The following is a 57671-nucleotide window of genomic DNA, read 5'->3' as shown; positions in this document are numbered from 1 at the left end:
TGTGAATAGGCATGGTCCACTTTCTGGTCATATAGTTAATAGTTAAATATAAGGTTTTAAAAACAGCTAAATCGTTAGGAAACACTCTTTTATTTTTAGTAACTCTACGGAATTGACTATTTACAGATTCAACAATATTTGTTGTATAAATAACCCTACGTATTGCATTAGGGTATTGTAAAAATAGCATCAGATTATTCCAATTTGCATACCAAGAGTTGGCTATTTGTGGGTGCTGTTTATCCCATTTGTTGGCAAAAGTTTCTAATGCCATCAGTGCTTCTTCTTCATTTACTGATGTATAAATTGGCTTTAAATCAGCAGATAATGATTTTCTATCTTTATAGGATACATACTTCAAGCTATTCCTAATTTGGTGAACGATACAGAGTTGGTGATCTGTTTTAGGATATACAGCACTGATTGCCTCAGACATACCTGATAAATTATCTGTACAAGCAATCAGCATATCCTGCATACCACGATTTTTGAGCTCTGTCAAATTACCTAACCAAAACTTAGATCCTTCATTTTCACTCATCCATAGTCCTAAAACATCTTTTATCCCTAGTCGATCTATACCTAACGCAACATAGACTGACTTATTGATGATGCGTTTGTCTTGCCTAACCTTAACTACAAAACAATCAAAAAAAACAATTGGATAGACTGTTTCTAATGGACGATTTTGCCATATCTTAACATCTTCAATAACAGAATCTGTGATGTTACTGATCAGGCTTTCACTAACTTCTGCTCCATACAATTCTTGTATTTGAAGCTGAATATCTGATAGACTCATCCCTTTAGCATATAAAGATAAAATCTTATCATCTAAACCAGGGATTCTTGTTTGACGTTTAGGTAATAAAACAGGTTCAAAACTCGATGATCTGTCTCTGGGGACTTCAACCGATATAACACCATTATCAGTTATAATATAGTGGACCGAAAAAATCGGACAGAAAATTAGATACTTTGTTTCGTATTGTACTAGTTTTATTGTTTCACAAACGAGTTTATAAAATGGGAAGAAAAAAGGTTAGAAAGTTTAGTTCAGTAGAGAAGACTAAAATAGTCTTAGATTTATTAAAAGAAGAATTGACGTTAGTAGAGTTATCGTCCAAGTATGGAGTAACTAGCAAAACACTTCAAAATTGGAAACATCAGTTTATGGAGCATGCTTATTTAGCTTTTGATCCATCCAAAGTTGTTAGTGCATACAAAGATGAAATAGCTCATTTAAAGGATGAAAATGATTCCTTAGCCAAGACATTAGGTAAAACTACAGTTGAGCGGGACTGGGCAGTGGGAAAGCTAAAGAGCTTGGACTTATTAAGTAAAAAAGGTCTTGTCGAATCCAAGCTTACTCATTTACNTAAGGCAAGACAATGTAAATTATTATCGATTAATCGTTCTTTTTTATATTATAAATCTAGTATAGAAGATAGTTTTAATAAGGAGCTTATCAATAAAATAGCTGATATTTATATCGATCATCCAGAATACGGATACCGTTATATATATAACCAGTTATTAGAAGATGGTTTGTCTATAGGAAAAAATCGTGTGCTACATTATATGCGTAGAATGGGCTTATGTGCTGTTTATCCGCGTAAAAAAGTTTTTACTTCTTTTAAGTCTTCTAAATATAAAGCACATGGTTATTTACTAGATAAGTATTGGTTTTCCTCTGGTCAGACCAGGCGTCTTTATGTACCTAAATCAAATCAGGTTTGGAGCGGGGATATAACTTATATTAAAACTAATAATGGATTTATCTATTTTGCAGCTATAATAGACTGGCATAGTAAGGCTATATTGAGCTATAAAGTATCTAACAGTATGGATACAACACTTGTAACAGATATTTTAGAAGAAGCTCTTAGCAAATATCCTGCTCCAGAGTACTTTAATAGCGATCATGGAAGTCAATATACCAGTCATGGTCACATACAATTGTTAAAAAAGTATGGTATTAAAATATCAATGAATGGGCAAGGTAGAAGTATTGATAATGTAGTTATAGAGCGTTTTTTTAGAACAATAAAATATAACTGCTTGTTTATAAATGACTTTAAAAATATTAAAGAGATTAAACAGGGCATTAACGATTACATGCATAAATATAATTACAACAGATTTCATTCTAGTATTAAATATCAAAAACCTATGAACGTCTATCTTACACATGTAAAAAATCAATACGCTAAAGCAGAAATAACACGGAAACAAAATTTATAAAACTTTGTCCGATTTTTTCGGTCCACTATATAATAACACTCCATACAAAGTAGTAGTTGACAAAAGCGGTAGTAATAAGGCGGCTCTTGATGCTTTAAATATAGAATTGGATCAAGGTCACAAGATTCAAATATTTCAAAACAAATACTTAAATAATAGAGTCGAACAAGATCATAGATTCATTAAAAAACGGATAAAACCCATGCTAGGGTTTAAGCATTTCCATTCGGCCAACATTACCATTACAGGGATAGAAAATATCAGAATAATTCAAAAAGGACAATTAATCGGATCTAAAAAACAAGCATCTACTTTTGAGAACTTTGCTAAACTTATGGCCGAATAATATTCAAATTTGAAGACAAGGGGGAGAACTATACAAAATCAAATACAGATGCGACAGAACCAAACATTCTGTATATTGTAGGGTATAAAGAGCTTATATAGCTCTGATTGCGGACAAATAGATAAAATATTTTATGGACAAAATTACACCAAAAGTAGATTTAGCCTTTAAAAAAATATTTGGGGTAGAAGAAAATAAAGATTTGCTTATTGAGTTGATCAATGCTACGGTCTCTCGAGAAGATCAGGTAGTAGATGTTACGTTATTAAATCCTTATAACCCAAAAAATTTTAGAAGCGACAAACTATCTATTTTAGATATTAAAGCGATAAGTGAAACTGGGAAAAGGTTTAATATAGAGATCCAAATCACAGATGAAGCAGATTATGATAAACGCGCTTTATATTATTGGGCTAAGTTATATACAGATCAATTAAAGGTATCTCAAGGTTATTCTAAGTTGAATAAAGCAATAGGAATTCATATCCTTAACTTTATCTCTATAGCAGATAATAAAAAGTATCATAACGTCTTTCGTATTACAGAAAAAGAGAGTGGTATAGCTTATTTTCATGATTTAGAATTGCATACAATAGAGTTGACTAAGTTTAGTAAAGATCCAGATGAGAATCTGACCAGTTTATTGAAAAAAATCAAAACATCATTAGATATCTGGACGGCTTTTCTTACGCGTCATGATTTACTGAATAAGGATAACTTACCTGGTCCCTTAGCAATCCCGAGCCTTAAAAAGGCCTTACATGTTTTAGATACGTTAAACTTCACGGATGAAGAAAGAATGGCTTATGAGGATCACTTGAAATGGTTACTCATAGAAGCCAACACAGTGGAAAAATATAGACAAGAAGGAGAAGAAAAAGGTAGACAAGAGGGCAGAGAAGAAGGTAGACAAGAAGGTAGACAAGAAGGTATCCGAATAGGGGAAGAAAAAGGAGAAAAAGAGAAAGCTCTTTCTATAGCCAAGGCTATGCTTCTCAAGGGTTACTCTATGGAAGAGATTACGATTCTTACCGGACTATCTAAAACTGATATTCAGGATATTATGTAATAATCTATAGATAACTTATACATAATAATTTAGACTCATAACCAATTAAAATTAACTTAAAATTGATCCCTTCCTATGAGTTCTTTGGTGGGTTTTACAATGAGAAGAGGTAGTAAAAGCTTTATCGCATATGTCGCATTTATAAGGCCTCTCTCCCGTGTGGGATCTATGGTGAACCTTAAGTGTATCTAATCTAGAAAACCCTTTCCCACAGGTATCTCATTTATGGGGCTTATTTTTATAGATCATTTCGTGATCTTTAAACGAAAAGTATTATATAACTCTACCACAGCACTTACATGTGAAAAGTTTTTTATCTTCTAGCTGTAATTCAGTTTTATCCATAAAATTTTATAGGTAGAAAAGCGCTTTATGGGGTGACGTCAGGAAACGGAAAATAAAGCACGTTAGCCCTGTTTATTTTCTATATTAAAAATTATATTTGCCTGTAAATAAATTAAAAAAATAATTATAATTATTTTTACTATCTTGTATAAAATCCTGAAAAGTGCTATAGAAATATTTTTGTATATAAGGTAAAATATAGTTTATTTACAGTTAATTCGTTTTAATTAATAAATCTGATTTTCAAACAAATTTTATCAAATCACTCGGCTGTAAGACTCACTAATCGGTTCTGTCGCATCTGTAGTAATTTTGTATAGTTCTCCCCCTTGTCTTCAAATTTGAATATTATTCGGCCATAAATTTAGAAAAGTTCTCAAAAGTAGATACCTGTTTTTTAGATCCGATTAATTGTCCTTTTTGAATGATTCTAATATTTTCTATTCCTGTAATGGTAATGCTAGCCGAATGGAAACTCTTAAATCCTAGCATGGGTTTGATCGGTTTTTTAATAAATAAGCATTTACACAATTTTATTTACAAACTCTTTTTTCAGTCTACTATACTCCTATTAGGTATTACTAGTGTTAATTTTTTTCTTAATACTGCTCCCTTTTTTATCGGTGTTCTAGGTCTTTCTGTTGTTGGTGTTGGTATTCTTGATTCTTTTATCGGTGTTCTAGGTCTTTCTGTTGTTGGTCTTGGTATTCTTGATTCTTTTATCGGTGTTCTAGGTCTTTCTGTTGTTGGTCTTGGTATTCTTGATTCTTTTATCGGTGTTCTAGGTCTTTCTGTTGTTGGTGTTGGTATTCTTGATTCTTTTATCGGTGTTCTAGGTCTTTCTGTTGTTGGTGTTGGTATTCTTGATTCTTTTGTTTCTGGTAATGAGAATTCTTTACCTATAATAGGTTCTTCTTTATTTTTCTTTTCTACTTTATCTATAGATTCTTTAATTGTACTTTTTATATTTTCAAATTTTTCATTAGGTACAAAAGAAGATTTACATTTAACGACTTCTTTTTTTACTTTACTGTCACAGTTGAATGCAAGTGAAACTACTATAAGAGAGTATAAAAAAGTAATTTTTAATAAGTTTTTTATGTTGTTTTCCATATCTTTAATTTATTCTAAATTTACTTATCACTTAAAAGGATAAAGCTATTGCATTAAAACACTAAAAATGTAACTATGCAATATTAAGTATTTTTTATATTATTCAAAAAGGTTCTGTCATGGTTTTATTGATTGGTTGTATGGCCACTAGTAGCACCATGTTTTTTCAATAAGTTAACTACGTCTGTATGACCTTTTTCTAACGCTAAATCAAGAGGTGTATTTAACACATGATTTAGTTCATTGATCTTAGCCCCCTTTTTTATTAAAATTTTTACTATACCTACATTTCCTAATTCCGCTGAATAATGAAGAAAAGTATATTCATATTTATCATTTTCATTAAGATTATCTGTATGTTTTACTAAAGTTTTTACCACTTTTTCATGACCTAATTTTACTGAATAATAAAGAGGAGTATGTTGATTTATATTTTTTTCATTGACATTAGCTCCATGTTTTACCAACTTTTTTACCACTTCTATATTATTGATTTGTGCTGCATAATGAAGGGGAGTACACTCATTCATATCCTTTTGATTCACATTAGCTCCATGTTGTATTAACTCTTTTACCACTTCTAAATGATCGTTTCCCGCTGCATAATGAAGGGGAGTATTATCATAATCATTTTGATTATTTACAGGAATTATTTTGTCGTTTAAATAAAAACGAGCCTCTTCAATATCACCATAGGCTGATGCAGAATGCAGAGGGCTACCAAAATCTTTTTTATTTGTAATAAATTTATACTTAACTTCTATTTTATTTTTCCCTAAATATTTTTCACTACTACTATTCATCCCATATCTATTTGACTGACTACATCCAGTAATAATAAATGAGATACAAACAGCTATTCCTGATATTACAATAGAAGATTGAATATGTGATGTATATTTTTTATTCATAATGATTATATTTTATTGTTCATACTTTACCATTTTAAATTTAATTTATTTAGACCGTTGCTATATATGGTTCTGTCGCATCTGTATTTAATTTTGTATAGTTGTCTCCCTTGTCTTGAAATTTGGATATTATGCGGCCATAAGTTTAGCAAAGTTCTCAAAAGTAGATACCTGTTTTTTAGATCCGATTAGTTGTCCTTTTTGAATAATTCTAATGTTTTCTATTCCTGTAATGGTAATGTTAGCCGAATGGAAATGCTTAAACCCTAGCATAGGTTTTATCCGTTTTTTGATAAACCTGTGATCTTGTTCGACTCTATTATTTAAGTATTTGTTTTGAAATATTTGAATCTTGTGACCTTGATCCAATTCTATATTTAAAGCATCAAGAGCAGCCTTATTACTACCGCTTTTGTCAACTACCACTTTGGATGGAGTGTTATTTTCTCTTATAGCCTTACGAAAAAAAGAAAGAGCTGCAGACTTGTCTCTACGTGCACTTAGAAAAAAATCAACTGTATCTCCATAACGATCTACTGCTCTATATAAATAAATCTATAGTGGACCGAAAAAATCGGACAGAAAATTAGATACTTTGTTTCGTATTGTACTAGTTTTATTGTTTCACAAACGAGTTTATAAAATGGGAAGAAAAAAGGTTAGAAAGTTTAGTTCAGTAGAGAAGACTAAAATAGTCTTAGATTTATTAAAAGAAGAATTGACGTTAGTAGAGTTATCGTCCAAGTATGGAGTAACTAGCAAAACACTTCAAAATTGGAAACATCAGTTTATGGAGCATGCTTATTTAGCTTTTGATCCATCCAAAGTTGTTAGTGCATACAAAGATGAAATAGCTCATTTAAAGGATGAAAATGATTCCTTAGCCAAGACATTAGGTAAAACTACAGTTGAGCGGGACTGGGCAGTGGGAAAGCTAAAGAGCTTGGACTTATTAAGTAAAAAAGGTCTTGTCGAATCCAAGCTTACTCATTTACNTAAGGCAAGACAATGTAAATTATTATCGATTAATCGTTCTTTTTTATATTATAAATCTAGTATAGAAGATAGTTTTAATAAGGAGCTTATCAATAAAATAGCTGATATTTATATCGATCATCCAGAATACGGATACCGTTATATATATAACCAGTTATTAGAAGAATGGTTTGTCTATAGGAAAAAATCGTGTGCTACATTATATGCGTAGAATGGGCTTATGTGCTGTTTATCCGCGTAAAAAAGTTTTTACTTTCTTTTAAGTCTTCTAAATATAAAGCACATGGTTATTTACTAGATAAGTATTGGTTTTCCTCTGGTCAGACCAGGCGTCTTTATGTACCTAAATCAAATCAGGTTTGGAGCGGGGATATAACTTATATTAAAACTAATAATGGATTTATCTATTTTGCAGCTATAATAGACTGGCATAGTAAGGCTATATTGAGCTATAAAGTATCTAACAGTATGGATACAACACTTGTAACAGATATTTTAGAAGAAGCTCTTAGCAAATATCCTGCTCCAGAGTACTTTAATAGCGATCATGGAAGTCAATATACCAGTCATGGTCACATACAATTGTTAAAAAAGTATGGTATTAAAATATCAATGAATGGGCAAGGTAGAAGTATTGATAATGTAGTTATAGAGCGTTTTTTTAGAACAATAAAATATAACTGCTTGTTTATAAATGACTTTAAAAATATTAAAGAGATTAAACAGGGCATTAACGATTACATGCATAAATATAATTACAACAGATTTCATTCTAGTATTAAATATCAAAAACCTATGAACGTCTATCTTACACATGTAAAAAATCAATACGCTAAAGCAGAAATAACACGGAAACAAAATTTATAAAACTTTGTCCGATTTTTTCGGTCCACTATATTATCGAAATCTCAACTTCTGTCTACTTTAGATCGAAATAAATCATTCTTTCAATCTTATCAAAATAGCCCTGATCGTTATATAAAATCGCAAGAAGCTTTTGATAAAGTAGTTACGCATGAAAAAAACAATTATCTGCATTGCAGGGGCATTGATAGGTCTACCTACGAACATTATCCAAGTGTTAAGGTGGGCGACAAAGCAGTATTTGCCTTATACAGGGATTTAGATAAAAATGGTAAGGGTGTTATGTGTAGTACGATCAGTTATCAGTTTGATGCTAAAGGAAGTGTATCAGATGATGGGTTGCATAATACCTCTAAATACTTCCAAAAAGGGCTTCCTAGGGGCTTATCTGTATTAGTTGATCCAAATATATCTGTAAAGGCTATTGTGGTCACAGAAAGCCCTATAGACGCTTTAAGCCATAAACAAATTCATAAGGATGATGGTAGAACGATGTATATCTCTACTTGCGGAAGTTTATCTGAAGGCATCAAAAAGGAGTTAGGGACTGTTTTGGCGCATGCTAAGGAGCGTGGTCGGTCTGTAACGCTGGCTTTTGACAGTGATCTAGCTGGTAGGCAAATTCATAAAACAGTTAGTGAATTATCTCATGTGAATCAGGTGATTTGTAAGGATTCTACTCCTTCTCGTTCTAAAGACTGGAGTCAAGAGTTGTTATCTATACTAGGTAATCAAGAAATGCTTAAAACCCTCCAAAAAGAGTTGGTCAGTAGTGAGCAGGAACATGAGTTGCGTAAGCAGAAAAGCAAGGAACCTACTGTTATGGGGTTGGAGTTGTCTTTGGATCGGTGGGAGGACAGATGATTATTTTCAACCAAAATAGGGGTGAAAATAGTTAAATAATTCATAATCAAGTAAATAAGACTTTTGTATGTGTCTAAGGTCTATTTTTTTCAGGGGACACTTAGTTTAGACACATACAAAAGTCTTAAAGTATTCATAATCAGTTATATATTTTTTTCATGAAGTGTCATTTTGACATTTTTGGTTAAAATCGCTTCTAGACACATATGAAGTTGCTCATAATCAGTCATATAAAGTGATTCTGAAGTGTAATTCTGTCGCATTTGTTGAAAATCGCTTCTAGACACATATGAAATTGTTCATAATCAGTCCTATAGAGTGCTTCTTAAGTGTAATTCTGTCGCATTTGTTGAAAATCACCTCTAGACACATATGAAATTGTTCATAATCAGATAAATAATACTTTTGTATGTGTCTAAAGTAAGTGTCCTTCAAAAAAAAAGTATAAAATGACACTTCATGATATATAAATAATTTATAATCAGTATTTTATATTTTTTTAGGTATTTTTTAGAAAAATGGGTTTTTGAATATTAAATTAAGTATTTAATTGATTATGAATATTATTTATATATATCTAGTATAGTAAGATATAGTAAGATATAGTAAGATATAGTAAGATTTTAGTAACATATAAATAAAATATTATAATCTGTATTTCAGATAATAATAATAATAATAGTAAGATAGTAAGATTATTAGTTATATAATATATAAGAAAACATATGTATATACATGTATATATATATGTATATATAATGAATGAAAGCTAATCCTACTATCTTACTATTTTAATCTATTATTATTATATAAAAATTTGATTATGAGTCTAATAGTTATATAGTAAGATTATATTATTTCTTAATATAATCTTACTATATCTTACTATATCTTACTATAATACAGAGTACTGGTTATAAGTGAAAAATAGTTTTATAAATAAATATGTTCTGTTGGGAATTTGAGTCTTTAATTTATCAATAACTATACATAAACACTTAATAATCATATATATTACAAAATTTTTAATCTAAAAGTTATATTATAATTGTATTATATGTAATTAATTATCGTATCAAAGTTAATATAATATATTTTTTACTTTCAATAAAAGTTTTTATATTTACGTATATATATTATAATTATTATTTAATATTTACATATATAGTTTTTATTCAATTTGAATGTGTAGATATGGTATCTATGTAAAAATTGACTATGGTATCTCAAAATAAGATGATTATGTTCAAGGACAATTAATAATTGTTCTATTGGTACTATATGTTTAAAGTATAGATAGTGTAAATAGTTAAGTTATAGACTATGATTAAAACGGGGTTAAGACATTGTAAAGAGTTTGCTATTGATCCATTTTTAACTGATGAATGTAAAGTAGATATCTCTAATGTGGTTATGAAACTATCAAGACCAGCCTTGGAGTTGATGTATTATATATTGAACAAAAAGATATTTTTGAATGAAAAATTTGTGTTTGATATAGCTGATTTTAAGAATTTTTATAATAAAAAATCAAACACATCAGTTATTCAGAGCCTTGGTGTATTATGTTTTTACAACATTATAGCAAAAACAACACTGTCTGGAGTTTATTGGATTAACAGAAAAGTTTTTTCAGAAAATAAGGAAATGGAATTTTTAGAAAACTTTTTCAGAGTTAAGGGTATGAAAGAAAACTAGCCTCCCAAAGAAAGCTAGTTCTTATTTTATTTTGGTTGGGAACCAGATTAGATGTAAGAATTAGCCTTCCAAGGGATTAAAAATAATCTTATGATCACAAAAGAAAAAATCCTTGAAAAGGCAGGAGGAGAGGCAAACCTCATCCGCCATTTAGTTCCTACATTTAATCCAAATGTAAGGAAAAAAAATTATAAATCTATTTTCTCTGAAAAAGACGATAAGCCGTCAATGAGTATTTTTACTGATAATCAGGGTAAATTTCTATTTAAAAGTTTTAATACTGGTCACCAGGGAGATGCCTTTCAAATGTGGGCGGATTTCTATGGGTTAGATTGTACAACACAATTTAAAGAAGTGTTGGCAGTAATTAACCAAGAAATGTGTTTGGGGTTGGACAGTGACCAAGATATAAAAGTTATTCCAAAACCTGTTCTTCCTAAATTATCTTTAGATAAAAAACCAAAATTCTCTTTACCTTCTCAAACTCTATCTATTGAATATATACCATCCGATTCAGGATCTTTTATATCTAATCTATATCTGAAATATTGGTTACAGTATGGTATTACGCAATCTGTCTTAGATCATTTTGATGTAAGACAAGTAAGTTATTTGTCATATGTAAGTAATTCTGGAAGATCGTTGTGTTTTAAATATGAATCAAGAAATCAGATTGTATCAGCCTATCATATATCTGGAAGGGTAAAAGTATATATTCCAGAGATATCACAATCCTTTTCAGATGATCCAAGTTTTAAAGGACAGAAGAAGTCGTTTTCGTACAAGAACCAAACTAAAGAAGATGTATTTGGTCTATCCCAATTACCGGAAGGGACTTTAGAGTATATATTGTTTTTAGCTCGCTAAAAAGATACAATGTCTGCTTATTCTCAAGGTTTTATCAATGTTATTTCTTTACAGTCGGAAAATCAAATGCCCAGTGATGATTTACTGAAAAGCTTACGTACTAGGACTTCTGTATTGTTAAGCTGTTATGATAATGACCAGGCTGGTAAAAATGCTTCTAAGAAGCTATCTGATTCTTATGGGATTGTGTCTATTTCACTTCCTGAAGAAGTTAAAGATATATCAAATTATTTTCAGAAATATAATTCTGCTAATTTTCAGTTTTTATTAGATGAAGGTATTAGAAAATCGAAATCAATTTCTATAAAACCTGTTACTTCTGCTAAGGTTGAGAAAACAGTTAATACTAAACGGGGTAGGATAGAATCCTATTTGGATAGTAAGTTTAACTTTCGTTTCAATGTATTTACTAAAGATTGTCAGATTAATATTAAGGGTAGTAGTATGTGGGAAAAAGTTAATGTTGATGAACTAAGTAGGAATTTAGATTCGTATGGTATTGATTGCCCTATAGATTTACTTCAGTCTACCTTAAGGTCATTTTTTGTGAGACGCTTTAATCCTATAGAGGAATATTTTTTATCTTTTGAAGGCAAATCGTTTGATAGTAGTAAAGATTATATTCGTGAGTTATCTACTTATGTTCATTTAAAACATCCAACGTCTTCAAATATTAACTACTGGTATACCCATCTTAAGAAATGGATGATTAGAGCGATACGGACTCTTTTTAATCCTGATGGCATAAATAAACATGCGTTAATATTATGCTCCCCTAGAGAAGGTATGGGTAAGAGTTATTTTTGTGAGTTTTTATGTCCTCTTCCTATAATAAAGTATTATACTGCTAGTTCGAATAAATATAATGAGAAAGATTTACAGAAAGCGCTTATAAGGAATTTCATTATTAATCTGGAAGAGTTGCATCAACTTACTGCTAGTCCAGAGTTTATAAAGGGTTGGTTATCTCAGCGATATATAAATGTACGCTTCCAATTTCAAGAGGAGGAGACTGTGGCGTGCCGTATAGCGTCTTTTGTTGGGAGCTCAAATAGTACTTCTTTTTTGCGTCCAGAAATCGGTTATAGTAGATGGATCTGTTTTGAGGTAGGATATATTGATTTTCTAGATGAAGAAGCAAGGAATATTGTAGAAAGATCGTGGGAGCAAGCGTATCATTTGTATAAATTGGATGAAAGAAGTGGAGAACTAAGCACGGATGAAGTTGAAGAGTTAAAAACACGATCCGAAAGTTTTACAACTAAGTCTACAGAGGCTGAATTGATCGTACAGTATCTTTCACCCTCTACTAAGGAAGAAGGTGAATTTATGACAGCTACAGATATCCTGAGATATTTGCAAAACATTGTTGGTACTACTATTAGGTTGAATACGAAGTTAATAGGAAGTGCGCTAAGAGAGACAGGGTTTGATAGGGTTATGTATAGCGATATAACAAGAGGTCCTTTATATGGCTATTTCGTAAAAAGAGTTTGATATTTTATCTTTTTTATCTTAAGGTATTACCCTGATTTTAAATTATGTAAGTTTCATTCTATTGATTGGAATTTACTAGGATACTAGGTTTTGGTATAAATATTTGATAAGATGCATCTGTTATATTAATACATGTTTTGAATAAAACGTGAGTATTTTAGGTAAAGTGAACAAATATGGAAATTATAGCTATTTTGAATCAAAAAGGAGGGTCAGCAAAAACGACCACGTCTGTAAACCTTGGTAGCACATTAGCTGAACAAAATAAAAAAGTTCTTCTTATAGATCTTGATCCTCAGGGTTCTGCTTCAATATGGCTTGGATTTAAAAATACTTCAAAGGGTTTATATACCGTATTTACAGAAAATGTAAGTATATTAGATATTGTAGATAAAACATGCGTTATTGGTTTAGATATTATTGTATCCTCTCCTTGGCTTATCAGTGCTGATAAAGCTTTATCTGGTGAGGTTGGAGCAGAAATGATTTTGAAAAATAATTTACACGTAATAGATAAAGATATATGGGATTATGTATTGATAGACTGCCCTCCTAATCTGGGTATTATGTCTTTGAATGCCTTAACGTCAGCTCATAAAGTTCTTGTTCCTATTGAAACCCATATTATGGCTGTTCAGGGTTTAGCTCAGCTTCTAAACACTATAACAACTGTAAAAAGTAGACTAAATCCTTCTCTTGAAATTGGAGGAATTTTACCTTGTAGGGTTAATATCAGAACTAGGTTATCTAAAGATATACTATCTGACTTAAGGAGTAGATTTGGAGATCAGGTATATGATACCATTATTAGAGAAAGTGTAAAATTAGCTGAAGCTCCATCGTTTGGTAAACCTATAACGATGTATGATGATAAAAGCCCTGGAGCATGTGATTATCGTAGTTTATCCCATGAAATTATTAAACGTAGCAAAGGGAAGTAAATATGGCAAAAAGACAAACAATAGGAGAAAATCCTTTAGATAGTTTAATTCAACCTGTATCAGGTAATGAAAGATCTAAATCAATATCAGATTCTAATGAACGGTTTAAGTATTCTGTTCAAAAACCCCCTAAGTCTTCTAAACAAAGACTTACTGTTCAGATATCTAAAGATGTTATAGAACGGTTAAAAAATGCGGTTTATTGGACCCCAGGTCTTACGTTAGCATCTTTAGCAGAAGAAGCCTTTTCTAAGGCTATTGATAGATTAGAGAGTTCTAGGAAATCATCTTTCCCACGTAGGGATCAGGAACTTAAAACTGGTAGACCCTTACACTAAGGGTGTATGTAGTCGACCTTGAAGTATTAATATGGGTACTTGATTAAATTATTTTTTAATTTTATTTTCAAATTAAAAAAATTAATAGATTTTATCTATAAACAGTTGTATAAACAATTTATATGAATAAATTGTTTTGGTTTTCATGTATTTATGGTAAAAATTACTTGATAAAATCAAATAAAATATATGATTTTTCAGTAAAAATATCAGTAAAATACTGTATTAAAGTAGTTGTAAATAAATATATAACCCACGTTAAAATAACCTGTTTTAGAGGTATTACATATAATGTATGTATTATATATATTACCTGTATTATTTTTTATATATTGTGGCCATTTGACTAAAAGCCCGGTTTGTCTGAATTTGTTTTAAAATCCTTTATTCCCAAGACGATTAGTTTATGATATTTTGTTTTTTTAGATGGGAATATGATATAGTTTATGGAGTATTTTAGGTAGGTGTTTAGGTTGTCTTAAAAAAGGACCGTTTTATGAGACAGATTTATATATAAAAGATCCAAATAAATTGATTTATTTATTACGCGTTTATCTTCATGAGACTTGATAACGAACTATGTTAATAAGCAAATTTTTTGTTAGAAAAATATTTCGTTTTTAAGTTTTATTTTGATTATAATTATAATTTATATTGATAATCAAATAATAGATTTATAATCTGTTGATTTATGGACTATCATATTTTCTTTCTGACCACACTAAGGGTTAGCCTTGAGTTTAGATAGATGTCCATCTACATAAAAAGTATGGTCTCTCATAATAGCAAATACCTGTCTAATAAGTTTATTAGCTACAGCAATAAGAGCCACTTTACCAGGTTTCCCTCTTTCTTTTAACCTTTCATAAAAGTCTTTACAGGACTTATTAAAGCGTATAGCTGACCAAGAAGCTATATAGAGCAAAGAACGCAATTGCGGGTTCCCATGACGATTAATATGACCTTTTTTTCTTACCGATGAGCCTGAATGCTCATAAATAGGTGCCAAACCGACATATTTAGAGAACTGTTTAGCGCTTTCAAAATGATTACCTCCACCAGTGGAAACGATAAGTTCCATAGTGGTTCTATCGCCAATCCCTTTAATAGAGCTAATGCGTTTATAGAGATCCTGATAAGTTTCCTGTGTAATAGAAAGCATTTGTTGCTCTAATATAACTATTTGTTCTTCCAAATAGGATATAGTTTGTTTGACCATAGTCAAAGATACAGTGTCTGGTTTAGGCAACACACTAAAAGACTCTAGCAAGTTATAACACATTGTCAATTGTTTCTTCAACTGAGCAAAAAGTGTTTTTTGTTGCTTTAAGGCTTGTATACTGGCTAAAGGCATTTTGTAGGGTTTAGGCTCCATCTTTGATCCATACAGAGAAATAAGTTCCGCATCTACCTCGTCAGTTTTCGTTATATGGTTCACTACCTTAGTAAAGTGTTTGATCTGCTTAGGGTTAATAACTGAAACAGATAGGTCAGCTTCTAAAAGCATCTTTACTAATAAACAACCATAGTTGCCAGTCGCCTCTAAAACACAGTGATCTAAGCATTTATCAAGTTTAGACAAAAAGATTGCAATGCCATTTGGATCGTTCTTATACGTAGCCGTAGTATAGCCTTTACCTTTAGGGAAAGCAGCTACAAAACTACTTTTTGCTATATCGATGCCTATGTATTTCATATCATTAGATGTTTGTATTAAATTGATTCATCTCATGAACTATCGTCGCACACACGGGCTTTAATGGCCAGCGAACTATTCAGTTTTTAAGATGAAAAGAGCTGGGGGCTAAACGTTAAGCGCGGTATCTAATACCAGGTACAATGCGACCTTATTCCAGCTCTTTAATAAGATAGTCTTATTTAATACAAACGTACGACGTACAATAATTCCCCATATCCAAGTTGACCCCTATTACACCGAAATTATTTCCATATTTTAAAGGATTTTGTTCTTCACCAGAGTTAATCCTTCTATTTGTCTATATGAAATGTCGTTTTTCTTTAAGCTATAGAGACTTGGAAGAGATGATGCATATGAGAGGCGCAAAGATTGATCATTCTACTTTACAAAGGTGGGTCATTAAGTTCATTCCCCTTATAGATCAAGAAGTAAGAAAAAGAAAACGCCCAGTTGGTAGTAGCTGGAGAATGGATGAAACTTACGTGAAACTAAATGGTAAGTGGATTTATTTATATAGAGCAGTAGATCGTTATGGAGATACAGTTGATTTTTTTCTAAGTGACCGTAGAGTCAAGTCTGCAGCGTTTTCTTTTTTTCGTAAGGCTATCAGATATAATAAGACTCCATACAAAGTAGTAGTTGACAAAAGCGGTAGTAATAAGGCGGCTCTTGATGCTTTAAATATAGAATTGGATCAAGGTCACAAGATTCAAATATTTCAAAACAAATACTTAAATAATAGAGTCGAACAAGATCACAGGTTTATCAAAAAACGGATAAAACCTATGTTGGGATTTAAGAGTTTCCATTCAGCTAACATTACCATTACAGGAATAGAAAATATTAGAATCATTCAAAAAGGACAACTAATCGGATCTAAAAAACAAGCATCTACTTTTGAGAACTTTGCTAAACTTATGGCCGAATAATATCCAAAATTCAAGATAAGGGAGACAACTATACAAAATTAAATATAGATGCGACAGAAACTCGGAAAAAGCTAACTAAAATCGACAATAAAAACCAAATAAACTTATTTTATCAAAATATGTAGTAGTTTTAATTGAATAATTGTTGTATAATTGAACCCTTGATGAATAACATAAAAAATTAGATGTAGTTTATAAAAACTTACACATATATGATTTACATAAATATTTTTTAACGTAAAATCTATTATAATCATGAACAAAATTCTATTCTATACTTTATATATATCTGCTTATACGGGGATCAGTGCTTGCAATAAAATAAATATGAATAAAATGCATCAGGAAGAACCAAGTACTAGTGAAACGGATGAAAAAGCACCTTCTCCTAAAAAACCAAAAAGAGAAGATAAAAAAGCAGAGAAAGAACTTCCTAAGGCAGTAAGACCTGAGGACAAAGAAAACTTAAGAAAAGAGTGCGTGGAAATGCTTAACTCTTTAGCTAAAAAAGAATTAAAAGCTTCATTACCTAAAGACTATATAAAATTTTTAGTTGAATATGATATAGAATCATTAGAAAAATTAGCAATAGATCCGTTTTGTATTTTTTCTTTTAAAACTCCTAAAAGTAAAGAAAATATAGAAAATAAATCAAAGCAATTAATGCGTCGTCAGATTGGGTTAATTTCTGTTATATCTATAGATGAAGATCAGCGAAAACGATTAGGCATTAAAAACCCTTGGTGTATAGCTGTTTATAATGGTGAGGAAGAAGAAGAGTATAAAGAATATTATTATATAGATTTAGACAGTAAAAATAATACTATTATTTATAAACAAGATAGGTATAGTAATCTAGAAAATATTTATAAAATTCTACCAGATTTTATAAAATATTGTAAAGAAAAATCTAATGATATGAAAAAATATAAGAAATAAATTATATTCAGAATTAATCATAAAATTATATTATAATTTTATGATTGAAAACTAATAAAAAAACGATTAAATGACACTTTCAATGAAGTTTAGAATTACAAATATTTTTTTTGTTATTTTACCATTTATTTTTGGTTGTGGATACAGATCAAGATATGGTGTAGGTTTTGACCCCATTGATACAAATACAAATTCTATAAATCGATCTTTTGCTCAATATAAGTTACCTTATTCTAATTTAACAGGAAAAGATATTATTGCTAAGGCATTAGAAAATAGATTTATTCATGATAAAGATAATAATCCATTGGACATTGAAAAAAATAATAACTTAGAAGAAGGGCTGGGATATATATTTATGAACTGTTTACGCTTTAAGTTAAAAGTATTGGAAAATGAATGTAAAGATGTATCGCATTATGTAGAGTGGAAAGATAAATGTCCTAAGCCTTGGAAGTATAGAACACAAGTTATAAGTAATAAAGAATATGGGGTTTTTTATTTAGAATCTGTACAAATGGGGGAATATTATCCTAATGATAAGGATAGTATTGTTCGTAACTATGATATAGTTAAGAACGAACCGAAAAAAAACCGTAAGTCTCCTTATATAACTGTTTATTATACTGATGAAGAAACTGATAAAGAAAATAAAAAAAGATTTGATGTTCCAGTAGAAATTGATCATTTGCTTAGAGATAATTCATATTTGATAGAACTCCCAGCTTGCTTACATAAAATTAAATCAAAGTATTTAGATCCTTTTTTGCTCTATCCTACACAAACTGATAGAAAAGGTTTACATCATAATTATTGGAATAATAGGAAAGAATTTTTAGATTTTAAAAAAAATTATGATAATTCTTCTAGTGAAGTAAGGTGTATTTGTGGTAATCCTTTTAAAAAACCTAATGAAGATTTTTTAGAAGAGCACAATCATGAAGATACTTGGGGAGATAAATGGAACGCTAATATGCAAAAGAAACATATATTTAGTTGTAGTATTTAGGATTTAATCTGACAGGCAGTAAAAATTGACTACTAGATTTAATTCTATTTTAGATTAGTTATGAATTTTTATTTTTATATTATAGCGTACTATAAAATATCTATATAATATCCTGAATATCAGAATAATGTAGTAGAGTCTGTCTTTATAAGTGTGTAAATATTTTTTAGGGTTTATATTTACCTAAACAATGACACTTAAATCGATGAAAAAAAAAGATATACCTAAAGACGGAATAAGCAAGGCGATAGAAGTCCTTATAGACTCAGGTGTAGACCTATCGACTCTGTTTGATCAAGGCGGTTTACTGAAACAATTAAGCAAACGTCTTGTAGAAAAAGCGTTAGAATCAGAAATGGATAGCCATTTAGGTTATACCAAATATGGTGGTAGTGGTTCAGAAAATTCCCGTAATGGCCTGTCTAGTAAGCGAGTTATAACTGATAATGGTGTTATATCGGTTGAAGTCCCCAGAGATAGATCATCCAGTTTTGAACCTGTTTTATTACCTAAACGTCAAACAAGAATCCCTGGTTTAGATGATAAGATTTTATCTTTATATGCTAAAGGGATGAGTCTATCAGATATTCAGCTTCAAATACAAGAATTGTATAGTGCAGAAGTTAGTGAAAGCCTGATCAGTAACATCACAGATTCTGTTATTTAAGATGTTAAGATATGGCAAAATCGTCCATTAGAAACAGTCTATCCAATTGTTTTTTTTGATTGTTTTNTAGTTAAGGTTAGACAAGACAAACGCATCATGAATAAGTCAGTCTATGTTGCGTTAGGTATAGATCGANTAGGGATAAAAGATGTTTTAGGACTATGGATGAGTGAAAATGAAGGATCTAAGTTTTGGTTAGGTAATTTGACAGAGCTCAAAAATCGTGGTATGCACGATATGCTCATTGCTTGTACAGATAATTTATCAGGTATGTCTGAGGCAATCGGTGCTGTATATCCTAAAACAGATCACCAACTCTGTATCGTTCACCAAATTAGGAATAGCTTGAAGTATGTATCCTATAAAGATAGGAAAGCATTATCTGCTGATTTAAAGCCAATTTATACATCAGTAAATGAAGAAGAAGCACTAATGGCATTAGAAACTTTTGCCAACAAATGGGATAAACAGTACCCACAAATAGCCAAGTCTTGGTATGCTAATTGGAATAATCTGATGCTATTTTTACAATACCCTAATGCAATACGTAGGGTTATTTACACAACAAATATTGTTGAATCTGTAAATAGTCAATTCCGTAGAGTTACTAAAAATAAAAGAGTTTTTCCTAATGATTTAGCTGTTTTTAAAACCTTATATNTAACTATTAACTANATNACCAGAAAGTGGACCATGCCTATGCATAATTGGAGTGAGGCTATAGCACATTTTTTAATTAAATTGCGAACAATTTGAGGATCGAACGTGCTGTTTCGATCTCGTGGCCTATTAATTTCCATTTCGCCAAAATCACCCTTCAAGCGCTTAAGAGAGTAACCATTACGACTATTTCCCGTGTTCCTACCTTCTATAGAATGCTTTGAATAGCCAAGATGATCGTCTAGCTCTGCATCCATAGCACGTTCTACCGTCAGTTTTAATAGTTGCTTGCTCAGAATAGCTAAATCTTTTTCACTCTTAATAGACTTCGATAATTCTTTTAGTAGATTTGGATCTATATTTATTTGTTGTGATTCCATTGATTATGACTTATTTATTACTACCGATTATTTATAACGATAGATTTNTTAATAACAAATAAGCATTTACACAATTTTATTTACAAACTCTGAATATCAGTTTTAGATAGTCCGGTAAGAATCGTAATCTCTTCCATAGAGTAACCCTTGAGAAGCATAGCCTTGGCTATAGAAAGAGCTTTCTCTTTTTCTCCTTTTTCTTCCCCTATTCGGATACCTTCTTGTCTACCTTCTTCTCTACCCTCTTGTCTACCTTCTTCTCTACCCTCTTGTCTACCTTCTTCTCTGCCCTCTTGTCTACCTTTTTCTTCACCTTCTTGTCTATATTTTTCNACTGTNTTGGCTTCTATGAGTAACCATTTCAAGTGATCCTCATAAGCCATTCTTTCTTCATCCGTGAAGTTTAACGTATCTAAAACATGTAAGGCCTTTTTAAGGCTGGGGATTGCTAATGGACCAGGTAAGTTATCCTTATTCAGTAAATCATGACGCGTAAGAAAAGCCGTCCAGATATCTAGTGATGTTTTGATTTTTTCCAATAAACTGGTCAGATTCTCATCTGGATCTTTACTGAACTTGGTTAACTCTATTGTATGCAATTCCAAATCATGAAAATAAGATATACCACTCTCTTTTTCTGTAATACGAAAGACGTTATGATACTTTTTATTATCTGCTATAGAAATAAAGTTAAGGATATGAATACCTATTGCTTTATTCAGTTTAGAATAACCTTCAGATACCTTTAATTGATCTGTATATAACTTAGCCCAATAATATAAAGCTCGTTTATCATAATCTGCTTCATCTGTGATTTGGATCTCTATATTAAACCTTTTACCAGTTTCACTTATAGCTTTAATATCTAGAATAGATAGTTTGTCGCTTCTAAAATTTTTCGGGTTATAAGGATTTAATAACGTAACATCTACTACCTGATCTGCTGGAGAGACCGTAGCGTTGATCAACTCAATAAGCAAATCCTTATTTTCTTCTACGCCAAATATTTTCTTGAAGGCTAAATCTACTTTCGGTGTAATTTTTTCCATAAAATATNATATCTATTTGTCGGCAATCAGAGCTATATAAGCTCTTTATACCCTACAATATACANANTTTTTCTCTCCTGTTTTTTTAGTATACTATAGCCCCTGAATAATCTTTAATATTTTATGAAATGTGTTGTCTTGTTAAACGGTCGTTTTACAAGACAACCAAATTACCTACCTAAAATACTCCATAAACTATATCATATTCCCATCTAAAAAAACAAAATATCATAAACTCATCGTTTTTAAGCGCTTAGCGTATATTTACGAACGATTTTGCCTAGTACCCTTTATACTCCTATTATATTGTATATATTTATACCATTATGATATTAATATGGTATATTTGATTAATCTTTATTAAAAGTGATACGTAATTAGTATTAAAAATGTATTATTATAATATTAAATTAGGTTTATTATAACATATAAAATGCATTGTAATACATCTATAATAGTGTAAGAATGATATATGTAATAGGTGGTATTAAAGGAGGATCTGGTAAATCTACTATTGCTACAAATTTAGCAGTTTTAATGGCTAAAAAATTCAAAGATATTCTTTTAATTGATGCAGACGATCAACAAAGTTCTTCTGATTTTACTGTATTTAGAAGTGAAACAATGAAAGATAAATTGGATTATACATCCATTCAGTTATCAGATAGAACAGTTCGTGATCAAACAATAAAGTTAAAATCAAAGTATGAACATATTATCATTGATACAGGTGGTAGGGATACTACTAGTCAACGCGCTGCTACAAGCATCGCTAATATTTACTTAGTCCCATTTGTTCCTAGATCATTTGATATTTGGACTCTAGAAAAAGTGTCGATACTAATAGAAGAAATGAGGATAATTAATCCAAATTTAAGATCATTTTCTTTTCTCAATAAAGCTGATTTTAGTGGGCAAGATAATAACGAAGCTGCTGACTTTCTTAAGGAGAATAAAACGTTAGAGTTCATAGATATTTGCATAGGAAACAGAAAGTCGTTTCCAAATGCATCTTCAAAAGGATTAGCAATTACCGAAACAAAGCCTAAAGATGTAAAAGCTATACAAGAGTTTAATGATTTATTTAATTTTCTGGTTAGTATTAGTTTAGATTAAATATAATACTAAATTAGTACTATAATAACACTAAAATAATACTAAAATCATGGCTATTTCTAAAAAACTACCATCTTATGAGCGTCAAGTAAATGATCTTATAAACAAAGGTGGTGCTGTCGCTAATACTAATAAAAAAGAAGAGCGAACTATACAAAATATACAATTAAGATTACCTAATAGTCTAATTAAAAAAATTGATAGTCAATGTACAAATGATGACTATAAAATAAAAAAATCTAGGCATAGCTGGATATTGGATGCAATTTTAGAGAAAATTGATAGGGAAAACGTGTAATTAAAGGTTTATAGTTAGTATTTAATCTTACAATTATTAAGTACCAACTAGTAAAATACAAAATAAAAAAAATATCAAACTCTTTTTACGAAATAGCCATACAAAGGACCCTTAACTGTTCTATGGTTTATTCGTTCAAACCCTGCTTTTCTTAGAGCACTTCCTACTAACTTAGTGTTTAGCCTAATGGTAATTCCAACTATATTTTGCAAATATATAAGGATATCTGTAGCTGTCATAAATTCACCTTCTTCTTTAGTAGAAGGTAAAAGATTCCTAATTATCAATTCAGCTTCTGTAGACTTATTTGTAAAACTATCAGAACGTGTTTCTAACTCTTCAACTTCATCCATACTTAATTCACCACTTTCTTCATCCAATTTATACAAATGATAAGCTTGTTCCCACGATCTTTCTACCACATACCTTGCTTCCTTACCTAAAAAATCAATAGATTGTACCTCAAAACCGATCCACCTACTATAACCCATTTCTGATCGTAAAAACTCAATATTATTTGAGCTTCCCAAAAAGGACGCTATACGGCATGCAAAAGTCTCTTTTTCTTGAAATGGAAAACGTACATTTATATATCGTTGCGACAACCACCCTTTAATAAACTCTGGACTAGCATTAAGCTGATGCAACTCTTCTAGATTAATAATGAAGTTCCTTATAAGCGCTTTCTGTAAATCTTTCTCACTATCTTTATTCGAACTAGAAGTATAATACTTTATTATAGGAAGAGGACATAAAAACTCACAAAAATAACTCTTACCTATACCCTCTTTAAGAGAGCATAAAATTAAGGCATGTTTATTTATGCCATCAGGATTAAAAAGAGTTCGTATGGCTCTAATCATCCATTTCTTAAGATGGGTATACCAGTAGAGTTTATTTTCATAAGTTGGATATTTTAAATGAACATAACTAGATAACTGACGAATATAATCTTTATTACTATCAAACTCTTTGCCTTCAAAAGATAAAAAATATTCCTCTATAGGATTAAAACGTTTTACAAAAAATGACGTTAATACGCAACTAAGTAATTCCCGAGAGCAATCAATACCATGCATACTCAAATTATCTCTTAGCTCACTAATGTTAACTTCATCCCATATACCACTATTCCTTTTAATACTGATCTCAAGCTCCTTAGTAAATACATTTAAACGAAAGTTAAACTTATTCCTCAAATAGTCTTTCACTGTAATACGTTTATTACTAACTGTTTTCTCAACCTTAGCAGAAGTAACAGGTTTTATAGAAATTAATTTCGATTTTCTAATACCTTCATCTAATAAAAACTGAAAATTAGCAGAATTATATTTCTGAAAATAATCTGATATATCTTTAACTTCTTCAGGAAGTGAAATAGACACAATCCCATAAGAATCCGATAGCTTCTTAGAAGCATTTTTACCAGCCTGGTCATTATCATAACAGCTTAACAATACAGAAGTCCTAGTACGTAAACTTTTCAGCAAATCATCACTGGGCATTTGATTTTCTGACTGTAAAGAAATAACATTGATAAAACCTTGAGAATAAGCAGACATTGTGTCTTTTTCACCAGCCAAAAACAATATATAGTCTAAAGTTCCTTTCAGCAATTGGGATAGACCAAACACATCTTCTTTAGTTTGGTTTTTATAGGAAAATGATTTTTTTTGCCCTTTAAAAGAAAAATCACTAGAAAAAGAAGATTCTATCTCTGGAATATATACCTTAACTCGACCATCTATGTGATACGCTGATACAATTTGATTCTTTTCAAAATATTTAAAAGATAAAAATCTACCTGAATTACTTATATAAGACAAATAGCTTACTTGTCTTACATCAAAATGATCTAGAACAGACTGCGTAATACCATATTGTGACCAGTATTTCAGATATATATTAGATATAATAGACTCTGAATCGGATGGTATATATTCAATAGATAGTGTTTGGGAAGGTAAAGAGGATTCTGATTTCTTATCTGAAGATAATTTCAGTAAAACAGGTTTTGGAATAACTTTTATATTTTGGACACTATCTAACCCTAAACACATCTCTTGGTTAATTACTGCCAACACTTCTCTAAATTGTGTTATACAATCTAACCCATAGAAATCTGCCCACATTTTAAAGGCATCTCCTTGGTGACCTGTGTTAAAACTTTTATAAAACCATTTTCCTTGATTATCAGAGAAAATACTCATTGAAGGACGATTATCCTTTTCAGAAAAAATAGATTTATAATTTTTTTTCCTTATATTTGGATTAAATGTAGGAACTAAATGGCGGATGAGGTGTCCCTCTCCTCCTGCCTTTTCAAGGATTTTTTCTTTTGTCAACATACTTTTGTTGTTTAATCCCTTAGAAGGCTATTCCTCACATTTAACCTGGATTCGCAACCAAAATCAAATAAGAAATAGCCTTCTTCGGGAGGCTATTTTTATATAGTATACTACTAGCTAACTTTTTTTTTCGTTTTCTAACGCAAGGGACTTAAGCATATTCCCATTCACCCAGAATACATATGGAATATCAGTTCTAGCTAATAATCCTTTATCAATCAATTCAATAAACGATTTAGATGTATTAGGTTTTCCACCTTTATATCCAGTTATTTTGTTAAACTCCTTAAAATCAAATACAAATTTTTCACTTGTATACGCATTTTTGTAAATCAAATATTTTATAAGATTTAAAGACCTCTTAGAAATTCCTGATATAAAATCTATATCTATAATTTTTATTGACGGATCGTCTATAAAAGGATTAGATTCATATTCTGTGAAAAAACGAATACCTATTTTCTTTTTTATATCTTTCATTTTATTACAGAATATTAGATAATCATATCTAAATATACGAATAAATATATATTATAATGCTACGATTTATAAACTTTAATGTTACATAAAGATACAAAATATTATATAAATAACAATAATAAAGTAAGTTTCTATTTATATTATTTTTTTAATTTTATAATCAGACATAAAAATTATTTTTTACTTATCTTTTTATTTACTTAACTAGCCCTGCATTACAAATACAGGGATCAAGATTACGGCATGAATGCCCTAAACAGATATATTTTTCCATTTTATATCCTCCATTTATACGATATTAATCACTGTTTATCAATATAATAGTTAATTATTTTGACCAGTAATATTATCTTGAGTTCTTACAAAAGATCAAATGGTCTGTAAGTATTTACCACAACATTACTTCCTTAATTTTGGAAATTCTTGATGAATCTTTTTTTACCTTCTATATACGTTAAAAAAACACACTGTATGTGTAGGTTTTCTTCCCAAAGTGAGACAATAAAATTTAATATGGATTTTTTATCCTAGAATCTAAAAACCTATTGCAACGGTCTCGTAATATCGAATTCAGGTTTGTAGTAACGTAGTAAGGATGAAGTAAAGATGTAGTAAGGGTAAAAATAATAATATTAATCTGAAAATCAATTCATTTTATTAATTGTAGTAACGTAGTAAGATAAAATATACTAGACCTATATATATAAGTATATATATGTATACATATTTTATAATATCTCTATCTTAATATTATATAAATAACCTTACTACACTACTACATAATCATATTTGTATATATATAGTATTAATTATCAAATATTTTATAATATAAAAAATGTAGTAATATAGTGTAGTAAGATAGTAAGATATAGGATTTTATCTTACTACGTTACTACACATATAAAATAGATAAAACACTGATTATAAACAATTTGTATATCAATGAAGTGTCATTTTATACCTTTTTTCAGGGGACACTTAGTTTAGATACATACAAAAGTATAAAAGTATTCATAATCAATAGTATATTTTTTTCATGAAGTGTCATTTTTCTATTTTTGATAAAAATTGCTTTGTGACACATATGAAGTTATTGATAATCATTGTTATAATGTACTTCTGAAGTGTATTTTTGTCGCATTTGTTGAAAATATCCTATAGACACATATAAAGTTGTTCATAATCATTTAAATATTAGTTTTGTATGTATCTAAACTAAGTGTCTCCTGAAAAAAATAGACCTTAGACACATAAAAAAGTATTATAAACTGATTATGAATAATTTAAGTATTTTGACCCTTTTTTTAGGAAACAACTTACCAGTCTAAAGACAACTCCAACCCCATAACAGTAGGTTCCTTTCTTTTCTGCTTACGCAACTCATGTTCCTGCCCACTACGGACCAGCTCTTTTTGAAGGGTTTTAAGCATTTCTTGATTACCCAGTATAGATAACAACTCTTGACTCCAGTCTTTAGAACGAGAAGGAATAGAATCCTTACAAACCACCTCATGCCCACGAGCCAACTCACTAACTGTTTTATGCATTTGCCTACCAGCTAGATCATTATCAAAAGCCAGCGTTACAGACCGCCCACGCTCCTTAGCATGCGCCAAAACAGTCCCTAACTCCTTTTTTATGCCTTCTGATAAACTACCGCAAGTAGAGATATACATCGTTCTACCATCATCCTTATGAATTTGTTTATGGCTTAAAGCGTCTATAGGGCTTTCTGTGACCACAATAGCCTTTACAGATATATTTGGATCAACTAATACAGATAACCCCCGAGGAAGCCCTTTTTGGAAGTATTTAGAGCTATTATGCAACCCATCATCTGATACACTTCCTTTAGCATCAAACTCATAACTGATGGTACTACATATGGTACCCTTACCATTTTTATCTAAATCCTTGTATAAGGCAAATACTGCTTTATGGCCCACCTTAACACTTGGATAATGTTCGTAGGTAGACCTATGAATACCCCTACAATGCAGATAATTGTTTTTTTCGTGGACTTTAACCTTGTCAAAAGCTTCTTGGGCTATATAACGCTGAGAAGCTCTATCTGTAATTTCTAGAGCCAACGATTTTTGATCCCTAATAACCCGATCATCTAAGTGACGGCTAGACAAACCACAAATACTCTGATAGGTAAAACCACGATTTTGCATAAAGTCTACTATGGTACCTTTGTCTTTGTCATCTACTAATGATTTATACATCCAATGACCATTCTGATTGGGACCATTTTTAATGAGAACCTTATCACCATCTTTCTCCATAACCGCCCAGGTATTAGAGCTTTTAGACTTATCCAATGCATACCCCATAGAAGAAACATGTTGAATCAGATTAACTTCACGTTTGATTCTTTCTAAGTCACTTTTAATAAGATTGTCTCTTGTCGTTTTACGAGTAGTTTGCGCATAAGAAACCTCTCTTTTAAGCGATTTATTTTCTTCTTCTAAAGAACGTACCTTATCCTGTACATTTTCTAATTCCTTTTTAGCTTTATCACGGTAAAATGGATTTAAGGTATTGATATGTTTGGTAGCTTGCTCTACTTCCCTTTCAATTTTATTTACGCTTTTATAGTATTCTTGAGTGGTAGTATGCTTTCTGCCAGTTAGTTTACTTTCTATGCCCCGTTCTAAACCAAAAGGAGCCATAGCTGCTGCATACCTATTTTGATAACCTTGTAGCTTAATGATACCATCTTTGTAATGTTTGGCACTTAGCCGTCCATCTGGCGTAATAGGAACGACTACACAGTGAATATGGGGGGTATTTTCATCTCTATGAACGGAAAAACGGACAATATTTTTCTCTCCTCCAAATTCTCTACAAGCAAAATCCCAATTGGCTTTTTTCCAGCTTTCAAATAACGATTCATTAGCTTCTATCTCTTTCATACGATCATGACTACCGGTCATGACCAAACCCAAAGCTTTAACCGCATCTGATCGAATGGATTTTTCTTTGGTATACCCTTCTGATATCCTTGCATCAACCAGTTCAGATAAGGATTTACCACCAGTATGAACCAATTCTTCGTTTAAATGAGTTTTAGAGGGATCTATATGGAGGCCCAACTCTGAATTTAGACTTTTCTCTGCTTCATCTTCATATAAGCCTGTTTTTCTAACTTCTTTGCAGGATCTATCTATATGCCTACCGATTCCGATTAAACCTTTCTTGTAGCTTTTTATATTAAACGTTGCGAATGACATGATAAACAATAACGATATAAAACAAGGGGAGTTTCTTTCCCATTTGCTCATAAATCACATAACAGACCTAAGATAACCATATTTGGCGACAAACGAGCAGCCTTATGAAATAAGGCGTAGTGAGCTACGCCTTACTCCGTAAGGAACCAGCTATTTTTACAATATCCCACCAGAAATATACATGCAAATTATAATTTACCAAGCTAATGGGAGGGAAAAGTTTTACAAAAAGTATGGACGCTTAAAGATATTATACTATATTTGAACTATTATAATAATTTAAATTTTAACTTAAAATAAATATATAAAAACATGGAGAATAATATTAAAATAATGGTAGAAACGCTTATCAAAGAAGGAGTGGATATGGATCTTATATTAAAAGCTTCTGGACTAGCTGCAAAAGAAATAGAAGAAATAAGCCCTATAGCTTATGGAAGATATGTAGGAGCTAGAAAAAAACTACTAGAAATAGCCTATAGAATGATAGATCTTGGATATAAAACAAATGAAATAGTAAAAGTTACTGGAATGATTAATTCTAAAGTAGAAGAATTAAAAACTAAAACAAAAAATAAAAAATAAATCCTATTTTTTTTGATAAAAAACTATTATTTTTAATAAAATTAAACTATATTATACTATACAAATAAAAATGTAAAAAAATATTTAAAATAAAAATAAAATGAACGTAGAAAATTTTATCACATCAGTAGTTGATAAATATATTAGCCTAAAAAAATATAAAGTATCAAAAAAAGAAGTAAAAAAAATAAATCCTTTAGATAATGAAAAATATATAAAAGCTAAAAAAAAACTTTTGGAAATAGCCTGTAAAATGATAGTAATTGGTTATGAAAAAAAAGAAATAAATAAAATAACTGGAATTTCTAACGAAAAATTAAAAAATTTAGAAACTATTTTTAATACTAAAATATTATAAATTAATAATAAATGCTATCATGATAAAAAGTAATTATACATGCTATGGAAAATATATAGGATATAAACAAAGAACAATAGAAATAGCAAATAAAATGATATTTCTTGGTTATAAAAAAGATGAAATAGTTAAAGTAATAGATGTACCTTATGAAATAATAAGTAAACTAGAATACAATATAAAAAATGAAAAATAGTATTGATAATTAGACCTATTTTAACCATATAAAGTTATATTAATATGAAAAATAAAGTTAAAATATTAATAAAAAAACTGATTCAATCAGGTATTGATATGAATGCTTTTATTAAAGCTTCTGGTTTATCTATACAGCAAGAAATAGTAAAAGTTATAAGTAATGGATATAAAAGTAGAAAACTCATAACCCTAAAAAAGAAACCATTTAGATATTAATGATAGTTTTTTATTTTTTTCTAGCCTTATTCTTAATTCAGGGACTTTATTGGTTGAAATTAAGTGGTATCCCTTTGAATGAACGATACCTTAAATGGGCAGTCGAATTCGTATTTAAGTCAAAATACATCTTTTATTCTAGACTTATTTTAGTAAGCTCTATTTCTTTTTTAGGATGGGATCGCTTGAAAACATTTATAAAAAATGCATTCGACAAAAATAAAAGTTGGATACCACTGGTACTATTGTTTTTCTGGTTATTGTTTACGATTTGTTTTGTCTATTTCGAAAGAACATGTCTCTATCTATATTCGTATAATTGTTTAAAATCATATATTTCTTTTCCTTCCCATTTGTTTATACTTTTTTTATTGTATTTCGGTATACCCTTTTGGTTTCATGGAGATATAAAACCTTCTGTAAAAAGGGATAAGAAGTCTATAGTTCTTCCTAAAGGCTACGATAAAAAATCCCCTTTTAGTATAGCTATTCCTACAACCAATGGTAAGCTTCCCATCAATAATCCTCAGAGAGGGATATATATATTAGGTGGAGCTGGCAGTGGTAAAAGCATCTATATTTTAGAGCCTATACTTTACGCAATGATAAAAAAAGGGTATTGTGGAATTGTCTATGACTACGATTTTGAGGGGATTCAAACAGATCCCCGTTCAAAGTGTTGTTTGTCTAAGTTTGTCTATAACTGTTATATACAATTACCAGAAAAAGAACGAAATAAATTTTCCTTTAAAACAATTAATTTCACAGATTTAAATAAAAGTAGCCGTATAAATCCGATAGATCCGATCTATATAGAAGATAGAGAATATTTAGACGAGTATGTAACGGTATTATTAAAAAACCTTAATCCTGTTCAGAAGGATGATTTTTGGCTATTAAGTACGAAATCGCTTCTAAAAGGGATGATTATATATTTGTGTAATCAAGCCCCAAACTGCTGTACTTTACCCCATGTATTACTCTTATCCACCAAACCTATAGATAAGATATTAGGCTTAATAGAACAAGATAAAGAGGCCTATATGTATTCCAGTTCTATATTTGATGCTTATAAAGGAGGAGAGAAGTCTTCTGCTCAATTATCGGGTATTACAGCAAGTTTTAAAACAAGTTTACAGCCTCTTCTTAATAAGAAGTTATTTTGGGTATTAAGTAAGAATGAAGTGAACTTAACTATAAATGATAGATATTGTCCTACCCTACTCTGTATAGGTAATTTCCCAGCTGCTAAATCAGCATTTAGTCCAGTAATATCCTTATTGTTAACGGTATGTTTTAAATCTATGTATGGCCATGGTAGGAATAAAAGCTTTGTATCCATAGATGAGTTATCTACTTTGTATATTCCCGGTATCTCAGAAATCCCAGCTACAGCTAGAAAATATGGTATTAGTATGATTTCCTGTATTCAATCAAATGCCCAACTAGAAGATACATATGGGCATGGAGGCGCTAAAAAACTCAGAGATATCTTAAGTAACCAGTTTATAGGGAAATGTGGCATTGAATCTTTTGGTTATGCGAGTTCCCTATTTGGTAAAGAAGCACATATAGTAAAGTCTACAAGCTCCTCAGAAACCTATCATGCTGAAGGTAAAGGCCCGAATACTACTAGAGGTGAAAACATCAGTATCCATGATAAAGATGTGCTTCAATCTCAAGATTTTGTAAAATTTCCTGTGGGATATTTTGCAGGCAGTGTGGCAGAGAGTGAAGGTACGTTTTTTGAAGAACAGTTTAGACTTGTATCAGACTACGATAAGTCCTTTAAAAACAAAGTATTAAAAGACTTACCAGATATAAATTATGTTACAGATGAAGATATTATGCTGAACCAAAAAAGAATAGAAGAAGATATAGATGCTCTTGTCGTTTAACCATTAACTGATTTACAATGTCTGTTATCCAATCTAATGATTGTATAGATGTTCTTCTTTCTACTGGCGTATATATCAGACGTGGTAATTTTTTCGAGTGTCAGATATGTGGGAAATCTTTTAGTCAAAGCTCTTCTCTTAGGATGCACCAAGGCACCCATAAGATAGAACCTTTAAGCTTGTTTTAAACCAGATATGTATATGATTAATAATCATTTTTCAATTTTACCAGAATATTCAAAAAAGTTCTAAAAGATTTATATTTTTTTAGGCTAGATATATTTGTTTTTTTAAGTAAAGTTTTATATCTTATATATATTATTTTATAATATATATAAGATATAAATTAAGTTTATAACTTTTATGGAAACTCGTTTACATCTCACACAAACTATTAATTATCAGATTGTAAATTCTGTAATGGATTTATTCTATTTGGGTAAACATACAAATGACTATATTGATGGCATGTCTCCTGTGGAGTGGTCTATCCTTAAGAAAAAAATAAAGATGGCTGAATCGTTGTTAGATAATGGAGCAGGGCGTGTCTAAATAAAATAAAGCGTATGAAACAATTACACTATCTATTCTTGTTCTTTCCATTGGCAGCTATAGATTGTACAGGTTGTAATAAAACTTCAAAGTCTATTAATAATCTGAAGCATAAAAAATGCTCTTATGAAAAAAATACAATAAACTCTAATAAATATGTAGATGTAGACGTAGACGTAGACAAAAAAGATAGAAGGGGGTATACAGCTTTATATAATGCAGTTAGGTTCAATGATATAGACAAAGCCCGTTTCTTATTAAAATCTGGTTCTGATCCTAATATAGCTATGTTATATGGTTCTATTCTAGAGAAAGCTGTGTCTAAGAAAAACGTAGAGATGGTTAAATTATTGCTGTCTTATGGGGCTTATATTATCGTTCAAGAAGATGGAAGTTCAACCATTTTAGATTGTTTTCGTCATAAATCAAATGATAGATCCAAAGAAATCTATCAACTATTGGTTAACAGCCTATCTCCTGAAGAACGTGATAGAGTAAATAAAAAATCTAAAGAAGATGTAAATAGTCTTGATAGTATAGGGTATACACCTCTTCATTGGGCTGTTGTAGATAACAATCTAAAAGAAGCAAAAAGGCTTCTGGAGTTAGGTGCTGATCCAAATGTAGTAGTAAATGGAAGTAGTACTCCGATTTATATTTCTGTTCAAAATCAAAATAAAGAAATGGTTAGATTATTACTTTCTCATGGAGCAGAAGTTTACTATTGTGACGAAAAGACTAATCCGGTTTTTATGTCCTATGACATAGAACTTATGGATATAATTCTTACCCATCTTGCTGATAGTGGTAAGAAAGATTTTGAAGGCTTATCACCTATACATTGGGCTTGTAGAGATGGACGCTTAAGTTTAGTCAAGTATATATTGAATAATGATAGCTCTCTTATTAATGATTCAAATAATCTATATAACTTCACACCTCTTCACTGGGCTGCTAGAGGTGGTTTTAAGGATATGGTCTCATTTCTTATTTCAAAAGGAGCTAATAAGACAGCTAAGAGTAGGAGTAATTTTACGCCCTTAATGTTGGCTATATCTAATAATCATGAACAATTTAGAAGTATCCTTTCCCCAGATGATGCTCAAATAGAAACTGAAAATTCAAATACTGATTCGGAGCAATGTAGTATTTGTTTGAACACAATGGGTAGATCTGACTGTATTATTTTTCCTTCTACCCAAATAGAGTGTGGACATACATTTCATTTTGAATGTATTGCTGGGTATGTAGCAAATAAACTTAGTACTTATCCATGGGTTAGATGTCCTAATTGCCGTAATAAGATATCAGAGGGTTTGTGTAATAGCATGCTCTCTTCTAGTAATCCTACTAGGAATGAATCTTTAATAGAAGCTGTTAAACAATCTAATTATGAAGTAACCTCTTTATTATTATCCTGTGAAGCTGATCCAAATCATTTTGATTCTAATACACGAATGACTCCTCTACATTATGCAGCTCGTAACATGAGTAATGGAAAAGCTCGTCAAGACATATTGGATAAAATATGTATGATACTTATTCAACATGGTGCTAAGGTAAATGCCATAGATAGTGGTCGTAAAACAGCTAGAGATTATATCCCTTCATATAATGAAGCTTTAACCGTCTTAGTAGAATCTGGAGGTATGCGTTCGGGGTATTGTGATCACCCTAAAACTGCATTTGGATTACCGGTTAGAAAAGATAAATAAGCCATTACTAATAGATACAGATTGAATAACCTATATAAATCATTCTATGAACAAGCTTAAAAATGTACTACATATTGTACTTTTATTATCCTTTTTTAATCCTGTTTTTGGTAAATCAAATCATTTTTATCAACCATTAAAATCTGTTCATAGCAATGGTTGTCATTGTTTAGAAGTCAGATATGGTATATGGAAAAAAATGCATGGAGTGAAAGCAGGTTATGTATGTCACTTTAATGAAACCTGGTATATGAAGTTATCTGGTGGATTTTCTAATAAAAAACTATTAAGCTTTTCTAGTACGATTTACTATAATATATATAGTAACCACGAGTCAATTTATTTTGGTATTCTATTTGGCCCACAGGTTAGTTATCAGTTTAAATATAATAACTGGCTGGTTAAAAATAAGAAATTTAATGCTGGTATTCAACTAGGAATTGAATATGAAAAAGTCTTAACAGAATACCTATCTTTAATAGTCTTACCAGAGACCACTATATCTATTTTAGATAAAAACAATATCTTTAATTATTACCTTTCTACAGGAATTCGTGTTAATTTTTAGATAAAAATAGTTGTTTTTTTAAGTAAAACTTTATATCTTATGAAGTATTTATTTATAATAAATATTAGTAAATAATTATACAATTTAAAGTTAATAAAATTTTATAAAAATATGCATAAAAAACAATTTTCTTGTCTATTTATTATTGCACTTTTTTCTCTTTGTTTTAAGTGTAATAGCGATTACTTTAGCAGTTATGATCGTGACAATGCTTGGTCCCCCAAATATGTCTTAAAATTAAATATAGAAAATAATAAGCCCGCTGAACTTTCTCAGAAGGTTCCTTTGTGTTTAGAAGTAAAATTCGATTCGGAATGGAATAAAAGAACCATTCCTGAAAGTAGAAGAAGTAGTCCAATTGCAGAATCACTTATAAATGTTATTATAAAAGATGTTCGGATTGTTGGTGGTAGAGGTAAATTGTCTTTAAGGAACGAAAAAGACGATAAGGATTTTAGTAAAATCTTTAAAGATGGCATCAAAGTAAGGCAGGGAACCACCAAGTTATGGTATATTCCAGATGTTCCTTCTTCTGAATCAGGTAATAAGTATTGCCATTCGCATCAAATATATATAACAGCAAAAGTATTAGATTTAGACGAAAATCAGGAGCATGGCGATCTGGTAAAATGTACCATAGAGCTAGGCGAGCCGAGTTATGGTTTGGATCTTAAAAGCAATGATTCGGTAGCGTATATAGAAGATCAATCTATTCCAGTAGAGCTGATTGTAAAATCGGATAACCTATTAGCTTCAAAACAAAACTATAAAATATCTAAGTTAGATATCCTTGGAGGAGATGGGAACGTATATACAGAAGTAGATGGCGTCAGGAAAAAACTATCCATTAATGATCCTATTAACTTTGGTAAGAACATATTTTATTATGTTCCAAATCCAGAAAGTTCTGGAAATCATAAATTAGTTTTTACGGTTCAAAACATACAAGGGTATACTGGCAAGCAAGCTTCGTTACCTATCCAAGTAGAATCACACCGTGTTCAAAATTTTACTGCTCATATAACACTTCCACCCAACAACGAATCTTTATTGCCATTTAAGGAGATCATATGTAGTCTTAGAATAACTTCGTTATCAGGCAAAGAAAACGAGTTAGACTACTATGTAGACAGCATAGAACTGAATGGAGGTAAATTTATATTAGATGGTAAAGAATTGGTAGTCGGTACTCCTCTAAAAGAGGGTAATATAGAAATGGTTTTTGATCCTTTGCACTACAGTGGAGACGTACAAGCTTCTATTATCCTAAGGAATTCAAAAGGAGATTCCAGTAAAGTAACCTTTTCAAGACCGCTGGTCATAAGTGATCCTTCCTTAGGCGTTGAATCCACCATAGTAAATAAAACAATTAAATTAACAGTAAATTGCTCATATACAGGTTCAAACGCAAATTTTGTTCTAAATAGTTATAGTCTATCAAGAGGTATAGAAGGGGTATTAAAGACGATTACCGGTGCAACAATTAAGGATCCTATTTTACTCTCTTTAGGAGAGAATGAATTCACTTTTGAGCTGTCTAGCATAGATATAAACTTGATAAAAAAATCACCAATAATAAATTTTGATATTATCCATCCGGATGGTACGCATCATAAGACATCTTCTAATCTATCTATTTTTGTATTTGAGAAGCTTGATTCGATGTTACGTACACTAGAAACTGAGTCTTCAAATCTATATAGAAGATTGGCTCCAGATTATAGTAATAGAACCCTTTTATATGCATCTATAGAAGCTCTAGAAAAAGAAAGTACTAACTGGATTAATAGATGTTATAAGATAGGTCAGGTTATGGATTATATTAAAAATGATCCAAATGTTACAAATAGTGTAACAGAATCGATCACTCGTTTGAACACTTTAAGATCATCTACAGAGGATAGAATTACCAAAAGAAAATTATCCAGTAAAATGTTACTGGAATGGAATTCGTCAATAGATGATATAGATGATAATCCCAGCTCAAAATATTGTACAGAAAGGACCAATAAAATAGAATTAGAAATAAATAATTCGTCAAATATATTTGAGTTATGTAGGGGAATAGTAGGTATGGAAGATATTGTAAACGATTTTGAGGGATTGCCCGGAAAGATTGCCGAATTAAGAATAAAAACACAAGAAAAGTTAAACGAAGAGAACAGACAAGCAACTGAAGAAGAGGCGTTTAAAAGAACTACAAATGAAAGAATAGTATTCGAACAACAGACCAGAACTTCAGCTATAGCCACTGTAAACCAGTCTATATCATCCGAGCAAGAAACGAGAGAGTCTAGTATTTCCTCTGTACTACAATCAATGTCATCTGAACGAGACATGAGAGAAATACATAAAAAAGAGATATATCGATCTATAGAAAATGAAAGAAAATTAAGACAAGAAGAGATAAAAAATCTAGATAAGTATATATATAAAAATGATAAGGCATTACGTCGTTGGATTAATCATATAGAGAAGAAACATAAAAGAGCGGAAGCACATTTTGAGTTTTTAGACGCTAAAATAGGAGTTCTAAACGACCCCTGCATAGAAAACAAGAAAGAAATGTATGAAAAAGATGAAGTATTAAGCAAAATACAAGAAAAAGTAGCGCGAGCAGAGCTTGGTTCAAATTATGAATATGATTCAGATCCTAAATCATATTCTTCAGATTCTGACTCAGACTAGATTTACTTTTAACCCATTGAAAATAAACATTAATTCTTTCCCATTAGTTCTACTTTTTTAATCTAGTGGGAATAGAATCCTTACGCAGTAAGGATGTATAAGGTTACGTAAGATATGTACATATTAATCACAAAATCAATAAAATATCTATGGTATTACTAGATATAGGAACTTCATTGAATGACTGGATTAAAAGTGGCTACGATTTATTAAAGTTGATTGCTAAACTGTTATCTGTAGTAGGCTGCGTTAGACTGGCCTATTTATATCATGTTGGCAGAGACAAAGGCTGTGTTTTTTACGAATTACTCCATTGGATAGGGGCCATTGTATTTTTCTCATCTATTGAACCGATATACAATATGATTGCCAACTTTTTTAAGATAACCTAAATAGTTTAATGCAAAAATTAGTTAATAGCCCTTATTTAAAAGAGAAAGGTTTTTTAGGACCTTTCTCTTTAACAGAAGCCTTGGCTGTATTAGCCATTTCTATTATGGCCTATATTATTTCCTGCTACTGTGAAGAATGGTTGCACTACAACCGGCTCTGGACCATTGCATTGGCATGCACTGTCCCAGTCCTATCTATATTTGTAAAAATATGTCTAAAAAATAGTAATCCTACTTGGTTATCAAGTGTTTTATCTTACTATTTCTTTTATTTAAAAGAAGATACCCCCTGCTTTAAAGTTAGGTTAAATGTTTTTCTCAAAAAAGACTAAAAAAGAAAGTTTAGAACGTGTATTCCCTTTTGTAGATTTTCATCAGGATATGGCTGTTGCTGCCGATGGAACTATATCAGTTCCTTTTAAATCAGACTTATCCTTTCAAGAACAATATACCCAGCAAAATTATATAGACTGGACTACTATAGTAGCCAGTAGTATGAAGGTATTGCCTTGTGATAGCCTCATCCAACAAGTAGATATCTATTACCCAGACCAATGGCATAACCCAGGTATAGACTGTGATGAGATTGATTTCTTTGTAGAAAAGAAGTTAAAACACACAGAAGGTAGACCTATCTTACGCCATGAATCCTACCTTATACTTTCGTTCCCTGGATTGTATAAAAATTATGGACCTTTATCTACTTTTTATTGTAGAAGTGAAACCCAAAATTGGAAGAATGATCCATTTTCTGGTTTAGAGAAACGACTGACCTTAGCTGCTAAGGATGCCCAACAGTTTCGTCAAAGTGTATCGTCTCATCTATCTTTAACCCAGCTTGGGGCTAAAGATTTTTCCCGATTGGTTCATAGATACTTGTCTTTAAACTTTTTAGATCCTGAAGATATTATAACGAGTGGATTGGTCCCAGAAAAGGATTATGTAATATCTTCTCCTAACAAGATACAAGTAGTCTCCTTAACGGAAAGTTCCTATCAACTTAACCATACCGTACTGGATAAATTTGGCCATAACGGAGGGGGTTGTGCTCCTTTAACAGAGGGCTTAGGTAGAGGTCTAAACTTCCCCCATATCATTTCTAGAGTTATTCGTCAGATAGACTCTGAATTCTTCTTAAAAAGCCACTTCAATTCCTTTGCCTGGAGTGAAGCTACTAAACTAGATGAAAGAAAACTTAAAAACATCAGACAGATCCGTAGTGAAATGTCTGACTTTGAACAAACCCTTCGTCAGAGAGAAGAACCTATCGTTTATTTATCGATGTTGGTAATACCCTTTTCTAGAGGTAACGTAGATACCCTACGTGACTATAGTTCCCAAGTGCAAGCTGCATTTGCCCAAATAGGTATGAAGAGTTACTTAGAAACCATAGATACCGCTAACTTATTTTGTACAGCCTTACCAGGAAATGGCAATCAAACCTATAGGCGTTTCCCTATTCCCCTATACTCAGCTGTAGCCCATATGAACAGCACTACTCCTTTCACAGGCTATACAGAAGGCGTTTTGTTAGCCAATAGATACAAAGAACCTATCTATTTAAACCCATTTAATGCCGAGTTAGACAACCAGAATGCCTTTATATTTGGCCCTTCAGGATCTGGTAAATCTTTTTTTAATGGCAAGATGATCAAAGATAGATTTGAGTTAGGCCATATCGTTATTGTCATAGACAGTGGAGGAACCTATCGCCATTTATTTCAATCTTTAGGCGGAAAGTATATTGAACTCACTGCAGAAAAATCTTTAAGCTTAAATCCATTTTTGTTTGCACCCAATCCAGAAGGTAAATATCTACCAGATAGCAGTAAGATTATCTTTTTAGTACAACTCATTGGCAAGATGTGGAAGGGAAATCTCAACGAAAACCCAATGAATGAGGTAGAAAAATCCTTACTATCTGAATGGATTAGCAGCTATTATCAAAACTTACAAAGCAAAGTAATCCCTACCCTAACAGGGTTTTACGACTATTTAAAAGTATTGGTAGAAACAAATGGGAAAGATATATCAGATATCAAAAACGAACAGTTGTTCCCTTTTCAAGAGTTTTTTATTGTTTTAAAGCCTTTTTCCCATCGAATCTACAAAGAGCATTTTAATGCTTTATCACAAGACTATCTATCAGACCATAGTTTAGTTTGTTTTGAGCTAGAGGCCATAAAAGGCAATAGTAAACTCTATCCATTGGTGGTACAAATTCTCTTTGACTTTGCTTTTGAAATGGTAGCCAAATATCCAGATAAAACTAAGTTCATAGATATTGAAGAAGGTTGGACTACTTTAGATGACTCCTCTAGAGAACATATAGAAGCTTTTTACCGAAAAGGCAGAAAAACCAAAACTTCGATTCGCATCATTACGCAAGACATTGGGGAGATCAAATCATCTAAGATAGCTAGCGCCATTAAAAACAATGCGGCTACCTTTATCCTACTATACAATGAAAAAGCCTCTAGTAGAGAAGAGATAGGAGCATTTTTAGGTATGAATGACTTAGATATGGAAAAATATGCCAGTCTTCGTCGTCAGAATGGACCAGATGGCTTTAGAGAAATATTCATTAAAGAAATGAGTCATAGCCATGTATGGCTATTAGAAACATCTCCTTGGGAATACGCTATGTTGACCTCTAATCCATCGGAAAGAAATAAGATTGCTGCCTTGACTAAACAATATGGATCGATTAAAGATGGTATCATAGAATGGGTCTATCAAACTAAAAAGGAACGTCATGGCTAATTTTGAATCCATCTTATCTTCCTCGGTTAACTCTACTGTACAAAATGTAGCGGTTGATGCAACCATTATTAAAATGATTACTCTTTCCAAACAGCTATTACCAATTTTTTTATTGGTTCGTTTGATAGTGGGTTACTTTCAAAATCACTTAGACAGTACGCAGTTAATAAAATATGCTTACACCAGTGTTTTAACCCTAATCGTTACCTTTTTATGGCTGCAATATTATGTAAATATATTTCAGTTGTTAGACAAGTTAACCGCCTTGCTCATGGAACAATTTGATTGGACGGCTTTGGCTGATCCTGATGCTACATCTAGCGATAAAGATAGTACCTTTAGTATCTGGGAATGGATTAAGAGTGGCTGGTCCACCCTTGCTAATTGTTCCTTAAACTGCCTATCAGGCGTGTTATGTTTTGCCACTACCAGATTTAGGCATCAAGCACTTATATTTTCCCTTCAAGTAGGCCCTTTAGCTATTGCTTCTAGTCTACTACCAGGCAATTTTAGCACGATAGCCAGCTATTGGCTCAATATGGTGATATCCTTTTTAATGTGGGGGTTTACTATTGATTTAATAGATTATGCGCTTGTTACTTTAGACGTATCTTCCGGTATTAGTACTTGCCTACTCTATACAATGGTAGGTCCATTAACTTCCTTATATATAGGCAATACAATAGGAAACAGTCTATTTGCTTTGGGTGTATCTAACACACACCAACTTATATCCTATGGAAAAAGGTTTTTACCAAAACTAAACAATAAAATATAATCATTATGCGTAAAAAATATACATCATATTTTAAATCTTCTATTGTAATATCAGGAATATTTACCTGTCTTTTGTTTATTTCTTCTTGTGGTAAGTTAGCTAGATATGAAATGAATAGTAATAAAATCGGATTAGATTCATTTAAAAATCAAATAAAAACTGGTTATATACCTATTAAAAATTTAGGTTCTGGAACCTTTCTGCATTTTGCAGCGTTGTCCGGTAATATTGAAGAAGTTAAATCATTACTAAAAAATGGAGATATTGACGTAGATGTACAAAATATATATGAATCATCTCCACTTCATTATGCATCAGAAAACGGTCATGTAAAAGTGGTAAAAGAATTACTCAATAACGGAGCTAATGTCAATGCAAAAAATATAGCGAGGTGGACTCCACTTCATTATGCATCAAAAAATGGTCATCTAGAAGTGGTAAAAGAATTACTCAATAATGGAGCTAATATTAATGAAAAAAATAAATATGAAAGTACTCCACTTCATTTAGCGTCAGCATCAAATCGTGTAAAAGTAGTGAAAGCGTTAGTGAATGATTCAAGCATTCAAGTCAATGAAAAAGATAAATATGGCTGTATTCCATTTTATATTGCAGTAGAAAAAGGTTATACAAAAATAGTAAAAGAGTTACTGAAAAATCAAGACATTCAGGGAGATGAAAAATATTTTGACCGTACTATGCTTCATTTTGCAGTACAAAACAGTCATTTACAAATAGTGGAAATTTTAGTGAATGATTCAAGATTTAAATCTAATATTAATGAACTAACTAGTTTATTCGAAACCCCTCTTGATTTAGCATTCGTAAAAGATGATAAAAATATGATGAAGTTATTAAAAAAACATGGTGCTTTTAGGGTATGTAGTATCAATAAATACTAATCATTATGCATACAAAACAAATAGCTTATGTTAAATATTGATGTATAATATCAGATAGAAAATGGTCACAAATAAATAGTTGCATTATTGAAATAACATGGTGCTACTAGTGGCCATACAACCAATCAATAAAACCATGACAGATAATACAGGTAATATATCGGTAGACACTTCTTCTATTCGCCAGTTAAACAGCTACCATTATGGGAAGAACATTAGCCTATTGCGCTTTTTAGTAATCTTTTTAGCCATATCCTTAGGCGGTTTGTCATGTTTTTTAGGGTATTTGGTCTTTAAACAAAATAGAACTGATTTAGTCTATTTTGTTACCAATACAGGTACCCATGCTGGCATAAAAAAAGAAAATCCTAATGATATAGCTAGAGAATCTTTTGAACTAGAAAACTTTTCCATTCGATTTATCCAAGATAGCTTTGCCCATAGCGAAAACAACTACAAAGAAAACATTGAAAGAGCTTTAACGGTTATGAGCAATGAGTCTAGGATCACCTTAAAAAAACTATTTTCTGATGATAGTTTATTTCAAGTATATAAAGAGTCTAATGGGGTTACCACGGTGCATATAGATAAAGTATTTACTGATACTACATCTTATCCCTATAGGACCCAACTATACTTTAAAACCGATTTAAAGTATTTAAGTAGCCAGGGGGATATAAAAACCCATAGCTACCATCAAGGTATTGAATTAGAGATGGCCATAACAGCTAGATGTAGTAAAAATCCTTATGGGCTAATGATAACACAGTTAACATTCATAAACGATGAAAAAAAATAGCTTTTTACTATTTTGTATATGGTTAATGGCTTATGTTCCTACTTTAGCAGTAAATATAAAAGTATCAGACCAACATCCTACTTTTATCGCCTTAAGAGGTAGCATTGATACCGTTTACTTTGGTAGTGGCAATCAAGAGTATGTATTTAAGGAAAAAGGCAGATTCCTACACATCAGAGCCAAGCATCCTGGTACCAGTAAAACCAATATTACTATATTTTATATAGACAACGAAGGAAAAAAGAATGAAAGGCTCAATGCCTTCTATGGTACAATTAGCTATGATGCAGCTATACAACCCATGTATGATCTTACCAATGATAATATTAAAGGGATAGAATCATCCGAAAAATCGGATATAGAAGAACCTTTAACGGAATTATTAACGGAAGCGTTAGCTTACCTAGAAAAAGCCCCTCAAACGATTAGACGCTTTTCTCAAACCAAACAAAAAGTTAGTTGTACGTTAGTAAACGCCATGAGCACAGGAGATGCCATTATTTTAAAGTTTGTCCTTGAAAATCGTTCTCCCTATAGCTATAAATTAGGCAAATCCTATTTTTTAGTAAACCAAAAAGAGAAAACTCCTATTCCCATTATTTTAAAGCCTAAACGAGTAGTAGTAGAACCTGGCCATACAGAATGTATGACTTTTGTACTAGAATATAAAGCAGATAAATCTGGTATGCTGATTCGTTTTGAAGAAAAACAAGGTCGTAGAGATTTAAGTATAAATCTCTCTAGCAACTTATTGACGAACCTGCCTTGTTTTAGGGAAGAGGCTAAATAAGTTTAGGATTTGCTTTCATGAAAATAAACAAAATATTTTATGGAGTAGTTGGTCTTTTCGGATTAGTTGTTGTGGTGTTAAAAGATATAAAAAAAGAAAAGAGCTGGAATGACTTTTTTGTAGCCCCTCCTCCTAAAGAAAGTAAGCTACTCAAGCCATCAGGTCCTTTATCGATCACTGAAGAAACCAATGAGCGGATAAAGAATATAGGTAAATCTAAATCAAATCAAAAAAGTTGTACCTTATTTCAAAACATGCTTCAAACGGTTCAAAAAAAAGAGGAAGTAGCTAAAGTTGACCCAGTAGTCGTTCAACCAGAACCTGTTAAAGAAGCTAAAAAAGTTAAGGTTACGCCTAAAAAAGTAGTTAAAAAAACAAAAATAGTTGAAAAACAGATTGTTTCTCCTTTAGAACCAAACTATTTCCCTGGATACGTTGAAATAAAAGGGAGTAAAAAATCTAAGGATTGTGTATCAACTAGTTTTATATCAGGTTGTTTGTATGGTACCCAAAATCTCAAACATGGCAGAAGTATTATCATACTGGTAAAAGAGGCTTTTACTTACCAAGGCAAAAAGATACCGAAAGGGGCTTTATTATATGGAGTAGTGGCCTTTGGTAAAGAGCGCGTATTGTCTAAATTAGAGACAGCTGTATTTGGTAAGACCACGCTTGAGGTTTCTATAGCTTTATATGACACAGACTATACCTTAGGCTTACTGGTAGAAAACTTATATCCATTTATAGATAGTGCCCAAGATAAGTTACTGAGCAAAGCAGCTAGTAGTAGCAGTAATTCCTGGATACAGGAGATCAGCTCTAGTGCAATAGATGCCTTGAAGGCTATGAAAAAGGAACCTAAAGTAACCTTAGAAAACAGAAGAAAAGTACTCCTTAAACCCATAAAAAAATGAACAAGTTAAAAAAATATAGTTTATTGTGTTTATGTCTCTTATTTCCTGTAATTGCTCACGCAGGTATAGGTGATAAAATCAAGTCAGGATTAAGTGCAGCTTGCGATGTCATTCCTGGTGGAGGTGCTGTAAAAAAGCTTTTAGGTTTATCTGCAGAAGAGAAAACAGCTGAGTTGATGGAAGAACAAGTTTCAACCTCTAAAAACTTTTTAGAAAAAATGAAAGACGCGGCTCAAAGCATGCAAAAATTAAAAGAAAGTGTAGAAGAAGCCAATAGAATTAGAAAACAGGGAGCTGAATTACTTCAAGATGTCTCTGATGCTAAATATGGTAAAGTATTAGCGGGTATATCAGAGCAAATCAGTGGTATTAGTTTAGATCCAAGTTCATATATACCTGATTTAGATTGTACAANAGATATAAAACGAGATTGTTCATTTTCATGCTATAGAGAAAAAGTATTGTTAGGAAACATAGATGATTTCACCAATAGAAGTAGTAATTTCATGGGTGCTAATATTCCCAAAAGTTTAAATGCCCGTTGTAAAGAAATAGATCAAGAATTACGTCGTTCAGATCAGATTAAAACGGCTGCTAAGGAAAGGAACAATAAGCTAATTGGTCCCTATCAAGCCCAAATCAAAAGCTTAGAAGTTCAAAATAAAAATATCGATAAGATCCTATCTTCTAAGTTATACAAAGATGATCCAGTAAAGTATTTCCAACTAGAATCCATTAAAAACAAAAACATTTTAGATATGGGCAAATTGGTAGAGCGGATTAGTAGGATTGAAGCTGCCTCAGAAGAGGTTTCTAAAGAAGATAAGGATGCTATTGCAAAAGTATATAATCAAAAGCTAAGTAAAGACTTGAGAAATGCTATTATTAAAAGTAAAATAGAGAGAAATAAAAGGTTTAAAAATAAGTAGGATATAATATATATATAAATAAATCATTCTACTTAAAATAAGTATTCAACTATAATTTATATGAGAAAAATAAGGAGTAAAGTATTTCTATCTATTGGTCTATTAAGTTTAAGCACTTTTTCTTCTTGTACCAATACAAGACAATCAATGAACCAAAGTAAAGAAGAGCAAGGACTGCTCAAAAAAATTAGCAGAGGAAGACCGACTGCAGGAAATATGAGAAGAGTCTATAACAGTAACCCGAAAAAAATGATTTGTTTAGCAGCAACAGGAGTAGCTACGATTCTTGGTGTTTCTGGATTAGCAGTCTGTGCTTATTCAAACATTTCATCAGAAGTATCGAATATAGCTGGGTTTGATAATACTAATTTTAGGAATATATCTCCTTACCACTATGAATCATCAACTCCAGGTACATTCAACGAAACCGGTTGGAATAGTAATGATTCTACAGGTTCACAAGTAGCATACAGCGCACACGAACCATCAAGTACAACGATTCCTAATGAAACTTTTTTAACTACAACTGAAAAAATAGACGTTAAACTTATAGATTCTGCACTAGAAAACGATGCTAATGTTAATGAAAAAAATATTGATGGAGTGGCCCCTATTCACATTGCAGCATATACAAACAATATAGAAAAATTCAAATTGTTGTTGAAAAATCCATATATCAATGTCAATCAAGATAGTCGTCTAGGTACCCCCCTTATAATTGCACTAGAAATAGGTAATGAAGAAATGATTCAATTATTATTGAACCATCCAGATATTAACGTTAACGAGAAAAATAGTTATAAAGAATACCCTATTCATGCAGCAGCATACTATTGTCGTCCATCAAATCTAGAATTGCTACTAAAAGACAAAAGAGTTATGCTTAATGTAACGGATAGTTCTAACAAAAAAGCTCTTGATATCGCCGAAAAAAGGTGTAATCCATTATGTGTTAATCTATTAAAAGAAGCAGAAAAAAACAGATCTACTATTTTAGGAGGAAGTGTTCAATACACTGTGTTAAGTACTTAAAAAAGTTATAATTCGTAGTAGTCAATATTTAATCTGACAGGCATTAAATATTGACTACTAGATTTAATTCTATTTTAGATTAGTTATGAATTCTTATTTTTATGTTATAGCGTACTATAAATATCTATATAATAGACTGAATATCAGAATAATGTAGTCCGGTAATAAGCATTATATCTTCTATAGAGTAGCCTTTGGAAAGCATTGTTTTAGCTATTTCTAACTTACTCTTTTCTTCCCCTATTCGGATTCCTTCTTGTCTACCTTCTTGTCTACCTTCTTGTCTACCTTCTTGTCTACCTTCTTGTCTACCTTCTTGTCTACCTTTTTGTTCTCCTTGTTGTATTAATCTTTCAGCTACAGACATGGCTATATTCTTTAATTTTGGGTTAGCGTTTTTTATTGTTTCCAGTAAATTTGGGTTATCATCTACTTTCAACATATATAAAAATACTGCATCCGCGTAACTAATGTAATCTTTTTCTAGAAATTCTACAATTAAACCGATACGATCAGAAAACCATTGCGTAAAATCTCTATAGATACCTTGCTTTAGAACCATAGCTGCAAAAGCACCTCTTTTATAACTAATCAGTTCATCTTCTGAGGTACTATATAAGTCAACTAAATGAAAGCTATCAAACATACAAGTTTTAGATAACTCAGGATCCGAAAAAAGATCAAATAATCTGTTTGAACCTTTATAGGGCTTGTTTCCGCTATAAACACAGATGTTTAGTATAACTGGAAGGGGTACATTTCCATGCTCTTTTAGATGTTGTCTCAACAATTGAACGTTGTACTCCATAAAGCGAAGACCCATATAAAGATCTTCACTAGATTGATGTTCTGCTAAAATGTACAGGTAACCAGGATTACCATTTATATTGGTTTTGAAGACTAAATCAGATTCTCCTCNTCTNCCAACTGGATCTACGAAACTCTTATTNGTTAACTCTAATGATTCTTTATCTATTCTAGAAAGTAGATCAGAAGGAAGGTTNGCTGATAAAAAATCTAGCATTGCCTCTTTATTACAAAAAGTATTCTTAAATACCTGATCATGAGGCTTATCTAATATATTTTCTTTATCCTTGGTTTTGTTATCTTCCTTACGCATTCGATCAGTATATGACGAGATCAAGTTATCAATAGTAAAAATATCAATATTTCTTATAATTCTTTACCATCATGAGAAAGAACCCATCTCCTTAATATGTTATGTAAAATGTAGATTGATAATTATTTTATAGATTAATCTTTATGTAAATCTTTATCTCCTAAGGGTGTACCTCAATGAGATAATCAAAATANAACATTATNGCATTAATGAGATAACCTATATGCGATAGATCCAATGATATAATTTATATGAGATAATTTAACTAATCAAAACATGTTCATAAGAGCTTATTTGAGAGCATCAACAAAAGATCAGTCTGCTGATCGAGCAAAAGATATAATGGATCAGTTTGTGCACGAAAGAGGATATAAAATCGCCAGTTACTATCGTGAAAATATTAGTGGAACAAAACTGGAAAGACCAGAATTAGCACGGTTATTAACCGATAGTCATCCAAATGATATCTTACTGATAGAGCAAATGGACCGATTAACCAGGTTAACAAACAGTGACTGGGAAACACTAAAAAAAAAGATTCAACAACATCAACTCAGAATTGTTAGTCTGGATATACCTACCTCTTGGCAAGCGTTAGATAAACAACAACCAGAAAAAAATGATCCAGTAACACGGGCCGTAATTTCCTCTATCAATAATATGATTATTGATCTAATGGCCACAATGTCTTATAAAGATTGGATAAGCCGTCTAAATAGGCAAAAACAAGGAATAAAAAAAGCACATGAACAGGGTAAATATAAAGGAAAGAAGGCTGATCATGAGAGACACAAGAAAGTTATATACTATAGACATGTCAAAAAACTAAGTATACAGGAAACTGCATATGCTACCGGGTACAGCAAGGCACAGATATGTCGTATTCAACGGTTGAATATACTAAATAATTTAACAGATGAGCAAAAAAACTTTTAACTTTTTAATAAAAATTAATATCCTAAAATCTTTCTAAATCAAGCTATTTAATAATATAGATAGAGCCTTAACGAACTATGTTAATAAGCAAATTTTTTGTTAGAAAAATATTTCGTTTTTAAGTTTTATTTTGATTATAATTATAATTTATATTGATAATCAAATAATAGATTTATAATCTGTTGATTTATGGACTATCATATTTTCTTTCTGACCACACTAAGGGTTAGCCTTGAGTTTAGATAGATGTCCATCTACATAAAAAAGTATGGTCTCTCATAATAGCAAATACCTGTCTAATAAGTTTATTAGCTACAGCAATAAGAGCCACTTTACCAGGTTTCCCTCTTTCTTTTAACCTTTCATAAAAGTCTTTACAGGACTTATTAAAGCGTATAGCTGACCAAGAAGCTATATAGAGCAAAGAACGCAATTGCGGGTTCCCATGACGATTAATATGACCTTTTTTTCTTACCGATGAGCCTGAATGCTCATAAATAGGTGCCAAACCGACATATTTAGAGAACTGTTTAGCGCTTTCAAAATGATTACCTCCACCAGTGGAAACGATAAGTTCCATAGTGGTTCTATCGCCAATCCCTTTAATAGAGCTAATGCGTTTATAGAGATCCTGATAAGTTTCCTGTGTAATAGAAAGCATTTGTTGCTCTAATATAACTATTTGTTCTTCCAAATAGGATATAGTTTGTTTGACCATAGTCAAAGATACAGTGTCTGGTTTAGGCAACACACTAAAAGGACTCTAGCAAGTTATAACACATTGTCAATTGTTTTCTTCAACTGAGCAAAAAGTGTTTTTTGTTGCTTTAAGGCTTGTATACTGGCTAAAGGCATTTTGTAGGGTTTAGGCTCCATCTTTGATCCATACAGAGAAATAAGTTCCGCATCTACCTTGTCAGTTTTCGTTATATGGTTCACTACCTTAGTAAAGTGTTTGATCTGCTTAGGGTTAATAACTGAAACAGATAGGTCAGCTTCTAAAAGCATCTTTACTAATAAACAACCATAGTTGCCAGTCGCCTCTAAAACACAGTGATCTAAGCATTTATCACGTTTAGACAAAAAGATTGCAATGCCATTTGGATCGTTCTTATACGTAGCCGTAGTATAGCCTTTACCTTTAGGGAAAGCAGCTACAAAACTACTTTTTGCTATATCGATGCCTATGTATTTCATATCATTAGATGTTTGTATTAAATTGATTCATCTCATGAACTATCGTCGCACACACGGGCTTTAATGGCCAGCGAACTATTCAGTTTTTAAGATGAAAAGAGCTGGGGGCTAAACGTTAAGCGCGGTATCTAATACCAGGTACAATGCGACCTTATTCCAGCTCTTTAATAAGATAGTCTTATTTAATACAAACGTACGACGTACAATAATTCCCCATATCCAAGTTGACCCCATAAAGACAGACTCATGCTTTCTAAAGGCTACTTTATAGAAGATATAATGCTTATTACCGGACTACATTATTCTGATATTCAGTCTATTATATAGATATTTATAGTACGCTATAACATAAAAATAAGAATTCATAACTAATCTAAAATAGAATTAAATCTAGTAGTCAATATTTAATGCCTGTCAGATTAAATATTGACTACTACGAATTATAACTTTTTTAAGTACTTAACACAGTGTATTGAACACTTCCTCCTAAAATAGTAGATCTGTTTTTTTCTGCTTCTTTTAATAGATTAACACATAATGGATTACACCTTTTTTCGGCGATATCAAGAGCTTTTTTGTTAGAACTATCCGTTACATTAAGCATAACTCTTTTGTCTTTTAGTAGCAATTCTAGATTTGATGGACGACAATAGTATGCTGCTGCATGAATGGGTATTCTTTATAACTATTTTTCTCGTTAACGTTAATATCTGGATGGTTCAATAATAATTGAATCATTTCTTCATTACCTATTTCTAGTGCAATTATAAGGGGGGTACCTAGACGACTATCTTGATTGACATTGATATATGGATTTTTCAACAACAATTTGAATTTTTCTATATTGTTTGTATATGCTGCAATGTGAATAGGGGCCACTCCATCAATATTTTTTTCATTAACATTAGCATCGTTTTCTAGTGCAGAATCTATAAGTTTAACGTCTATTTTTTCAGTTGTAGTTAAAAAAGTTTCATTAGGAATCGTTGTACTTGATGGTTCGTGTGCGCTGTATGCTACTTGTGAACCTGTAGAATCATTACTATTCCAACCGGTTTCGTTGAATGTACCTGGAGTTGATGATTCATAGTGGTAAGGAGATATAGTCGTAAAATTAGTATTATTAAACCCATCTATATTCGATCCTTCTGATGACATGTTTGAAAAATAATAGGCTCCTACTCCAGCAGAACCAAGAATCGTAGCTACTCCTGTTGCTGCTAAACAAATCATTTTTTTCGGGTTACTGTTATAGACTCTTCTCATATTTCCTGCAGTCGGTCTTCCTCTGCTAATTTTTTTGAGCAGTCCTTGCTCTTCTTTACTTTGGTTCATTGATTGTCTTGTATTGGTACAAGAAGAAAAAGTGCTTAAACTTAATAGACCAATAGATAGAAATACTTTACTCCTTATTTTTCTCATATAAATTATAGTTGAATACTTATTTTAAGTAGAATGATTTATTTATATAAATATTACATTCTATTTATTTTTAAACCTTTTATTTCTCTCTATTTTACTTTTAATAATAGCGTGTAGTAGTTGAGATTTAATCTGACAGGAAATAAAAAATTATAGTTTATAGTTGTCAGTTAAGTCTAGGTTGTNAGTCATGTTTTTAATATATGCGATTTGATTATTTTTTTCAAGTACTAATTTTGGTTCTGTCGAATTTGGGTTCTATCGCGTTTGTAAAATATGTAAAAAAAATATTAAAAATAGATTTTTGATATAAATTTTGGTTCTGTCGCGAGTCTGTCTTTATAAGTGTGTAAATATTTTTTAGGGTTTATATTTACCTAAATGATAACACTTAAAATAGATGAAAAAAAAAGATATATGTAAAGACGGAATAAGCAAGGCGATAGAAGTCCTTATAGGTTCTGTCGCATCTGTAGTAATGGAGCGATTATTTTATTAATTTTAGTCAAAAATTGACCAAAATGTTTACTATTACTCATAGATTATTGCCCTATTTTAAAGGATTTTGTTCTTCACCCGAGTTAATCTTGTTATTTGTCTACATGAAATGTCGTTTTTCTTTAAGCTATAGAGATCTAGAAGAAATGATGCATACAAGAGGTGCAAAGATTGATCACTCTACCTTACAAAGGTGGGTCATTAAGTTCATTCCACTCATAGATCAAGAAGTAAGAAAAAGAAAACGCCCAGTTGGTAGTAGCTGGAGAATGGATGAAACTTACGTNAAACTAAATGGTAAGTGGATTTATTTATATAGAGCAGTAGATCGTTATGGAGATACAGTTGATTTTTTTCTAAGTGAACGTAGAGACAAGTCTGCAGCTCTTTATTTTTTTCGTAAGGCTATCAAAGATAATAACACTCCATCCAAAGTGGTAGTTGACAAAAGCGGTAGTAATAAAGCTGCACTTGATGCATTAAATACAGAACTAGATCAAGATCACAAGATTCAAATATTTCAAAATAAATACTTGAANAATAGAGTCGAACAAGATCATAGGTTTATCAAAAAACGGATAAAACCTATGTTGGGATTTAAGAGTTTCCATTCGGCTAACATTACCATNACAGGAATAGAAAACATTAGAATCATTCAAAAAGGACAATTAATAGGAGCTAAAAAACAAGAATCTACTTTTGAGAACTTTGCCAAACTTATGTCCGAATAATATCCAAAATTCAAGACAAGGGAGAGGACTATACAAAATTAAATACAGATGCGACAGAGCCGTTATATATACATTATTACATAATATCCTGAATATCAGTTTTAGATAGTCGGGTAAGAATCGTAATCTCTTCCATAGAGTAACCCTTGAGAAGCATAGCCTTGGCTATAGAAAAAGCTTTCTCTTTTTCACCCTTTTCTTCCCCTATTCGGATACCTTCTTGTCTACCTTCTTTCCTACCTTCTTCTCTACCCTCTTGTCTACCTTCTTCTCTACCCTCTTGTCTACCTTCTTCTCTGCCCTCTTGTCTACCTTTTTCTTCTCCTTCTTGTCTATATTTTTCCACTGTGTTGGCTTCTATGAGTAACCATTTCAAGTGATCCTCATAAGCCATTCTTTCTTCATCCGTGAAGTTTAACGTATCTAAAACATGTAAGGCCTTTTTAAGGCTCGGGATTGCTAAGGGACCAGGTAAGTTATCCTTATTCAGTAAATCATGACGCGTAAGAAAAGCCGTCCAGATATCTAGTGATGTTTTGATTTTTTCCAATAAACTGGTCAGATTCTCATCTGGATCTTTACTGAACTTGGTTAACTCTATTGTATGCAATTCCACATCATGAAAATAAGGTATACCGCTCTCTTTTTCTGTAATACGAAAGACGTTATGATACTTTTTATTATCTGCTATAGAAATAAAGTTAAGAATATGAATTCCTATTGCTTTATTCAACTTAGAATAACCTTGAGATACCTTTAATTGATCTGTATATAACTTAGCCCAATAATATAAAGCGCGTTTATCATAATCTGCTTCATCTGTGATTTGGATCTCTATATTAAACCTTTTACCAGTTTCACTTAAAGCTTTAATATCTAGAATAGATAGTTTGTCGCTTCTAAAATTTTTCGGGTTATAAGGATTTAATAACGTAACATCTACTACCTGATCTGCTGGAGAGACCGTAGCGTTGATCAACTCAATAAGCAAATCCTTATTTTCTTCTACGCCAAATATTTTCTTGAAGGCTAAATCTACTTTCGGTGTAATTTTTTCCATAAAATATCATATCTATTTGTCGGAAATCAGAGCTATATAAGCTATTTGTACCCTACAATATACAGATTTTTTTTATCCTAGTTTTTTAGTACAATATGGTTTATGAATAAGATTTAATATTTGATCAATTGTTTGTCTCATCAAACGATCGTTATTTAAATGCTTGATAAATTCGCGTTCCATCTTATAAGACGAACTATCAAGAAAAATTCTTTAACCCATAATAAAGTTTTTATCATTCATTATCTGTTACATTTTACTTAATATAAAGTATTAAGTTATGTTATAAATAACGAATTAAATTCGTAAATTTTAACTCTTTACGAACTTAAAAGAAATATCAGGCAATGGTGTATCAATATGTAAGAGAACCTTTAAGATCCGAAGAAGCGGATCGGCTCTGTCAAGCTTGTGAAACGGTTCAAGAAAAATTAATCGTCTGGACGTTATTAGATACAGGATTAAGAGTTTCCGAATTATGTGGGCTTACTCCACAACAAATCCTATGGCAACAAAAGGCAATTCGTGTTTCTGGTAAAGGTGGGCCGTATGGGAAAAAATCTAAAAAAAGAGTGGTCCCCATGTCTAAGCGCGTTCAAACATTGCTTGAGCATTATTTCGCAATTCATAATGCCTGGCCTGTTGGAATAAGGCAAGTTCAAAAAATTATTAAACAGATTGCTAACACAGCAAAAATAACACAAGAAGTTAGTCCTCATGTCTTGCGTCATACTTTTGCCACTTTAGCACTCCAAAAAGGAATATCGTTGGCATCCGTACAAAAGATACTTGGACACGATAGACTAATGACCACAGCAATCTATCTCAATTTTACAGATGCACATGTTATGGAGGAATAGCTATTATCGTTTTAAGTCCTTATATGAACTAGGTGGTCAGGATGCCCTACATGAGATAAGTCGCAAGAAACCTATATTAGCTAATAGAGTAGATCCTAAGATAGAACAATCAGTAATAGATATGGCCATAGATTATCCAGCATATGGTCAACTTAGGGTATCAAACGAGTTAAAGCAGGAAGGTATACTTGTTTCTCCTGGAGGCGTAAGATCTATCTGGTTACGCAATGACTTAAATAATATAAAGAAACGTCTTAAAGNTTTGGAATCCAAGATGGCTGAAGATGGTCTTGTTTTGACTGAATCCCAGTTATCAGCCTTAGAAAGACGTAAAAATGAACAAGAATCATNTGGAGAAATAGATACGGCACATCCTGGTTATTTAGGTTGTCAAGACACTTATTATGTGGGTACCTTTAAAGGTANAGGTATAGGCTATTAAGGGTACTAGGCAAACGGCTCTGTCTATTTAAATGGACAGAGCAAAATATATTATATAATAGACTGAATATCATACTTAGATAGTCCAGTAAATAACATTACCTTATCTAACTGGAAGCCATCTTTAAGCATAGCCTTGGCTATAGAAAGAGCTTTCTCTTTTTCTCCCTCTCGTTTACCTTTTTCTTCCCCTATTCGGATACCTTCTTCTCTACCCTCTTCTCTACCCTCTTCTCTACCCTCTTCTCTAGATTTTTGTTTCATGTAATCTTCTACTGCCTGATTATCCATGATGCGCTTGATCTCTTGTTCATAGGTAAACAATTCTTTTTCTGACCAGTTGAATCTATTTAACGCTTCATAGGCGCGTTGGATAACTAAATCAGAGCCTATTAGTTTTTTTAGGTCTTCTTCGCTGGTAGAAGGAGCATGCTTAAAAAAGTAACACCACTTTTCTATAATAGTAGAAAGTCCTTCTATACAACTAATATTAAATTTTGGTAACTCTATAAAAGTGAATGAAAAGTCTTTTAAATCTCTTTCATACGTTTTTGAGTCTAGAATAACATGATTAGATATATAATCTTTTTTATCAGGAAATATAACATAATCCGTAATAGCTATAAAGATCACTGCTTTAAGATCTTGGTATCTACCTCCTAATTCTTGGCCTGAGCTGAGTTGCCTCGAATAGGCCTTAGAGGCATAATACTGGGCTATTTTTTCAAAACCCTTTTGAGGGGAAACCTGCATCTCTACTATTATTTGCTTCCCATACTGGTCTGTGCATAACACATCTACTACACTTTCTTTCTTATATGCAATATCTGGATCCTGAATCGTGGATAAGAATGTAACTTTTTCAACCTTATCTGAGGCCTTTAAATTGAGCACATCATTGATAAAGTGGATAAGAATATCTTTATGCTTTTCGCTACCAAATATCTTACGAAAGGCTACGTCGTTCTTGGGACTTAAAAACTTTGAAGTTACCATTAGGGATACAAAAGAGATATCAATTACAACATTCAATATAATAACTTTTTACGTCGTACGTTTGTATTAAATAAGACTATCTTATTAAAGAGCTGGAATAAGGTCGCATTGTACCTGGTATTAGATACCGCGCTTAACGTTTAGCCCCCAGCTCTTTTCATCTTAAAAACTGAATAGTTCGCTGGCCATTAAAGCCCGTGTGTGCGACGATAGTTCATGAGATGAATCAATTTAATACAAACATCTAATGATATGAAATACATAGGCATCGATATAGCAAAAAGTAGTTTTGTAGCTGCTTTCCCTAAAGGTAAAGGCTATACTACGGCTACGTATAAGAACGATCCAAATGGCATTGCAATCTTTTTGTCTAAACTTGATAAATGCTTAGATCACTGTGTTTTAGAGGCGACTGGCAACTATGGTTGTTTATTAGTAAAGATGCTTTTAGAAGCTGACCTATCTGTTTCGGTTATTAACCCTAAGCAGATCAAACACTTTACTAAGGTAGTGAACCATATAACGAAAACTGACAAGGTAGATGCGGAACTTATTTCTCTGTATGGATCAAAGATGGAGCCTAAACCCTACAAAATGCCTTTAGCCAGTATACAAGCCTTAAAGCAACAAAAAACACTTTTTGCTCAGTTGAAGAAACAATTGACAATGTGTTATAACTTGCTAGAGTCTTTTAGTGTGTTGCCTAAACCAGACACTGTATCTTTGACTATGGTCAAACAAACTATATCCTATTTGGAAGAACAAATAGTTATATTAGAGCAACAAATGCTTTCTATTACACAGGAAACTTATCAGGATCTCTATAAACGCATTAGCTCTATTAAAGGGATTGGCGATAGAACCACTATGGAACTTATCGTTTCCACTGGTGGAGGTAATCATTTTGAAAGCGCTAAACAGTTCTCTAAATATGTCGGTTTGGCACCTATTTATGAGCATTCAGGCTCATCGGTAAGAAAAAAAGGTCATATTAATCGTCATGGGAACCCGCAATTGCGTTCTTTGCTCTATATAGCTTCTTGGTCAGCTATACGCTTTAATAAGTCCTGTAAAGACTTTTATGAAAGGTTAAAAGAAAGAGGGAAACCTGGTAAAGTGGCTCTTATTGCTGTAGCTAATAAACTTATTAGACAGGTATTTGCTATTATGAGAGACCATACTTTTTATGTAGATGGACATCTATCTAAACTCAAGGCTAACCCTTAGTGTGGTCAGAAAGAAAATATGATAGTCCATAAATCAACAGATTATAAATCTATTATTTGATTATCAATATAAATTATAATTATAATCAAAATAAAACTTAAAAACGAAATATTTTTCTAACAAAAAATTTGCTTATTAACATAGTTCGTTAAGCGGCTCTGTCCATTTAACTGTGTAAAATATTTTATGTGTTTTAAATTCTA

At 31.5% G+C, this 57671-nt stretch carries 47 protein-coding genes and 9 pseudogenes (1 of these 56 running past the window's edge); 38 read left to right on the top strand and 18 right to left on the bottom strand.

The window, feature by feature from the left end:
* Positions 1 to 940 (bottom strand): annotated as a pseudogene (locus AL022_RS04180) (IS256 family transposase); its annotated part reaches 53 nt to the left of the window's first position; the annotation flags it as partial.
* Between the two features lie 86 nt (positions 941 to 1026).
* Between AL022_RS04180 and AL022_RS04175 the strand changes: the two are divergent.
* The 3 genes and pseudogenes from AL022_RS04175 (at position 1027) to AL022_RS04165 (ending at position 3659) form a co-directional block, all read left to right on the top strand.
* Positions 1027 to 2244, top strand: coding sequence for an IS3 family transposase (locus AL022_RS04175; RefSeq protein ID WP_014935042.1), 1218 nt, complete (start codon positions 1027 to 1029; stop codon positions 2242 to 2244).
* A gap of 31 nt (positions 2245 to 2275) precedes the next feature.
* Positions 2276 to 2590 (top strand): annotated as a pseudogene (locus AL022_RS04170) (DDE-type integrase/transposase/recombinase); the annotation flags it as partial.
* A gap of 133 nt (positions 2591 to 2723) precedes the next feature.
* Complete coding sequence (locus tag AL022_RS04165; RefSeq protein WP_014935040.1) at positions 2724 to 3659, top strand: Rpn family recombination-promoting nuclease/putative transposase; 936 nt, start codon at positions 2724 to 2726, stop codon at positions 3657 to 3659.
* A gap of 51 nt (positions 3660 to 3710) precedes the next feature.
* On the opposite strand, the pseudogene AL022_RS04700 reads toward AL022_RS04165, so the two are convergent.
* The 5 genes and pseudogenes from AL022_RS04700 to AL022_RS04150 form a co-directional block, all read right to left on the bottom strand.
* Positions 3711 to 3797, bottom strand: a pseudogene (locus AL022_RS04700) (hypothetical protein); the annotation flags it as partial.
* A gap of 555 nt (positions 3798 to 4352) precedes the next feature.
* Positions 4353 to 4520 (bottom strand): annotated as a pseudogene (locus AL022_RS04430) (IS6 family transposase); the annotation flags it as partial.
* A 36-nt stretch (positions 4521 to 4556) separates the two neighbouring features.
* Positions 4557 to 5117, bottom strand: a complete 561-nt coding sequence (locus tag AL022_RS04465; RefSeq protein ID WP_014935038.1) for a hypothetical protein — start codon at positions 5115 to 5117, stop codon at positions 4557 to 4559.
* Between the two features lie 125 nt (positions 5118 to 5242).
* A complete protein-coding gene (locus AL022_RS04155) occupies positions 5243 to 6028 on the bottom strand; it encodes an ankyrin repeat domain-containing protein (protein WP_014935037.1) in 786 nt (261 codons plus the stop codon).
* A 129-nt stretch (positions 6029 to 6157) separates the two neighbouring features.
* Positions 6158 to 6583 (bottom strand): annotated as a pseudogene (locus AL022_RS04150) (IS6 family transposase); the annotation flags it as partial.
* 88 nt (positions 6584 to 6671) lie between these two features.
* Here AL022_RS04150 and AL022_RS04145 point away from each other — a divergent pair.
* The 7 genes and pseudogenes from AL022_RS04145 to AL022_RS04115 all read left to right on the top strand — a co-directional run bounded on the left by AL022_RS04145 (position 6672) and on the right by AL022_RS04115 (position 14093).
* A pseudogene (locus AL022_RS04145) lies at positions 6672 to 7891 on the top strand (IS3 family transposase).
* A gap of 219 nt (positions 7892 to 8110) precedes the next feature.
* Positions 8111 to 8752 carry a toprim domain-containing protein gene (locus tag AL022_RS04140; RefSeq protein ID WP_014935033.1) on the top strand — a complete coding sequence of 214 codons (642 nt, stop codon included), beginning with the start codon at positions 8111 to 8113 and terminating at the stop codon, positions 8750 to 8752.
* A gap of 1323 nt (positions 8753 to 10075) precedes the next feature.
* Positions 10076 to 10450: a hypothetical protein gene (locus AL022_RS04135; RefSeq protein ID WP_014935031.1), complete on the top strand. Its 375-nt coding sequence runs from the start codon at positions 10076 to 10078 to the stop codon at positions 10448 to 10450.
* A 90-nt stretch (positions 10451 to 10540) separates the two neighbouring features.
* Positions 10541 to 11317: a hypothetical protein gene (locus tag AL022_RS04130; RefSeq protein WP_014935030.1), complete on the top strand. Its 777-nt coding sequence runs from the start codon at positions 10541 to 10543 to the stop codon at positions 11315 to 11317.
* Positions 11318 to 11326: 9 nt separating this feature from the next.
* Complete coding sequence (locus AL022_RS04125) at positions 11327 to 12814, top strand: VapE domain-containing protein (protein WP_014935029.1); 1488 nt, start codon at positions 11327 to 11329, stop codon at positions 12812 to 12814.
* A gap of 176 nt (positions 12815 to 12990) precedes the next feature.
* Entirely contained in the window at positions 12991 to 13755 is a 765-nt protein-coding gene (locus AL022_RS04120; RefSeq protein ID WP_014935028.1) for a ParA family protein, read from the top strand.
* Between the two features lie 2 nt (positions 13756 to 13757).
* The gene (locus AL022_RS04115) at positions 13758 to 14093 is read left to right on the top strand and encodes a hypothetical protein (RefSeq protein ID WP_014935027.1); all 336 of its coding nucleotides are present in this window, start codon (positions 13758 to 13760) and stop codon (positions 14091 to 14093) included.
* 721 nt (positions 14094 to 14814) lie between these two features.
* On the opposite strand, the gene AL022_RS04110 is transcribed toward AL022_RS04115, so the two are convergent.
* On the bottom strand, positions 14815 to 15789 hold the full coding sequence (locus tag AL022_RS04110) for an IS110 family RNA-guided transposase (RefSeq protein WP_014935025.1): 975 nt from the start codon (positions 15787 to 15789) through the stop codon (positions 14815 to 14817).
* Positions 15790 to 16013: 224 nt separating this feature from the next.
* Between AL022_RS04110 and AL022_RS04105 the strand changes: the two genes are divergently transcribed.
* The 4 genes and pseudogenes from AL022_RS04105 (at position 16014) to AL022_RS04090 (ending at position 20092) form a co-directional block, all read left to right on the top strand.
* A complete protein-coding gene (locus AL022_RS04105) occupies positions 16014 to 16721 on the top strand; it encodes an IS6 family transposase (protein ID WP_014935024.1) in 708 nt (235 codons plus the stop codon).
* Positions 16722 to 16976: 255 nt separating this feature from the next.
* Positions 16977 to 17660 carry a hypothetical protein gene (locus AL022_RS04100; protein ID WP_041546387.1) on the top strand — a complete coding sequence of 228 codons (684 nt, stop codon included), beginning with the start codon at positions 16977 to 16979 and terminating at the stop codon, positions 17658 to 17660.
* Positions 17661 to 17742: 82 nt separating this feature from the next.
* On the top strand, positions 17743 to 18669 hold the full coding sequence (locus tag AL022_RS04095) for a hypothetical protein (RefSeq protein ID WP_041546385.1): 927 nt from the start codon (positions 17743 to 17745) through the stop codon (positions 18667 to 18669).
* Between the two features lie 205 nt (positions 18670 to 18874).
* Positions 18875 to 20092 (top strand): annotated as a pseudogene (locus AL022_RS04090) (IS256 family transposase).
* On the opposite strand, the pseudogene AL022_RS04085 reads toward AL022_RS04090, so the two are convergent.
* A pseudogene (locus AL022_RS04085) lies at positions 20080 to 20355 on the bottom strand (transposase); the annotation flags it as partial. The pseudogenes AL022_RS04090 and AL022_RS04085 overlap by 13 nt on opposite strands.
* A 101-nt stretch (positions 20356 to 20456) precedes the next feature.
* Positions 20457 to 21425, bottom strand: a complete 969-nt coding sequence (locus tag AL022_RS04080) for an Rpn family recombination-promoting nuclease/putative transposase (RefSeq protein ID WP_014935017.1) — start codon at positions 21423 to 21425, stop codon at positions 20457 to 20459.
* A 465-nt stretch (positions 21426 to 21890) separates the two neighbouring features.
* On the opposite strand from AL022_RS04080, the gene AL022_RS04075 reads away from it, so the two are divergent.
* Entirely contained in the window at positions 21891 to 22541 is a 651-nt protein-coding gene (locus tag AL022_RS04075; protein ID WP_014935016.1) for an AAA family ATPase, read from the top strand.
* Between the two features lie 49 nt (positions 22542 to 22590).
* A complete protein-coding gene (locus AL022_RS04070; protein WP_014935015.1) occupies positions 22591 to 22839 on the top strand; it encodes a hypothetical protein in 249 nt (82 codons plus the stop codon).
* Positions 22840 to 22913: 74 nt separating this feature from the next.
* On the opposite strand, the gene AL022_RS04065 is transcribed toward AL022_RS04070, so the two are convergent.
* The 3 genes from AL022_RS04065 to mobV all read right to left on the bottom strand — a co-directional run bounded on the left by AL022_RS04065 (position 22914) and on the right by mobV (position 28903).
* On the bottom strand, positions 22914 to 25187 hold the full coding sequence (locus AL022_RS04065; protein WP_014935014.1) for a VapE domain-containing protein: 2274 nt from the start codon (positions 25185 to 25187) through the stop codon (positions 22914 to 22916).
* 117 nt (positions 25188 to 25304) lie between these two features.
* Positions 25305 to 25667: a hypothetical protein gene (locus AL022_RS04060; protein ID WP_014935013.1), complete on the bottom strand. Its 363-nt coding sequence runs from the start codon at positions 25665 to 25667 to the stop codon at positions 25305 to 25307.
* 1316 nt (positions 25668 to 26983) lie between these two features.
* Positions 26984 to 28903 (bottom strand): MobV family relaxase, encoded by a 1920-nt coding sequence (gene mobV / locus AL022_RS04055; RefSeq protein WP_041546383.1) that lies wholly within the window; start codon positions 28901 to 28903, stop codon positions 26984 to 26986.
* A 312-nt stretch (positions 28904 to 29215) separates the two neighbouring features.
* On the opposite strand from mobV, the gene AL022_RS04050 reads away from it, so the two are divergent.
* The 17 genes from AL022_RS04050 (at position 29216) to AL022_RS03970 (ending at position 46980) form a co-directional block, all read left to right on the top strand.
* Positions 29216 to 29488 (top strand): hypothetical protein, encoded by a 273-nt coding sequence (locus AL022_RS04050; protein ID WP_014935010.1) that lies wholly within the window; start codon positions 29216 to 29218, stop codon positions 29486 to 29488.
* A gap of 100 nt (positions 29489 to 29588) precedes the next feature.
* On the top strand, positions 29589 to 29846 hold the full coding sequence (locus tag AL022_RS04045; RefSeq protein WP_014935009.1) for a hypothetical protein: 258 nt from the start codon (positions 29589 to 29591) through the stop codon (positions 29844 to 29846).
* Positions 29847 to 30086: 240 nt separating this feature from the next.
* Positions 30087 to 30260 carry a hypothetical protein gene (locus AL022_RS04515; RefSeq protein WP_014935007.1) on the top strand — a complete coding sequence of 58 codons (174 nt, stop codon included), beginning with the start codon at positions 30087 to 30089 and terminating at the stop codon, positions 30258 to 30260.
* Positions 30261 to 30613: 353 nt separating this feature from the next.
* Entirely contained in the window at positions 30614 to 32158 is a 1545-nt protein-coding gene (locus AL022_RS04040) for a type IV secretory system conjugative DNA transfer family protein (protein ID WP_158309918.1), read from the top strand.
* Positions 32159 to 32521: 363 nt separating this feature from the next.
* Positions 32522 to 32710, top strand: coding sequence for a hypothetical protein (locus tag AL022_RS04035; RefSeq protein ID WP_014935005.1), 189 nt, complete (start codon positions 32522 to 32524; stop codon positions 32708 to 32710).
* Between the two features lie 14 nt (positions 32711 to 32724).
* A complete protein-coding gene (locus AL022_RS04030; RefSeq protein ID WP_014935004.1) occupies positions 32725 to 34425 on the top strand; it encodes an ankyrin repeat domain-containing protein in 1701 nt (566 codons plus the stop codon).
* Positions 34426 to 34471: 46 nt separating this feature from the next.
* Positions 34472 to 34993 (top strand): hypothetical protein, encoded by a 522-nt coding sequence (locus AL022_RS04025; protein WP_014935003.1) that lies wholly within the window; start codon positions 34472 to 34474, stop codon positions 34991 to 34993.
* A gap of 111 nt (positions 34994 to 35104) precedes the next feature.
* Complete coding sequence (locus AL022_RS04020) at positions 35105 to 37681, top strand: hypothetical protein (protein WP_014935002.1); 2577 nt, start codon at positions 35105 to 35107, stop codon at positions 37679 to 37681.
* Positions 37682 to 37830: 149 nt separating this feature from the next.
* Positions 37831 to 38073, top strand: a complete 243-nt coding sequence (locus tag AL022_RS04015; protein WP_014935001.1) for a hypothetical protein — start codon at positions 37831 to 37833, stop codon at positions 38071 to 38073.
* 8 nt (positions 38074 to 38081) lie between these two features.
* The gene (locus AL022_RS04010) at positions 38082 to 38405 is read left to right on the top strand and encodes a hypothetical protein (RefSeq protein WP_014935000.1); all 324 of its coding nucleotides are present in this window, start codon (positions 38082 to 38084) and stop codon (positions 38403 to 38405) included.
* Positions 38383 to 40836, top strand: a complete 2454-nt coding sequence (locus tag AL022_RS04005; RefSeq protein ID WP_014934999.1) for a VirB4 family type IV secretion system protein — start codon at positions 38383 to 38385, stop codon at positions 40834 to 40836. Before AL022_RS04010 ends, AL022_RS04005 begins: the two co-directional genes overlap by 23 nt.
* A complete protein-coding gene (locus AL022_RS04000) occupies positions 40829 to 41614 on the top strand; it encodes a hypothetical protein (RefSeq protein ID WP_014934998.1) in 786 nt (261 codons plus the stop codon). Before AL022_RS04005 ends, AL022_RS04000 begins: the two co-directional genes overlap by 8 nt.
* 5 nt (positions 41615 to 41619) lie before the next feature.
* Positions 41620 to 42516, top strand: a complete 897-nt coding sequence (locus AL022_RS03995; RefSeq protein ID WP_014934997.1) for an ankyrin repeat domain-containing protein — start codon at positions 41620 to 41622, stop codon at positions 42514 to 42516.
* A 97-nt stretch (positions 42517 to 42613) separates the two neighbouring features.
* A complete protein-coding gene (locus AL022_RS03990) occupies positions 42614 to 43315 on the top strand; it encodes a hypothetical protein (protein ID WP_014934996.1) in 702 nt (233 codons plus the stop codon).
* Positions 43302 to 44105, top strand: a complete 804-nt coding sequence (locus AL022_RS03985) for a hypothetical protein (protein WP_014934995.1) — start codon at positions 43302 to 43304, stop codon at positions 44103 to 44105. The genes AL022_RS03990 and AL022_RS03985 overlap by 14 nt, the downstream gene beginning before the upstream one ends.
* A 17-nt stretch (positions 44106 to 44122) precedes the next feature.
* Positions 44123 to 45019: a conjugative transposon protein TraM gene (traM, locus tag AL022_RS03980; RefSeq protein WP_014934994.1), complete on the top strand. Its 897-nt coding sequence runs from the start codon at positions 44123 to 44125 to the stop codon at positions 45017 to 45019.
* 989 nt (positions 45020 to 46008) lie between these two features.
* Positions 46009 to 46980: an ankyrin repeat domain-containing protein gene (locus AL022_RS03970; RefSeq protein ID WP_014934992.1), complete on the top strand. Its 972-nt coding sequence runs from the start codon at positions 46009 to 46011 to the stop codon at positions 46978 to 46980.
* Between the two features lie 124 nt (positions 46981 to 47104).
* On the opposite strand, the gene AL022_RS03965 is transcribed toward AL022_RS03970, so the two are convergent.
* Positions 47105 to 48100 carry an Rpn family recombination-promoting nuclease/putative transposase gene (locus AL022_RS03965; RefSeq protein WP_014934991.1) on the bottom strand — a complete coding sequence of 332 codons (996 nt, stop codon included), beginning with the start codon at positions 48098 to 48100 and terminating at the stop codon, positions 47105 to 47107.
* A 276-nt stretch (positions 48101 to 48376) separates the two neighbouring features.
* Between AL022_RS03965 and AL022_RS03960 the strand changes: the two genes are divergently transcribed.
* Complete coding sequence (locus tag AL022_RS03960; RefSeq protein ID WP_014934962.1) at positions 48377 to 49036, top strand: recombinase family protein; 660 nt, start codon at positions 48377 to 48379, stop codon at positions 49034 to 49036.
* 238 nt (positions 49037 to 49274) lie between these two features.
* Here the strand turns inward: AL022_RS03960 and AL022_RS04630 are convergent, their stop codons facing one another.
* The 3 genes from AL022_RS04630 to AL022_RS03945 form a co-directional block, all read right to left on the bottom strand.
* Positions 49275 to 49754 (bottom strand): transposase, encoded by a 480-nt coding sequence (locus AL022_RS04630; RefSeq protein WP_148269075.1) that lies wholly within the window; start codon positions 49752 to 49754, stop codon positions 49275 to 49277.
* Positions 49755 to 49807: 53 nt separating this feature from the next.
* Entirely contained in the window at positions 49808 to 50233 is a 426-nt protein-coding gene (locus AL022_RS04625; protein WP_014934989.1) for an IS110 family transposase, read from the bottom strand.
* Between the two features lie 630 nt (positions 50234 to 50863).
* Positions 50864 to 51655, bottom strand: coding sequence for an ankyrin repeat domain-containing protein (locus AL022_RS03945; RefSeq protein ID WP_014934986.1), 792 nt, complete (start codon positions 51653 to 51655; stop codon positions 50864 to 50866).
* A 521-nt stretch (positions 51656 to 52176) separates the two neighbouring features.
* Here AL022_RS03945 and AL022_RS03940 point away from each other — a divergent pair.
* The gene (locus tag AL022_RS03940) at positions 52177 to 52884 is read left to right on the top strand and encodes an IS6 family transposase (RefSeq protein ID WP_014934985.1); all 708 of its coding nucleotides are present in this window, start codon (positions 52177 to 52179) and stop codon (positions 52882 to 52884) included.
* Positions 52885 to 52960: 76 nt separating this feature from the next.
* Here AL022_RS03940 and AL022_RS03935 read toward each other — a convergent pair whose 3' ends face one another.
* Positions 52961 to 53944 (bottom strand): Rpn family recombination-promoting nuclease/putative transposase, encoded by a 984-nt coding sequence (locus AL022_RS03935; protein ID WP_014934984.1) that lies wholly within the window; start codon positions 53942 to 53944, stop codon positions 52961 to 52963.
* Between the two features lie 347 nt (positions 53945 to 54291).
* Between AL022_RS03935 and AL022_RS03930 the strand changes: the two genes are divergently transcribed.
* Both AL022_RS03930 and AL022_RS03925 read left to right on the top strand, forming a co-directional pair.
* Positions 54292 to 54804, top strand: coding sequence for a tyrosine-type recombinase/integrase (locus AL022_RS03930; RefSeq protein ID WP_014934983.1), 513 nt, complete (start codon positions 54292 to 54294; stop codon positions 54802 to 54804).
* Positions 54797 to 55243, top strand: a pseudogene (locus tag AL022_RS03925) (COG3415 family protein); the annotation flags it as partial. The gene AL022_RS03930 and the pseudogene AL022_RS03925, both read left to right, overlap by 8 nt.
* Before the next feature lie 53 nt (positions 55244 to 55296).
* Here AL022_RS03925 and AL022_RS03920 read toward each other — a convergent pair.
* Positions 55297 to 56241 carry an Rpn family recombination-promoting nuclease/putative transposase gene (locus AL022_RS03920; RefSeq protein WP_014934981.1) on the bottom strand — a complete coding sequence of 315 codons (945 nt, stop codon included), beginning with the start codon at positions 56239 to 56241 and terminating at the stop codon, positions 55297 to 55299.
* A gap of 252 nt (positions 56242 to 56493) precedes the next feature.
* On the opposite strand from AL022_RS03920, the gene AL022_RS03915 reads away from it, so the two are divergent.
* Positions 56494 to 57468, top strand: coding sequence for an IS110 family RNA-guided transposase (locus AL022_RS03915; protein ID WP_014934881.1), 975 nt, complete (start codon positions 56494 to 56496; stop codon positions 57466 to 57468).
* Positions 57469 to 57671: the final 203 nt, after the last annotated feature.

Origin of the sequence: Cardinium endosymbiont cEper1 of Encarsia pergandiella (genome assembly GCF_000304455.1) — a bacterium.
Classification (GTDB): domain Bacteria; phylum Bacteroidota; class Bacteroidia; order Cytophagales; family Amoebophilaceae; genus Cardinium.
This window is presented reverse-complemented; position numbering and strand designations above follow the sequence as displayed.

Bases quoted from the DNA above. Each gene is read 5' to 3' on its own strand.
- AL022_RS04155 (WP_014935037.1), bottom strand. From the start codon at position 6,028: ATGAATAAAAAATATACATCACATATTCAATCTTCTATTGTAATATCA.
- AL022_RS04045 (WP_014935009.1), top strand. From the start codon at position 29,589: ATGAACGTAGAAAATTTTATCACATCAGTAGTTGATAAATATATTAGC.
- AL022_RS04020 (WP_014935002.1), top strand. From the start codon at position 35,105: ATGCATAAAAAACAATTTTCTTGTCTATTTATTATTGCACTTTTTTCT.
- AL022_RS04465 (WP_014935038.1), bottom strand. From the start codon at position 5,117: ATGGAAAACAACATAAAAAACTTATTAAAAATTACTTTTTTATACTCT.
- AL022_RS04050 (WP_014935010.1), top strand. From the start codon at position 29,216: ATGGAGAATAATATTAAAATAATGGTAGAAACGCTTATCAAAGAAGGA.
- AL022_RS04100 (WP_041546387.1), top strand. From the start codon at position 16,977: ATGAACAAAATTCTATTCTATACTTTATATATATCTGCTTATACGGGG.
- AL022_RS04035 (WP_014935005.1), top strand. From the start codon at position 32,522: ATGGAAACTCGTTTACATCTCACACAAACTATTAATTATCAGATTGTA.
- AL022_RS04010 (WP_014935000.1), top strand. From the start codon at position 38,082: ATGCAAAAATTAGTTAATAGCCCTTATTTAAAAGAGAAAGGTTTTTTA.
- AL022_RS03930 (WP_014934983.1), top strand. From the start codon at position 54,292: ATGGTGTATCAATATGTAAGAGAACCTTTAAGATCCGAAGAAGCGGAT.
- AL022_RS04515 (WP_014935007.1), top strand. From the start codon at position 30,087: ATGAAAAATAAAGTTAAAATATTAATAAAAAAACTGATTCAATCAGGT.
- mobV (WP_041546383.1), bottom strand. From the start codon at position 28,903: ATGTCATTCGCAACGTTTAATATAAAAAGCTACAAGAAAGGTTTAATC.
- AL022_RS04065 (WP_014935014.1), bottom strand. From the start codon at position 25,187: ATGTTGACAAAAGAAAAAATCCTTGAAAAGGCAGGAGGAGAGGGACAC.
- AL022_RS03935 (WP_014934984.1), bottom strand. From the start codon at position 53,944: ATGGAAAAAATTACACCGAAAGTAGATTTAGCCTTCAAGAAAATATTT.
- AL022_RS04015 (WP_014935001.1), top strand. From the start codon at position 37,831: ATGGTATTACTAGATATAGGAACTTCATTGAATGACTGGATTAAAAGT.
- AL022_RS03960 (WP_014934962.1), top strand. From the start codon at position 48,377: ATGTTCATAAGAGCTTATTTGAGAGCATCAACAAAAGATCAGTCTGCT.
- AL022_RS04165 (WP_014935040.1), top strand. From the start codon at position 2,724: ATGGACAAAATTACACCAAAAGTAGATTTAGCCTTTAAAAAAATATTT.
- AL022_RS03945 (WP_014934986.1), bottom strand. From the start codon at position 51,655: ATGAGAAAAATAAGGAGTAAAGTATTTCTATCTATTGGTCTATTAAGT.
- AL022_RS03970 (WP_014934992.1), top strand. From the start codon at position 46,009: ATGAGAAAAATAAGGAGTAAAGTATTTCTATCTATTGGTCTATTAAGT.
- AL022_RS04000 (WP_014934998.1), top strand. From the start codon at position 40,829: ATGGCTAATTTTGAATCCATCTTATCTTCCTCGGTTAACTCTACTGTA.
- AL022_RS04075 (WP_014935016.1), top strand. From the start codon at position 21,891: ATGATATATGTAATAGGTGGTATTAAAGGAGGATCTGGTAAATCTACT.
- AL022_RS04125 (WP_014935029.1), top strand. From the start codon at position 11,327: ATGTCTGCTTATTCTCAAGGTTTTATCAATGTTATTTCTTTACAGTCG.
- AL022_RS03915 (WP_014934881.1), top strand. From the start codon at position 56,494: ATGAAATACATAGGCATCGATATAGCAAAAAGTAGTTTTGTAGCTGCT.
- AL022_RS04110 (WP_014935025.1), bottom strand. From the start codon at position 15,789: ATGAAATACATAGGCATCGATATAGCAAAAAGTAGTTTTGTAGCTGCT.
- AL022_RS04025 (WP_014935003.1), top strand. From the start codon at position 34,472: ATGAACAAGCTTAAAAATGTACTACATATTGTACTTTTATTATCCTTT.
- AL022_RS03995 (WP_014934997.1), top strand. From the start codon at position 41,620: ATGCGTAAAAAATATACATCATATTTTAAATCTTCTATTGTAATATCA.
- AL022_RS04005 (WP_014934999.1), top strand. From the start codon at position 38,383: ATGTTTTTCTCAAAAAAGACTAAAAAAGAAAGTTTAGAACGTGTATTC.
- AL022_RS04060 (WP_014935013.1), bottom strand. From the start codon at position 25,667: ATGAAAGATATAAAAAAGAAAATAGGTATTCGTTTTTTCACAGAATAT.
- AL022_RS04130 (WP_014935030.1), top strand. From the start codon at position 10,541: ATGATCACAAAAGAAAAAATCCTTGAAAAGGCAGGAGGAGAGGCAAAC.
- AL022_RS04095 (WP_041546385.1), top strand. From the start codon at position 17,743: ATGAAGTTTAGAATTACAAATATTTTTTTTGTTATTTTACCATTTATT.
- AL022_RS04625 (WP_014934989.1), bottom strand. From the start codon at position 50,233: ATGAAATACATAGGCATCGATATAGCAAAAAGTAGTTTTGTAGCTGCT.
- AL022_RS04030 (WP_014935004.1), top strand. From the start codon at position 32,725: ATGAAACAATTACACTATCTATTCTTGTTCTTTCCATTGGCAGCTATA.
- AL022_RS04115 (WP_014935027.1), top strand. From the start codon at position 13,758: ATGGCAAAAAGACAAACAATAGGAGAAAATCCTTTAGATAGTTTAATT.
- AL022_RS03990 (WP_014934996.1), top strand. From the start codon at position 42,614: ATGGTGCTACTAGTGGCCATACAACCAATCAATAAAACCATGACAGAT.
- AL022_RS04630 (WP_148269075.1), bottom strand. From the start codon at position 49,754: ATGGTCAAACAAACTATATCCTATTTGGAAGAACAAATAGTTATATTA.
- traM (WP_014934994.1), top strand. From the start codon at position 44,123: ATGAAAATAAACAAAATATTTTATGGAGTAGTTGGTCTTTTCGGATTA.
- AL022_RS04070 (WP_014935015.1), top strand. From the start codon at position 22,591: ATGGCTATTTCTAAAAAACTACCATCTTATGAGCGTCAAGTAAATGAT.
- AL022_RS03985 (WP_014934995.1), top strand. From the start codon at position 43,302: ATGAAAAAAAATAGCTTTTTACTATTTTGTATATGGTTAATGGCTTAT.
- AL022_RS03920 (WP_014934981.1), bottom strand. From the start codon at position 56,241: ATGGTAACTTCAAAGTTTTTAAGTCCCAAGAACGACGTAGCCTTTCGT.
- AL022_RS04120 (WP_014935028.1), top strand. From the start codon at position 12,991: ATGGAAATTATAGCTATTTTGAATCAAAAAGGAGGGTCAGCAAAAACG.
- AL022_RS04135 (WP_014935031.1), top strand. From the start codon at position 10,076: ATGATTAAAACGGGGTTAAGACATTGTAAAGAGTTTGCTATTGATCCA.